Annotated in this window: 44 protein-coding genes (1 of these 44 running past the window's edge); 24 read left to right on the plus strand and 20 right to left on the minus strand. The window is 68.3% G+C overall.

What is annotated here, in order from left to right; all coding sequences use genetic code 11:
• From E3T33_RS07265 to E3T33_RS07275, 3 genes are all read right to left on the minus strand, one after another.
• Positions 1–671: hypothetical protein (locus E3T33_RS07265; RefSeq protein WP_198417256.1), on the minus strand; the 671-nt coding region annotated here is incomplete at its 3' end.
• A gap of 36 nt (positions 672–707) precedes the next feature.
• A complete protein-coding gene (locus tag E3T33_RS07270; RefSeq protein WP_241982864.1) occupies positions 708–2,375 on the minus strand; it encodes a phospho-sugar mutase in 1,668 nt (555 codons plus the stop codon).
• Positions 2,376–2,452: 77 nt separating this feature from the next.
• Positions 2,453–3,286 carry a purine-nucleoside phosphorylase gene (locus E3T33_RS07275; protein ID WP_134575044.1) on the minus strand — a complete coding sequence of 278 codons (834 nt, stop codon included), beginning with the start codon at positions 3,284–3,286 and terminating at the stop codon, positions 2,453–2,455.
• 117 nt (positions 3,287–3,403) lie between these two features.
• Between E3T33_RS07275 and E3T33_RS07280 the strand changes: the two genes are divergently transcribed.
• Positions 3,404–4,840, plus strand: coding sequence for an NAD(P)H-quinone dehydrogenase (locus E3T33_RS07280; protein WP_134476329.1), 1,437 nt, complete (start codon positions 3,404–3,406; stop codon positions 4,838–4,840).
• 90 nt (positions 4,841–4,930) lie between these two features.
• On the opposite strand, the gene E3T33_RS07285 is transcribed toward E3T33_RS07280, so the two are convergent.
• Positions 4,931–6,703, minus strand: a complete 1,773-nt coding sequence (locus E3T33_RS07285) for a biotin carboxylase N-terminal domain-containing protein (RefSeq protein WP_134575045.1) — start codon at positions 6,701–6,703, stop codon at positions 4,931–4,933.
• Positions 6,704–6,803: 100 nt separating this feature from the next.
• Positions 6,804–7,481 (minus strand): nucleoside triphosphate pyrophosphatase, encoded by a 678-nt coding sequence (locus tag E3T33_RS07290; protein WP_092323172.1) that lies wholly within the window; start codon positions 7,479–7,481, stop codon positions 6,804–6,806.
• A 43-nt stretch (positions 7,482–7,524) separates the two neighbouring features.
• Between E3T33_RS07290 and E3T33_RS07295 the strand changes: the two genes are divergently transcribed.
• Genes E3T33_RS07295 through E3T33_RS07310 form a run of 4 tightly spaced genes read left to right on the plus strand, consistent with a single transcriptional unit; the run spans position 7,525 to position 12,014 of the window.
• Complete coding sequence (locus tag E3T33_RS07295; RefSeq protein ID WP_092323170.1) at positions 7,525–8,838, plus strand: TRAM domain-containing protein; 1,314 nt, start codon at positions 7,525–7,527, stop codon at positions 8,836–8,838.
• Between the two features lie 41 nt (positions 8,839–8,879).
• A complete protein-coding gene (locus E3T33_RS07300) occupies positions 8,880–9,587 on the plus strand; it encodes a response regulator transcription factor (RefSeq protein WP_092323169.1) in 708 nt (235 codons plus the stop codon).
• Between the two features lie 40 nt (positions 9,588–9,627).
• Positions 9,628–10,959: an ATP-binding protein gene (locus tag E3T33_RS07305; protein WP_134575046.1), complete on the plus strand. Its 1,332-nt coding sequence runs from the start codon at positions 9,628–9,630 to the stop codon at positions 10,957–10,959.
• On the plus strand, positions 10,956–12,014 hold the full coding sequence (locus E3T33_RS07310) for a hypothetical protein (RefSeq protein WP_092323166.1): 1,059 nt from the start codon (positions 10,956–10,958) through the stop codon (positions 12,012–12,014). The genes E3T33_RS07305 and E3T33_RS07310 overlap by 4 nt, the downstream gene beginning before the upstream one ends.
• Before the next feature lie 343 nt (positions 12,015–12,357).
• On the opposite strand, the gene E3T33_RS07315 is transcribed toward E3T33_RS07310, so the two are convergent.
• Positions 12,358–12,597, minus strand: coding sequence for an acyl-CoA carboxylase epsilon subunit (locus E3T33_RS07315; RefSeq protein ID WP_092323164.1), 240 nt, complete (start codon positions 12,595–12,597; stop codon positions 12,358–12,360).
• Positions 12,598–12,604: 7 nt separating this feature from the next.
• Positions 12,605–14,176: an acyl-CoA carboxylase subunit beta gene (locus tag E3T33_RS07320; protein ID WP_134476548.1), complete on the minus strand. Its 1,572-nt coding sequence runs from the start codon at positions 14,174–14,176 to the stop codon at positions 12,605–12,607.
• 246 nt (positions 14,177–14,422) lie between these two features.
• Here E3T33_RS07320 and E3T33_RS07325 point away from each other — a divergent pair, with 246 nt between their 5' ends.
• Positions 14,423–15,274: a biotin--[acetyl-CoA-carboxylase] ligase gene (locus E3T33_RS07325; protein WP_092323163.1), complete on the plus strand. Its 852-nt coding sequence runs from the start codon at positions 14,423–14,425 to the stop codon at positions 15,272–15,274.
• A 7-nt stretch (positions 15,275–15,281) separates the two neighbouring features.
• Positions 15,282–15,947, plus strand: coding sequence for a PH domain-containing protein (locus E3T33_RS07330; RefSeq protein ID WP_134575047.1), 666 nt, complete (start codon positions 15,282–15,284; stop codon positions 15,945–15,947).
• On the opposite strand, the gene E3T33_RS07335 is transcribed toward E3T33_RS07330, so the two are convergent.
• Entirely contained in the window at positions 15,909–16,445 is a 537-nt protein-coding gene (locus tag E3T33_RS07335; RefSeq protein ID WP_134575048.1) for a GtrA family protein, read from the minus strand. The two genes, E3T33_RS07330 and E3T33_RS07335, sit on opposite strands and share 39 nt — an antisense overlap.
• Positions 16,446–16,589: 144 nt before the next feature.
• Between E3T33_RS07335 and E3T33_RS07340 the strand changes: the two genes are divergently transcribed.
• From E3T33_RS07340 to E3T33_RS07350, 3 genes are all read left to right on the plus strand, one after another.
• Entirely contained in the window at positions 16,590–17,726 is a 1,137-nt protein-coding gene (locus E3T33_RS07340; RefSeq protein WP_092323158.1) for a 5-(carboxyamino)imidazole ribonucleotide synthase, read from the plus strand.
• Positions 17,727–17,812: 86 nt separating this feature from the next.
• Positions 17,813–18,280, plus strand: coding sequence for a 5-(carboxyamino)imidazole ribonucleotide mutase (gene purE / locus E3T33_RS07345; protein WP_092323224.1), 468 nt, complete (start codon positions 17,813–17,815; stop codon positions 18,278–18,280).
• The gene (locus E3T33_RS07350; protein WP_241982860.1) at positions 18,277–19,641 is read left to right on the plus strand and encodes an LCP family protein; all 1,365 of its coding nucleotides are present in this window, start codon (positions 18,277–18,279) and stop codon (positions 19,639–19,641) included. Before purE ends, E3T33_RS07350 begins: the two co-directional genes overlap by 4 nt.
• Positions 19,642–19,719: 78 nt before the next feature.
• Here the strand turns inward: E3T33_RS07350 and E3T33_RS07355 are convergent, their stop codons facing one another.
• Complete coding sequence (locus E3T33_RS07355; RefSeq protein WP_092323157.1) at positions 19,720–20,904, minus strand: acyltransferase; 1,185 nt, start codon at positions 20,902–20,904, stop codon at positions 19,720–19,722.
• A 32-nt stretch (positions 20,905–20,936) separates the two neighbouring features.
• On the minus strand, positions 20,937–22,097 hold the full coding sequence (locus tag E3T33_RS07360) for a glycosyltransferase family 1 protein (RefSeq protein ID WP_134575049.1): 1,161 nt from the start codon (positions 22,095–22,097) through the stop codon (positions 20,937–20,939).
• Positions 22,098–22,249: 152 nt separating this feature from the next.
• On the opposite strand from E3T33_RS07360, the gene E3T33_RS07365 reads away from it, so the two are divergent.
• The 6 genes from E3T33_RS07365 (at position 22,250) to E3T33_RS07390 (ending at position 30,230) form a co-directional block, all read left to right on the plus strand.
• A complete protein-coding gene (locus E3T33_RS07365; RefSeq protein WP_134575050.1) occupies positions 22,250–24,481 on the plus strand; it encodes a cell wall-binding repeat-containing protein in 2,232 nt (743 codons plus the stop codon).
• 97 nt (positions 24,482–24,578) lie between these two features.
• Entirely contained in the window at positions 24,579–25,967 is a 1,389-nt protein-coding gene (locus tag E3T33_RS07370) for a polysaccharide biosynthesis protein (protein ID WP_134575051.1), read from the plus strand.
• Positions 25,968–25,975: 8 nt separating this feature from the next.
• Positions 25,976–26,815, plus strand: coding sequence for an NAD-dependent epimerase/dehydratase family protein (locus E3T33_RS07375; protein ID WP_166784431.1), 840 nt, complete (start codon positions 25,976–25,978; stop codon positions 26,813–26,815).
• A 65-nt stretch (positions 26,816–26,880) separates the two neighbouring features.
• Complete coding sequence (locus tag E3T33_RS07380) at positions 26,881–27,753, plus strand: ABC transporter permease (protein WP_241982861.1); 873 nt, start codon at positions 26,881–26,883, stop codon at positions 27,751–27,753.
• Positions 27,754–28,503, plus strand: coding sequence for an ABC transporter ATP-binding protein (locus E3T33_RS07385; protein ID WP_092323147.1), 750 nt, complete (start codon positions 27,754–27,756; stop codon positions 28,501–28,503).
• Positions 28,504–28,586: 83 nt separating this feature from the next.
• Positions 28,587–30,230 (plus strand): endonuclease/exonuclease/phosphatase family protein, encoded by a 1,644-nt coding sequence (locus E3T33_RS07390; protein WP_166784432.1) that lies wholly within the window; start codon positions 28,587–28,589, stop codon positions 30,228–30,230.
• A gap of 14 nt (positions 30,231–30,244) precedes the next feature.
• Here E3T33_RS07390 and E3T33_RS07395 read toward each other — a convergent pair whose 3' ends face one another.
• On the minus strand, positions 30,245–32,389 hold the full coding sequence (locus E3T33_RS07395) for an acyltransferase family protein (RefSeq protein WP_134575054.1): 2,145 nt from the start codon (positions 32,387–32,389) through the stop codon (positions 30,245–30,247).
• A gap of 325 nt (positions 32,390–32,714) precedes the next feature.
• Between E3T33_RS07395 and E3T33_RS07400 the strand changes: the two genes are divergently transcribed.
• Positions 32,715–33,512: an acyltransferase gene (locus tag E3T33_RS07400; protein ID WP_134575055.1), complete on the plus strand. Its 798-nt coding sequence runs from the start codon at positions 32,715–32,717 to the stop codon at positions 33,510–33,512.
• A gap of 102 nt (positions 33,513–33,614) precedes the next feature.
• On the opposite strand, the gene E3T33_RS07405 is transcribed toward E3T33_RS07400, so the two are convergent.
• Together E3T33_RS07405 and E3T33_RS07410 are read right to left on the minus strand one after the other, a co-directional pair.
• Positions 33,615–34,685, minus strand: a complete 1,071-nt coding sequence (locus E3T33_RS07405) for an acyltransferase family protein (RefSeq protein ID WP_134575056.1) — start codon at positions 34,683–34,685, stop codon at positions 33,615–33,617.
• A gap of 2 nt (positions 34,686–34,687) precedes the next feature.
• A complete protein-coding gene (locus E3T33_RS07410; protein ID WP_166784433.1) occupies positions 34,688–36,448 on the minus strand; it encodes a CDP-glycerol glycerophosphotransferase family protein in 1,761 nt (586 codons plus the stop codon).
• Positions 36,449–36,705: 257 nt separating this feature from the next.
• On the opposite strand from E3T33_RS07410, the gene E3T33_RS07415 reads away from it, so the two are divergent.
• From E3T33_RS07415 to E3T33_RS07425, 3 genes are all read left to right on the plus strand, one after another.
• Positions 36,706–39,465, plus strand: coding sequence for a CDP-glycerol glycerophosphotransferase family protein (locus tag E3T33_RS07415; protein ID WP_166784434.1), 2,760 nt, complete (start codon positions 36,706–36,708; stop codon positions 39,463–39,465).
• 292 nt (positions 39,466–39,757) lie between these two features.
• Positions 39,758–41,293 (plus strand): class I SAM-dependent methyltransferase, encoded by a 1,536-nt coding sequence (locus E3T33_RS07420; RefSeq protein ID WP_134575059.1) that lies wholly within the window; start codon positions 39,758–39,760, stop codon positions 41,291–41,293.
• The gene (locus tag E3T33_RS07425) at positions 41,293–41,517 is read left to right on the plus strand and encodes a hypothetical protein (protein ID WP_134575060.1); all 225 of its coding nucleotides are present in this window, start codon (positions 41,293–41,295) and stop codon (positions 41,515–41,517) included. The genes E3T33_RS07420 and E3T33_RS07425 overlap by 1 nt, the downstream gene beginning before the upstream one ends.
• 17 nt (positions 41,518–41,534) lie before the next feature.
• Here E3T33_RS07425 and E3T33_RS07430 read toward each other — a convergent pair whose 3' ends face one another.
• Positions 41,535–42,896 carry a bifunctional cytidylyltransferase/SDR family oxidoreductase gene (locus E3T33_RS07430; protein WP_166784435.1) on the minus strand — a complete coding sequence of 454 codons (1,362 nt, stop codon included), beginning with the start codon at positions 42,894–42,896 and terminating at the stop codon, positions 41,535–41,537.
• A 208-nt stretch (positions 42,897–43,104) separates the two neighbouring features.
• On the opposite strand from E3T33_RS07430, the gene E3T33_RS07435 reads away from it, so the two are divergent.
• The 4 genes from E3T33_RS07435 (at position 43,105) to E3T33_RS07450 (ending at position 50,421) form a co-directional block, all read left to right on the plus strand.
• Positions 43,105–44,061 carry a glycosyltransferase gene (locus E3T33_RS07435; protein WP_134575062.1) on the plus strand — a complete coding sequence of 319 codons (957 nt, stop codon included), beginning with the start codon at positions 43,105–43,107 and terminating at the stop codon, positions 44,059–44,061.
• Positions 44,054–44,938, plus strand: a complete 885-nt coding sequence (locus tag E3T33_RS07440) for a glycosyltransferase (RefSeq protein WP_241982862.1) — start codon at positions 44,054–44,056, stop codon at positions 44,936–44,938. Before E3T33_RS07435 ends, E3T33_RS07440 begins: the two co-directional genes overlap by 8 nt.
• 148 nt (positions 44,939–45,086) lie before the next feature.
• Positions 45,087–49,238, plus strand: coding sequence for a hypothetical protein (locus E3T33_RS07445; protein WP_134575063.1), 4,152 nt, complete (start codon positions 45,087–45,089; stop codon positions 49,236–49,238).
• A gap of 31 nt (positions 49,239–49,269) precedes the next feature.
• A complete protein-coding gene (locus E3T33_RS07450; protein WP_166784436.1) occupies positions 49,270–50,421 on the plus strand; it encodes a glycosyltransferase family 4 protein in 1,152 nt (383 codons plus the stop codon).
• Here the strand turns inward: E3T33_RS07450 and E3T33_RS07455 are convergent.
• The 6 genes from E3T33_RS07455 to E3T33_RS07480 form a co-directional block, all read right to left on the minus strand.
• Positions 50,393–51,412 carry a hypothetical protein gene (locus E3T33_RS07455; protein WP_134575065.1) on the minus strand — a complete coding sequence of 340 codons (1,020 nt, stop codon included), beginning with the start codon at positions 51,410–51,412 and terminating at the stop codon, positions 50,393–50,395. The two genes, E3T33_RS07450 and E3T33_RS07455, sit on opposite strands and share 29 nt — an antisense overlap.
• 2 nt (positions 51,413–51,414) lie before the next feature.
• Positions 51,415–52,704: a nucleotide sugar dehydrogenase gene (locus tag E3T33_RS07460; protein ID WP_092323125.1), complete on the minus strand. Its 1,290-nt coding sequence runs from the start codon at positions 52,702–52,704 to the stop codon at positions 51,415–51,417.
• A gap of 33 nt (positions 52,705–52,737) precedes the next feature.
• Positions 52,738–54,699, minus strand: coding sequence for a DUF6541 family protein (locus E3T33_RS07465; RefSeq protein ID WP_134575066.1), 1,962 nt, complete (start codon positions 54,697–54,699; stop codon positions 52,738–52,740).
• Positions 54,700–54,724: 25 nt separating this feature from the next.
• Positions 54,725–55,918, minus strand: coding sequence for a UDP-galactopyranose mutase (gene glf, locus E3T33_RS07470; RefSeq protein WP_134575067.1), 1,194 nt, complete (start codon positions 55,916–55,918; stop codon positions 54,725–54,727).
• A gap of 66 nt (positions 55,919–55,984) precedes the next feature.
• On the minus strand, positions 55,985–57,163 hold the full coding sequence (locus E3T33_RS07475; RefSeq protein WP_134476351.1) for a glycosyltransferase family 4 protein: 1,179 nt from the start codon (positions 57,161–57,163) through the stop codon (positions 55,985–55,987).
• Positions 57,164–57,166: 3 nt separating this feature from the next.
• Positions 57,167–57,671 carry the 3' portion of a Gfo/Idh/MocA family oxidoreductase gene (locus E3T33_RS07480; RefSeq protein ID WP_134476352.1) on the minus strand. 488 nt of this gene lie beyond the right edge of the window, so only the last 505 of its 993 coding nucleotides appear in the window; its start codon lies off the right edge, out of view — the gene reads right to left on this strand; its stop codon occupies positions 57,167–57,169.

Genomic DNA, 57,671 nt, shown 5'->3' on the forward strand with positions numbered 1-57,671 from the left:
GCCGGGGCGCGGCCGACCGGGGCGCGTCCCTCCGGCTCCGCAGCCGCAGCCGGGGAATCGGCGGCACGGGGGGCCGCGCGCGGCGCACCGGCGAAGAGCACGAGCACGGTGACCGCGATGCTCGCCAGCACGGGGGTGACCGGCGCGACGAACGACATCCCGATGGCCGGCGCGGCGAACACGGCGATCAGGCAGGCCACGATCCCGCGGCGCGGGCGCGAGAGGCTCGTCCGGCGGACGAAGACGTCGAGGGCGGTGAAGACCGCGGCCGCGCCCAGCAGCCAGTTCGTGCCGAGGAAGACGAGGAACAGGTCGGCGAACAGCTCGGCGGAGGGGGTGGACGGCCGGTGGCCGTCCGCCAGATCGAAGCCGACCGCCCAGGAGGCCGCTGCGAGTGTGCCGGCGGTGCAGGCCGCCACGCCGAGCAGGGCGGCGGTCACCGCGTGGCGGGCCGGCACGAGGCGGGACCGAACGGCCCAGCTTGCGAGCACGACCAGGAGCAGGGCGGGCGCGGCGCCGAGGCCGAGCACGGTTCCCGCCATCGCCAGTGCGGGGTCCGCCGCCGCGCCGAGACCGAGTGCGAGTGCGAGGCCGAGGCCGGCCGTGGCGACCGCGACGAACCCGAGCCACGCCTCACCGACGTACCGCGCCGTTCCCCCCGGAGTGCTCATGCCGCCAGTATGGCAGCGCGCCGGGCCTGTCGAACGCTAGGCGATCAGGGCGCGCATGCCGCGGTCGAGGTCCGCGAGGGTGGCCTCGGCGGCGGCCTTGCGCTCGGGCACCGTGCCGATCGAGGAGCGCGTGTCGAGGTAGACCTTGAGCTTGGGTTCGGTGCCGCTCGGGCGCACCATCACCCGGGACCCGTCGGCGAGGCGGATCCGCAGCACGTCGCTGGGCGGGAGCCCGCCGACGCCCTGGCTGAGGTCGTCGATGGAATCGACCCGGATGCTGCCCACGAGTTCGGGGGGATTCGCGCGCAGCCGCGCCATCACCCGGTCGATTTCCGCGACGTCGGTGACCCGCACCGAGATCTGGCCGGAGGCGAAGTGCCCGAACCGCTCGCTGAACCGGTCGAGATGGTCGGCGACGGTGAGACCGTCCGCCTTGAGCTCGCCGGCCAGGGCGAGGAACGCAAGCGCGGCGGAGATGCCGTCCTTGTCGCGCACCACGGCGGGGTTCACGAGGTAGCCGAGGGCCTCTTCGTAGCCGAAGATCAGCGCCGGGGCGCGGGAAACCCACTTGAAACCGGTGAGGGTCTCGACGAAATCGAGGCCGTACGCCGTGGCGACGGAGGCCAGCGCGGGCGAGGACACGATCGAGCAGGCCAGGGTTCCGGTGGTGCCCTCCGGCGAGTTCGCGGCGATCTCGGCCGCGCGCCAGCCCAGGATCGCGCCCACCTCGTTGCCGCTCAGGCGGCGGTAGCCGTCCGGGGAGTCGGCGTCGGGGATGGCGATGGCGAGACGGTCGGCGTCGGGGTCGTTGGCGACGATCAGCTCGGCGCCGGCCTCCCGGGCGGTGGCGTAGGAGAGGTCCATCGCTCCCGGTTCCTCGGGGTTCGGGAAGGCGACGGTGGGGAACGCGGCATCCGGGGCGATCTGCGCGTCGACGAGGGTCGGCAGGTCGAAACCGGCGGCCTCGAGCACCCGGCGGGTGGTGTCCCAGCCGACGCCGTGCAGAGCCGTGTAGACGGCGTTCACCTGCGCGCGCGGCGGCGGCGCCAGGCTCGCGGTCGCCTCGATGTAGGCCTGCACGACCGACTCGGGGGCGGTCTCGTAGGCGGCCCGGGGCAGCTCCGGCACGAGGCGCTCGGCCGCGACGCGCAGGATTTCGGCGGCGATGCCCGCGTCGTCGGGGGACACGATCTGCGAGCCCTCGTTCTCCCCGCCGAGGTAGACCTTGTAGCCGTTGTCGTTGGGCGGGTTGTGCGAGGCCGTCACCATGACGCCCGCGCTGGCGCCGAGGTGCCGCACGGCGAACGCGAGCACCGGGGTCGGCAGCAAACGGGGGAGCAGGATGGCGCGCACCCCGGCGCCCGCCATCAGCGCCGCCGTGTCGGTGGCGAACACGGAGGAGTTCTTGCGGCCGTCGTAGCCCACGACGACCGAGGGCACGGTGCCTTCCGGGGCGCGGGCGACCAGGAACGCGGCGAGGCCGGCGGCGGCCTGGGCGACGAGCACGCGGTTCATCCGGTTCGAGCCGGCCGCGATCGCCCCGCGCAGCCCGGCGGTGCCGAAGGCGAGCCGTTCGTCGAAGCGGGAATGCAGCTCGGCGAGGGCCTCGGGGTCGCCGGCGGCCGCCGACGAGACGAGCGGGCGGAGTTCGCCCTGGGTTTCGGGATCGGGATCCTGGCCGAGCCACGCCCGGGCCGCGGCGATGACCGGATCGACGGCATCCGCGGCAGTCGGTGCGGAGTGCCGCCCGCGCGCGCCGGGGCCGGCGCCGTTCTCCGGGCTCACAGTGCGGCCACGATCCGGGCGAGGAGAGCGCTGATCACGGGTTCGGCGTCGCGGCCGGCCTCGAGCACCTCGGCGTGGCTGAGCGGTTCCGTCTGGATGCCGGCGGCGAGGTTCGTGATCAGGGACATGCCGAGGATCTCCATGCCGGACTGCCGGGCGGCAATCGCCTCGAGCGCGGTCGACATGCCGACGATGTGGCCGCCGATGACCTTCGCCATCTGCACCTCCGCGGGCGTCTCGTAGTGCGGGCCGCGGAACTGGCAGTACACGCCCTCGTCGAGGGTCGGTTCGATGGTGCGGGCCAGGTCGCGCAGCCGGCTCGAGTACAGGTCGGTCAGGTCGACGAAGGTCGCTCCCTCGAGCGGTGAATCCGCGGTCAGGTTGATGTGGTCGCTGATCAGCACGGGTGTGCCCGGCTTCCAGGTCTCGCGGATGCCGCCGGCCCCGTTGGTCAGGATCATCGTGGTCGCCCCGGTGGCGGCGGCCGTGCGCACGCTGTGCACGACCCGTCGCACGCCGTGGCCCTCGTAGTAGTGCGTGCGCGCGCCGATCACCAGCGCGCGCTTGCCGCTCGGCAGCAGCACCGAGCGGAGCATGCCGCCGTGCCCTTCCAGCGCGGGGGCGCCGAACCCGGTGATCTCCTGCGCGGGAATCGTGTGCGTGGTCTCGCCGATCAGGCCGGCGGCGCTGCCCCAGCCGCTGCCGAGGGTGAGGGCGACGTCGTGCCGCGGGGCCCCGGTGATGCGGGCGATTTCCGCGGCGGCGATCCGGGCGATCTCAAAGGGATCGGCATCGGGCAGGTCAAGCGGGTTGGTCGGGGTCGTGAGCATCCCACCACTCTAATTGCCTGTCGAATTCGACGGACATGTTGCTCACATGTGGGCGGTGTGGCGTTCCGACGAGGGCGCGGTTTGGCGAGGGGTGCCGTGGAGCGAGAGAATAGAGCAATGGCCTACGAGTTTGAACGCAAGCAACGCATCGCCGTACTCGGCGGAGGGCCCGGCGGCTACGAGGCGGCTCTTGCCGGCGCCCAGCAGGGAGCCGATGTCACCCTGGTCGAGCGAGTCGGTGTCGGCGGATCCGCAGTGCTCACGGATGTCGTGCCGTCCAAGTCCCTGATCGCCACGGCCGAGGCCTCCAACTCCATCGGCGAAGCCACCGACCTCGGGGTGCAGTTCTTCGTGCGCGGGGACACCGGCAAGCCGTCCCGGCCGGAGGTTGCGATCAACCTGACCGCGGTCAACAAGCGTCTTCTGGCCATGGCACGGCAGCAGTCCGAAGACATGAAGGCCACGCTCATGCACGCCGGCGTGCGCCTCGTGCAGGGCCACGGCCGGCTCGACGGCACCAGCGGCGTCATCGTGTCCACGGCGGACGGCGAATCGGGCACCGACTTCGACCGGATCGACGCAGACACCATCGTCGTGTCGGTCGGCGCGAGCCCGCGCATCCTGCCGTCGGCGCTGCCGGACGGCGAACGCATCCTCACCTGGACCCAGCTCTACAACCTGCGCGCCGTGCCGGAGCACCTGATCGTCGTCGGGTCCGGCGTCACCGGCGCCGAGTTCGCCTCCGCCTACCGCGCCCTCGGCGCGAAGGTCACCCTCATCTCCAGCCGCGACCAGGTGCTGCCCGGCGAGGACGCCGACGCCGCGCACGTGATCGAGAACGTGTTCAAGCGCAACGGCATGGTCGTGCTGTCCAAGTCACGCGCGTCCTCGGTCGAGCGCACGGCCGGCGGCGTCGTCGCCACCCTGTCCGACGGCCGCACGGTCGAGGGCAGCCACTGCCTGATCGCGGTCGGCTCCGTGCCGAACACCGCCGGGATCGGCCTGGAGGAGGCGGGCGTGCAGCTGGCCGACTCCGGCCACATCCGGGTCAACCGGGTCGCCCGCACGTCGATGCCGAACGTCTACGCGGCCGGGGACTGCACGACCGAGCTGCCGCTGGCATCCGTCGCGTCGATGATGGGCCGCACGGCCGTCTTCCACGCGATGGGCGACGCGGTCAACCCGATCGAGATCCGCAACGTGGCCGCGAACATCTTCACCCAGCCGGAGATCGCGACGGTCGGCTGGTCGCAGAAGCAGATCGAGGAGGGGCTCATGCAGGGCGACATCTACAAGCTGCCGCTCGCCTCGAACCCCCGCGCCAAGATGATGGGCATCAAGGACGGCTTCGTGAAGCTGTTCGCCCGCACCGGCAGCGGCACCGTGATCGGCGGCGTGATCGTGGCCCCCAAGGCCAGCGAGCTGATCTTCCCGCTCGCCCTCGCGGTGGAGCACCGGCTCACCGTCGACGACGTCGCGCAGGCGTTCCCGGTCTACCCGTCGCTCACCGGCTCGATCACGGATGCCGCCCGCGCCATGCACGTCGTCCTCTAACCTCTTCAAACGTCCCTCGATACCCCGCGAAACCGCAGTTGTGCGCGCTAAAACGCGCTCATAACGCGCACAACTGCAGACTCGCGGGGTCTACGCAGCGTCGAGGACGGTGAGCAGAAGATGGCCGGATGACACGGTCGTCCCGACCTCGGCGCCAACGCTGCCGATCACGCCGTCCTTGTGCGCCATCAGCGGCTGCTCCATCTTCATCGCCTCGAGCACCAGCAGCAGGTCCCCCTTGACGACGGCGTCGCCCACGGCCACGAGCATCTTCACGATGGTGGCCTGCATGGGCGACTTGACGGCGTCGCCGGTGGCCGTGTCGATGGCGTGGGCGCCCGCGCGACGGCGGGGAGCCGGGCCGCCGGTGGCCTGGGCCGCGCCGCCGGGCAGCAGACGCGTGGGGAGGGACACTTCGATGCGCCTGCCCTCGACCTCGACGACCACGCTGTGCCGCTTCTGCGGTCCGGCGGTCTCCTCCAGGGTGCCGCTCCACGGTTCGATGGTGTTCTCGAACTCGGTTTCGATCCACCGGGTGTACACCGAGAACGGTGCGCCGTCGGCCGGGGCGAACGCGGGGTCGCGCACGATCGCACGGTGGAACGGCAGCACGGTCGGCAGCCCGGCCACTTCGAACTCGTCCAGGGCGCGCCGGGAGCGCTCGAGGGCCTCTTCCCGGGTGGCGCCGGTGACGATGAGCTTGGCGAGCAGGGAGTCGAACGACCCCGAGATCTCGTCGCCGGCCTGCACGCCGCTGTCGACGCGCACGCCAGGGCCGCCGGCGGGCTTGAAGACGTGCACGGGGCCCGGAGCCGGCATGAAGCCGCGGCCGGCGTCCTCGCCATTGATCCGGAATTCGAAGGAGTGCCCGACGGCGACCGGGTCACCGTAGGTGAGCTCTCCGCCCTCCGCGATCCGGAACTGCTCGCGGACGAGGTCGATTCCGGTGACCTCCTCGGAGACGGGGTGCTCGACCTGCAGGCGGGTGTTGACCTCGAGGAACGAGACGGTGCCGTCCTGGCCGATCAGGAACTCGCAGGTGCCGGCGCCCACGTAGCCGACCTCGGCGAGGATGGCCTTCGAGGCGCGATACATCTCGGTGGTCTGCGCCTCGGTGAGGAACGGAGCCGGCGCTTCTTCGACCAGCTTCTGGTGGCGCCGCTGGAGCGAGCAGTCCCGGGTGGAGACGACGACCACGTTGCCGTGCACGTCGGCGAGGCACTGCGTCTCCACGTGGCGGGGCTTGTCCAGGTACTTCTCGACGAAGCATTCTCCCCGACCGAACGCGGCCACGGCCTCGCGCGTGGCCGAATCGAAGAGCTCGGGGATTTCTTCGCGGGTGCGGGCGACCTTGAGGCCGCGTCCGCCGCCACCGAAGGCGGCCTTGATCGCGACGGGCAGCCCATGCACGTCGACGAAGTCGAGCACCTCGGATGCATCGACGACCGGATTGAGGGTGCCCGGGGCCATCGGGGCGTGCACCTTCTCGGCCACGTGCCGGGCGGACACCTTGTCGCCGAGCTTCTCGATCGCCTCGGCCGATGGGCCGATCCAGATCAGGCCGGCGTCGATGATGGCGCGGGCGAAGGCGGCGTTTTCGGCGAGGAAGCCGTAGCCGGGGTGCACCGCGTCGGCGCCGGAGCGGCGGGCAATGGAGAGGATCTTCTCGATCACGAGGTACGTTTCAGCGCTGGTGGTCCCCTCGAGGCCGTAGGCCTCGTCGGCGAGCCGCGCGTGCAGGGCGTCGCGATCCTGGTCGGCGTAGACGGCGACGGAGAGGATGCCGCTGTCCTTCGCGGCGCGGATCACCCGGACGGCGATCTCGCCCCGGTTGGCGATGAGGACCTTCGTTATAAGCGACACAGTGACCTAGCTTAGGCGGCGCGGTGAGCCGGGCTTTGGTTCCGTCATACAAAAAGGTGCCGGTAAGGAGTGCGGATCCCTACAACGATTGCCCGAGCGCTCAGAGGGCCCCGGCGCGGTTCCACAGGCTCGGCCACGAGTATCCGAGACCCGAAACCAGCCGGCGCAGCGTCGGCAGGGACAGCCCGACGACCGTAGAGGGGTCGCCGGAAATGCGGGTGATGAACGGCCCGCCGAGGCTGTCGATCGTGAAGGCGCCCGCCACGAAGAGGGGCTCGCCGGTGGCGATGTACGCGTCGAGTTCATCGTCGCCGATGTCGTCGGCGAAGGTGACGTCGGCGACGGCGACCGCGCCGACCGCCCGCCCGGGCGCGCCGCCCAGCTGCTCGATCAGCCAGTGGCCCGAATACAGCTGCCCCGTGCGGCCGCGCTGGTTGTGCCAGCGCTCACGGGCCTTCTCCGGCGTGTGCGGTTTGCCGTAGATGACCCCGTCGATCACGAAGACGGAGTCCCCGCCCAGGATGAGGCCGTCGATGGGCGCCGCCCCGTCCGCCGCCCCGTCCGCCGACCCGTTCCCGGCCCGCGACACGGCCTCGGCCTTGGCCCGGGCCAGCAGCTCCACCACGTGGTGCGGGGTCAGCGGGGCTCCCTGCACCCGGGCTGCCTCCGCAGCGACCGCGTGCTCGTCGACGTCGGGGGCCAGCGTCACCGGTTCGATCCCGGCCGAACGCAGCAGCGTGAGTCGCGCCGGCGAGGTCGAGGCGAGGTAGAGGCGCATGGGGTCCTTCGTACAATGTCGAGCGGTGTGGGATGCTCAATGAATGGTTTCGAGCAATAACATTCAAGCGGATTCGAGCGGTCAGGCACCCGAGGTGGGCACCGAGCTCGAACTCGACGTCACCAACGTAGCCCACGGCGGAATCTTCGTCGCCCGGCACGAGGGTCGCGTGGTGTTCGTGAGCGACACCCTGCCCGGCGAACGAGTCCGGGCGCGGCTGACCGACGCCAACAAGAAGAGCTTCTGGCGGGCGGAGACCATCGCGGTGCTGAGTGCTGCGCCGGAGCGCCAGCCGCACGTGTGGTCGGCCGCCGCGATCGAGCGCGCCCCCGAGGACCGCGCCGGCGGGGCCGAGTTCGGGCACATCGAGCTCGGCTTCCAGCGCGAACTCAAGCGGCAGGTGCTCGCCGACGCCCTCCAGCGCATGGCGGGCGTCGAATCGGATGTCACCGTCGAGGCTGTCCCGGTCGGCCGCAACGCGTCGCCCGGTGACGCGATGGACGGCACCGGCTGGCGCACGCGCATCCGCCTGCACGTTGCCGACGACGGGTCGATCGGCCCGTACGCGGCGAGGTCGCACCGGGTGATCGCCGTGGGCGACCTTCCCCTGGCCGAACGGTCCGTGGAGGCGGCCGCGCCGCTCGACACCCGCTTCCCGGGGGCCGCATCCGTCGACGTCGTCGCCCCGAGCGTCGGCGACGTGCAGGTACTCGTCGCCGAGAAGGATGCCAGGGGCAAGCGCATGCCGACCCCGCGCAAGGTCATTCGCGAGGTCGTGGGCGACCGCGAGTTCCGTCTCGACGCGGCGGGCTTCTGGCAGGTCCACTCCAGGGCGGCGGAGACCCTGTACCGGGCCGTGCAGGACAGCATCGACGAGGCCGACTTCGACCCGCGCGCGTCGAACCTCGACCTGTACGGCGGCGTCGGGCTGCTCGCCGCGGCGGTCGGGGACCGTTTCGGCTCCGACGTGCGCATCACCTCGGTCGAGAGCGACCCGCAGGCGACCGATTTCGCGGCCGAGAACCTCAGCGACTGGATCGGCGCCCGCGCGCAGACCGACCGGGTCGACCGGTACCTGCAGGGCATCGTGCGTGACGCCGGCGCGCTGGAGCGCGGCCGGCAGCAGGCGGCCACCGTCGTGCTCGACCCTCCCCGGGCCGGCGCGGGCAAGGCCGTCGTCGACCAGCTCGGAGCGCTCGGACCGCGCCGGATCGTCTACGTGGCCTGCGACCCGGTGGCCCTGGCGCGCGACGTCGCCCTCTTCGCCGGCCACGGCTACGAGCTCCGCGCGCTGCGCGCCTTCGACCTGTTTCCGAATACCCACCACGTTGAATCCGTCGCAGTGCTGTCCAGGTAGATATCCTTAGCCCGGACACCGAAACAAAGGACACCACTCACGTGACCCAGATAACACCAGAAGCCACAGCCCCGTTGCCGGGGAGCACGGCCGTCCGGGTCGGCATCATCGACGACCACGAATCGGTTCGGCTGGGACTCAAGGCGGCCTGTGAGAACGTGGGCTACGAGGTCATCCACACGGCCGCCTCCGCCCGCGACTTCGTCGAGGGCCTGGGCGACCGCACCTGCGACGTGATCGTGCTCGACCTCTCCCTCGGCGATGGTTCGGTCGTGACCGAGAATGTGCGACTCGCCCAGAGCACGGGTTCGTCGGTGCTCGTGCACAGCATCGCGGACCGGGTCGCCCTCGTGCGTGAGGCGCTCGCCGCCGGCGCGGCCGGGGTCATCCCGAAATCGTCCGCGACCGCGACGGTCATGGCCGCCGTCGCCACCGTGGCGCGCGGCGATGTGCTCAACAACCTCGAGTGGGCCACGGCCATCGACGCCGACAGCGATTTCGCCAAGGCACAGCTTGGCCGCCGCGAACGGGATGTCCTGCACCTGTACGCCTCCGGCCTGCCGCTCAAGATGGTTGCCATGCAGCTCGGCATCGCGCATTCGACCGCCCGCGAGTACCTCGACCGCATCCGGGTGAAGTACATCGAGGTCGGCCGGCCGGCCCCCACCAAGGTGGACCTGCTCCGGCGCGCCGTGGAAGACGGCATCCTCCCCGGGCTCGACCCGGATGGCGGGGATGCGCGCGCCTAGGCCCGCGCCGTCCCCGGGCGACGGCGGCACGGTCCGGTCAGTGGCCTTCGGCGCGGACCCGCTCGAGGTGGAACTTCTCGGCAAGGCCAGGCAACCGCGCAAGCCGATCAGCCGCGCTCAGATCGAAACGGTTGTCTCCCGGTCGGTGGCCGGGGTCGGCGTGGTCTTCGCCCTGCAGGCGCTGCCGGTCATGATCGAACAGCTTCAGGTTCGCCTGCCGGCGGTGGGCGTGATCGGGCCCGTGATCCTCGCTGTGGCCCTCGGCTTCGTCGTGCTCGCCACGACGTTCAAGGTGGGCATCAAGACCGCCACCGGCTCCGTCGCCATGATCTACCTGCTGGCCCTCATGGCCTGGCCGTTCCTGATGCGCGATCCCGAGCAGGTCCTCGACGGGGTGCCCTGGCTCTGGTTCCTCTGCACCGTCGCCACCTCGTGCGCCGCGATCGCTTTCCCGCTGTTCTGGGCGGCCGGGTACACGCTGGCCATCCCGGTCCTGTACGGCGTCCTGCGGGTGACGCCCTCCGGCGGCGGCGCAGACGGCCTGCTCGCCTCGCTCGACGCGGTGTACGCGATGCTGCTGGGCCTGGTCGTGCTGATCATCATCGCCATGCTTCGCCAGGCCGCGGCGGCGGTGGATGCCGCGCAGCTGAATGCGCTCGACCGGTACGCCCTCGCGGTGCGCCAGCACGCCACCGAGAGTGAACGGGTCGAGGTCGACTCGATCGTGCACGACACCGTGCTCGCCACCCTCCTGTCCGCCGCGGGGGCCCGCAACGCGACGGCGGCCCGCCTGGCCGCGGTGATGGCCCGGAACTCGCTCGACCGCCTGGAGGAAGCCGGTTCGGCGTCCGTGAGCGACGAGACGGTGATCCCGTTCGAGGTCCTCAGTCGGCGCATCCGGGATGCGGCGGCCGCGATCGCCAGCTCGTTCGTCGTGACGGAGCAGGACCTGGGCGCGGCGACGGTGCCCGTTCACGCGGCCGAAGCCCTTTATTCGGCGAGCGTCCAGGCGATGGTGAACAGTCTTGAGCACGCCGGGACGGCCGGGGCAGCCGTTGCCCGGACGCTCACGATGGGCCCCAACGCGCGGGGCGGATGCACCATCGAGATCGCCGACACCGGTGTCGGGTTCGACCCCGCGCTGGTGCCGGGCGAGCGCCTCGGCCTGCGCGTCTCGATCCAGGAGCGCGTCACGAGCGCCGGGGGCTCGGTCGTCGTACGCACGGGCGTCGGCCGGGGGACCAGGATCGTCATTGACTGGCCGCGGTCGGCGGGGGCGGCCGACCCCCTGGTCGGGCTGGTCCCGTCCGAGGAGCTTCCGCTGCTCCCCCTCGCGGATGCCGCACCGACCGACGCGGGGCCGACGGCATGATCACCGTCCCCCGAGGGCTCGTCGTTGGACTGGCCGCCCTGTTCTCGGCCTACCACGTCGTGCTCGGCATCTATTCGCTCGGCGTGGCGTACCACCCCGCCCCGGCGATCGTCGCGATCGGTCTGTACGTCGTCGCGACCACACTGAGCCTGTGGCCGTCCGGCCCGGTGCGGATGCCGCTCTCGCTGGCGCTCTTCAATGTCGCGGTCTGCGCCTCCCTGCCGCTGCTCGTGGGCAGCCAGCTGGATGGCTCGTCCTCGGCTAACGGGTACGCTACCTGGTACGTGGCCGCCGTCGGAACGCTTATGACGATCACGGCCACCCGGAAGCAGCAGGGCCCGTCCCTCGTCGGAGTGATCTTCCTGATGGTGCACACCATCGTCTGGGCAGGCCCGGGTGCCCTGGCGTCAATGGGAGTCATCGGGAGCGCGGTCTGGGTGGTCGTCGCAATCCTCACCTCGCGGGCGCTCGCCAAAGCCGGCCGCGACGCCCGGCAGTACGCCCTCGCGGAACGCGAAGCGACGGAGTGGCAGGCAGCGCAGGAGGCTCACCTCGACGAACGGCAGGTTCGGCTCGCCCACACCATCCGACTGGCGGCACCGATGTTGCGCCGGATCGTCGAGGTCGGCGGCGCACTGAGCGAAGCGGAACGGCAGGAATGCCGATACCTGGAGGCTGCCGTCCGCGATGAAATCCGTGGCCGCAAGCTGCTCAATGACGCCGTGCGCCAGAACGTCATGGCCGCCAGGCGGCGCGGCGCGGTCGTCACACTGCTCGACGAGGGCACCATTGACGACCTCTGCGGGAGCGAACTGGACGGCGTGCTCAACCGGCTCGCGGACGCGATCGGCCGCACCACGGCCGACAAGATCATCGCTCGCACCTCGGCGAACGGCTCGGACACCGCGGTCACCGTGGTCGGCCTGAGCGGCGCAGACACGAGCAGCGCCGACCCGAGCGTCAGCGCGCTTGGCCAGGACACGCCCGGCGAGGAAGTCTACCTCTGGCTCGAAATCCCGCGCGCTCAGCCCGACCCGCGCGCGCAGGGCCGCTGACCTTCGCCGAACTGTGAGTTTGGCACCTTCCGGGCGCCCGGGAAGGTGCCAAACTCACAGTTCGGCGCGACGATGGATGCGCGATGAGGAATGCGAAAGGGGACCAGCCGTGAGGTTGGTCCCCTTTCGCATTCTGGGCCAGAGCGACAACCCGAATGCCACCCTGACGAGCCCCCAGCCGAATCGGTTACTTACCCTAGTCGCCGAGCGGTGGGTGGTGTGCCTGCGAGAGGCGCACCGGGCAATACTCATCCTGGAGGAGCGGCGAGCCCCCGCACAGTCGGCATTTTAGGGGACATTCCGCGTCTACCGCGCGGCCCCGAGAGGGTGCGCGGCGGCGGCCTCAGGCCGAGAAGCCGCGCCAGCGGCCGTGGCCGGGCGTCATCGGGCCGCGGATGCCGCGCTGGCTGACCTGCCAGGCGCTCTGCCCGCGCTCGGGGGCCGCGCGGATGCCGTCGGACTCCTCCTGGAGCACGCCGCGCAGCACGGCGGTCACCGCGGATGCCTCGGCGTCGGTGACCCGACGGGTCACGAAGGCGAGCTCCGACGGATCGAAATCGGCTGAATTCGTTGAGGCAGTCATGGCGCCGCTACAGCGGAATGTTCCCGTGCTTCTTGGGCGGCAGGCTGGCCCGCTTGGTGCGCAGCGCGCGCAGGGCCTTCGTGATCGCGACCCGGGTCGCGGCCGGCTCGATGACGCCGTCAAGCTCGCCGCGCTCGGCCGCCAGGAACGGGCTGGCCACGTTGTACGTGTACTCGTTGGCCAGGCGCGTGCGCACGGCGGCGACATCCTCGTTCGCTGCCTCCGCCTTCTTGATCTCGGCACGGTAGAGGATGTTGACGGCGCCCTGGCCGCCCATGACCGCGATCTCCGCGGTCGGCCAGGCGAGGTTGATGTCCGCGCCGAGCTGCTTGGACCCCATCACGATGTACGCGCCGCCGTAGGCCTTCCGGAGGATGACGGTCACCAGCGGAACGGTCGCCTCGGCGTAGGCGTAGAGCAGCTTCGCGCCGCGGCGGATGACGCCGGTCCATTCCTGGTCGGTGCCGGGCAGGAAGCCGGGCACATCGACGAGGGTGAGGATCGGGATCGAGAAGGCGTCGCAGAACCGGACGAACCGGGCCGACTTCTCGCCGGCCTGGATGTTCAGGGTTCCGGCCATGGCGAGCGGCTGGTTGGCCACGATGCCGACCGAGCGGCCGTCGATCCGGGCGAAGCCGACGACGATGTTCGGCGCGAACAGCGGCTGGGTCTCGAGGAAGTCGCCGTGGTCGACGAGGCTCTCGATGACCGTCTTCACGTCGTACGGCTGGTTCGGCGAGTCGGGAATGATCGTGTTGAGCTTGTGGTCGGCGTCGGTGATCTCCAGCTCGGCCTCGCTGTCGAACACCGGCAGCTCGGCCAGGTTGTTGTCCGGCAGGAAGCTGAGCAGGGTTCGCGCGTAGTCCAGGGCGTCGGGCTCGTCGCTGGCGAGGTAGTGCGAGACGCCGGACACCGTGTTGTGGGTGAGCGCGCCGCCGAGCTCCTCCATGCCGACATCCTCGCCGGTGACGGTCTTGATCACATCGGGGCCGGTGACGAACATCTGGCTGGTCTTGTCGACCATGATCACGAAGTCGGTCAGGGCGGGGGAGTAGACCGCGCCGCCCGCGGCGGGGCCGCAGATGATCGAGATCTGCGGGATCACGCCGGATGCCGCCGTGTTGCGCCGGAAGATCTCGCCGTACTTGCCGAGGGCGACGACGCCCTCCTGGATGCGCGCTCCGCCGGAATCGAGGATGCCGATGATCGGCACGCCGGTCTTCAGCGCGAGGTCCATCACCTTGATGATCTTCTCGCCGGCGACCTCGCCGAGCGAGCCGCCGAAGATGGTGAAGTCCTGCGAGTAGACGCAGACCTGGCGGCCGTGGATGGTGCCGGTGCCGGTGACGACGGCGTCGCCGTAGGGCCGTTTCTTCTCCATGCCGAAGGCGACGGTGCGGTGGCGCACGAATTCGTCGATCTCGACGAAGGAGCCGGAGTCGAGCAGCATGTTGACGCGCTCGCGGGCGGTCATCTTGCCCTTGGAGTGCTGCTTCTCGATGGCCGCCTCGCCGCTGGCGGTCACGGCCTCGTGGTAGCGCGCTTTGAGGTCGGCGAGCTTTCCCGCGGTCGTGTACATGTCGGGGCCCGAATCGGGCGAGTTCTCAGTCACGCGGTTCACTCTACCGGCCAGCCCGTGGCGGCACCCGTTGACGATTCTCCACAAAGATCGCCCGTTTCGCTGGTCGGTTCCCCTTCCCCTCCCGCGGCCAACACTTCCCCTCCCGGGGTCAACTCAGGAGAATCCGGGAACTGGGGCCCGAAACTCGGTCTTTCGGCACCGATTCGGCAGAATAGCCTGAGTTAGCCCCGGGAAGAGGTGCGCATGGAGTTTCCACTCAGCAGCAAGGTCGCCCCGCGGCTGGAATACCTGGCCGAGGTCGGCTCGACGAACGACGTCATGGCCGGGCACGCAAGTGGGCCGGATGCCGCCGCCTGGCCCAACCTGTCGGTGGTCGTCACCGACAACCAGACTCGCGGCCGCGGCCGGCTCGGCCGCACCTGGCTCGCGCCGACCGGCAAGTCGCTCGCCATCTCGGTGATCCTGCGCCCGACGACACGCGGCGGCCAGCCCCTGCCGCCCGACCAGCTCGGCTGGTTCCCGCTGCTCGCCGGGGCGGCGATGACCAGGGCCGTGCGGGGCGTCGTCGAGGCCAGCGCCGCCCGGCCCCGGCCCTCCGACGCGCCGGGCGAGGACGCGCCCCGGCACGAGGTCACCCTCAAATGGCCCAACGACGTGCTCATCGACGGCTACAAGGTGTCCGGCGTCCTGTCCGAACTCCTGCCGGATGCCCGCGGCCTCATCATCGGGACCGGCCTGAACCTGAGCCTTGACGAACACGACCTGCCCACCCTCACCTCGACCTCGCTCCTGCTGGTCACGGGCAGCAGCCCGAGCCCGGATGCCGTGCTCGCACGCTACCTCACCGAGCTGCGGGACCTCGCGGGCGCGTTCACCGCCGCCGGCGGGGATGCCGTGGCCAGCGGCCTGCTCGAGCAGGTCACCGAACTGTGCGGAACACTCGGCTCCCCGGTGAGGGTGGAGCTGCCCGGCGGGACCGACCTGATCGGCACCGCAATCGCCCTCGACACGCACGGACGGTTGATCGTCGAGGACCACGCGAATGGCGAGCTGCAGGCCGTCGCCGCGGGCGATGTGACCCACCTACGGTATTAATGGAGGTATGACGAAAAGTGCAGGGGCTGCGTCCGCGGCGGGATCGACGGAGCAGTGGGCGACCACACCCCTGTCCGCCACGCGCGGGTCCTCGCCCTCCCCGGCGGCCGCGGCCACCTCCGGCTCCTCTCTCGCCGGCTCGTCGCCCGCCGGCTTTTCGCCCGCCGAACGAGTCGTCGCCCGGCTCCGCCCGCACGCCCGGCGTCTCTTCTGGCCGACCGTGGCGCTCCTGCTCGTCTGCGGCGCCACCGGATACTTCTACGGGAACCTGCCCGAAGACTGGCAGAACACCGGCCTCATCGTGCTGGCCGCGGCGGTCGTCGTGTTGCTCTGGCTCCTGCCCCTGGCCTCGTGGCTGAACCGGCGGTACACGATCACCACCCGGCGCATCATCTTTCGGCACGGGTTCTTCGTGCGCAGCCGCCAGGAGCTGCTGCACGGTCGCGGCTACGACGTGACGGTACGCCAGAACTGGCTGCAGGCCTCGTTCCGCTCCGGCGACGTGCTCGTCAACTCGGGGCTGGAGCATCCGCTCGTGCTGAAGGATGTGCCGAGCGCCGACCTGGTGCAGCAGGTGCTGCACGAGCTGATGCAGGAGTCGCAGACCGTGATCGGGTCACGACGCCAGGAACAGTCAGCGCTCCCCGACCAGCCCCCGTGGGCCGGCCGTTAGCCGATCGACCGCAGGCGCGGCAGGCGCGGCAGGCGCGGCGTCGACGCGGCCAGGGGCGAAGACCCAATAACGGTAGAGCGTGAACCGGAAGACGGCGCCCAGGCCGAGGCCGATCACATTCGAGGACACGTTGTCGGCGATGATGCTGGTGTAGCCGAGCACGTAATGGCTGAGCCACAGGCAGAACAGCCCGATACCCATGCCCACCAGGCTGACGGCGAAGAATTCGAGCCCCTCACGCAACGCCCGCGGCCGGCGGGACGTGCCGAAGGTCCAGTAGCGGTTGCCGATCCAGTTGGCGAGGATGGCCAGCACGGTGGACACGATCTTCGCGTAGATCGGTCCGGCATGCACGATCTCCGGATCGAAAACGGTGCTGCGGAGCAGGTTGAACACGGTGACGTCCACCACGAATCCCACGAGCCCGACGGCCCCGAACTTGCCGAGCTGGCCGGCGAAGGCCAGGAGGCGGCTCCTGGTGACCGCGTTTGTCGACATGCGTCCGTCCGGGCTGGGTATAGGAAGATGGATCTGTGAGCGAGGATAGAACTCCGCGACCCGCAGTCTATGGCGAGGTCGGGATCACAGGCTGAGAGTTGACTCCGGGCCGAATGAAGGTTCGCACAGGAATTGGTGGAGATTATGGCTAGGACTGTTGGCGTCATCGGTGGTGGCCAGCTGGCCCGGATGATGATCCCTGCCGCGGTGAACCTCGGGATCGACATCCGCGTGCTCGCCGAGAACGAGGGCATGGCGGCCGGGCTGGCCGCGGTCCAAATCGGCGACTACCGCGACCGCGACGTCGTGCTCGCCTTCGCCGACACCGTCGACGTGATCACCTTCGACCACGAGCACGTGCCGCAGGAGATCCTGCGGGAGCTCGTGCAGCGCGGCGTGGCCGTGCACCCCGGGCCGGACGCGCTGCTCTACGCGCAGGACAAACTGCTCATGCGTGAACGACTGACCGAGCTGGGGCTGCCGGTGCCCGACTGGGCGCGGGTGGAGAACACCGACCAGCTCGCCGCGTTCCTGGCCGAGCACGGCGGCCGCGCGGTGCTCAAGACCGCCCGCGGCGGCTACGACGGCAAGGGCGTGCGGATGATCACCCACGAACACGAGGCCGACGACTGGTTCGCGGCGCTCGCCGAAGACGCCAACGACGGCGCGCTGCTCGTCGAAGAGCTCGTCGACTTCCGCCGGGAACTGGCCCAGCTGGTGGCCAGGCGCCCGTCCGGCGAGACCCGGGCCTGGCCGGTCGTGGAGACCGTGCAGCGGGACGGCGTCTGCGCCGAGGTCATCTCCCCGGCCCCGCAGGCACCCGGGCGGCTCATCGAGGTGGCGGCCGAGATCGGCATGGCCGTCGCGAACGGACTCGGCGTGACGGGCGTGCTCGCCGTCGAACTGTTCGAGACGACGGATGAGCGGGTGCTGATCAATGAACTGGCCATGCGCCCGCACAACAGCGGTCACTGGTCGATGGAGGGCTCGACGACGAGCCAGTTCGAGCAGCACCTCCGGGCCGTGCTCGACCTCCCGCTCGGCGCCACCGAGTCCCGCGAACCGTGGTCGGTCATGGTGAACATCCTCGGCGGCCCGGCGACGGGCTCGCTCGACGACCGGTACGAGGCGGCCTTCGCGGCGCATCCGGGCGTGAAGATGCACAACTACGGCAAGGATCCGCGGCCCGGACGCAAGGTCGGCCACGTCACCGCGAGCGGTCACGATTTGGACGAAGTCGCCTACCAGGCGCGTGCCACTGCGGCGCTCTTTCAGGACTGACGCCTAAGATCGTCTGCGTGCCAGAGAACCCCGTGAATGAGACCTCCCCGTTCGGCAGCGCCGGTGCGCCCCTGGTCGGGGTCGTCATGGGCTCCGATTCGGATTGGCCGGTGATGAGCGACGCGGCCCAGCTGCTGCGCGACTTCGGAGTGCCGCACGAGGTGCAGGTCGTGTCCGCGCACCGCACCCCGGAGAAGATGATCGCCTACGGCAAGAGCGCCCATGAGCGCGGACTGAAGGTCATCATCGCCGGGGCCGGGGGCGCCGCGCACCTGCCCGGCATGCTCGCCTCGGTCACCACCCTGCCCGTCGTGGGCGTGCCCGTGCCGCTGGGCCGGCTCGACGGCCTCGATTCCCTGCTCTCCATCGTGCAGATGCCGGCCGGCGTCCCCGTCGCGACCGTGTCGATCGGCGGCGCGCGCAACGCCGGGCTGATCGCGGTCAAGATCCTCGCCACCGCCGATGACTCCCTCCGACTCAAGCTGGCCGGCTACGCGGAGGCGCTCGCCGCACAGGTCGAGCAGAAGAACCGGGACCTGCAAGCCAGGCTATGAGCAGCGCCCGAAGCCCGATCCGCTACCCGGATGCCCGATCCGCGCCCGTGATGACCAAGCGAGCCTGGTGGCTCGTCGTGCTCAACACGGTGCTGCCCGGTTCGCCGCAGGTGCTGGCCGGAAACCGAAAACTCGGCCGTTTCGGCCTGCGCCTGACCCTGACCGTGCTCATCCTGGGCATCATTGCCGGCGTCGCCTGGGTGCTCTGGCCGCAGGTCGTGCTCACGGTCTTCACGAGCACGATCGGCCTGTGGATCGCCGCGCTGGCGCTCGCCTTCTGCGCGGTCGCCTGGGCGGTGCTCAGCATCGACACCATCCGGCTGGCCCGCCTCGTGCGCACCTCGCCGAAGGCCCGGCCGATCATCGCCGGCCTGGCGGTCGTGCTGATGGCGTTCACCAGCGGCACCGCCGCCTACGGGGCCTATGTGGCGACCACGGCGAGTGGTTTCCTGTCGTCCGTGTTCTCCGCCGGGCCGTCGGAGCCGCCCGTCGACGGCCGGTACAACATCCTGCTGCTCGGCGGCGACGCCGGACCCGGCCGCGACGGCCTGCGCCCCGACAGCATTTCCGTGGTCAGCATCGATGCCAAGACCGGCCAGGCCACCATGATCGGCCTGCCCCGGGACCTCGAGAACGTGCCCTTCCCGGCCGACTCCCCGCTCGCGGACATCTACCCGGAGGGCTACGGCGCCATCGACGGATGCGACGTCTCCGCCTGCATGCTCAACTCCATCTACACCGAGATGGAACTCAAGCGCCCAGAGCTGTACCCCGACGCGGCCGCCCAGGCCAGCTCGCCCGGCATCGAGGCCATGCGGGACGCCGCCCAGGGCGTCACCGGCCTGAGCATCCAGTACTACGTGCTGATCGACATGCAGGGCTTCACCGACCTCATCGACGCGCTCGGCGGCGTGGACATCAATGTCAAGGAGCGCCTGCCGATCGGCGGCGACGAGCAGTTCAACAACGTCGACGGCTGGGTCGAGGCCGGGCAGCAGCACATGGACGGGTACACCGCGCTCTGGTACGGCCGGGCCCGCCACGGCACGAGCGACTACGACCGGATGGCCCGCCAGCGGGTGCTCCAGGAGGCGATCCTCAAGCAGTTCAACCCGGCCAACGTGCTGACCAAGTTCCAGGCCGTAGCCACGGCCGGCGCCCAGGTCGTGAAGACGGATGTCCCGCAGGGCATGCTGGGCTACTTCGTCGACCTGGCCTCGAAGACGAAGAAGCAGCCGATCAACTCGGTCGAGCTCGTGCCGGAGAACGACGTCAACCCGGAAGATCCCGACTACGACTACATCCGTTCTCTGATCGACAAAGCCCTCGCGCCCCCCGCCTCTCCCACGCCCGCCCCCTAACGCCCCGCAAGTCCCCGCGAAACCGCAGTTGTGCGCGCTAAAACACGCGAATAACGCGCACAACTGCGGTTTCGCGGGTCAGGTGGTGACGGGATCGGGGGCGAGGGCGGCCACCCGGGCGGCCTCGCGGCGGGCGAGCCGGGCGTCCCAGCGGCTGCGCAGGAACCGTTCGCAGGGCTTCTCGACGGCGTAGTGCAGGGCCGCCGACATCATCAGCGCCAGGGCGAGCATTCCCACGTACCACAGGATGCTCCACCGGCTGTAGGGCTGCGGGCCGACCTGGGCCAGCACAATGTAGATCCCGGTGGCGTGCACGAGGTAAAACGTGTACGACCACTCGCCGAGCTTCACCAGGGGCTTGCTGCGCAGGATCGACCGGCCGCCGCGGACGTCCCGGGACGCGACCGTCACCACGAGCAGGGCGCAGAGCAGCAGCATCCACTCGTTGGTGCTGCTGCGCACGGCCAGGCCGATGGCCCCGCCGCCGACGATCTCGGCGTTCGCGGGACTGAGCAGGATGGGCGGAAGCACGTACCAGGCGATGAACAAGCCGCCGGCGAGGTACATGACGATGGGGGAGAGCCGTGTGGTCCAGCCGAGGCGCATGGCGTGCGCGGCGGTCATGCCGAGCGCGAACTCGCTCAGCCGCACGACCGGCCACGGGATGTCGGTCACGAACGTTCCCGGCCAGGCCAGGCTCGCGGCCCGGTAGCCGAAGCTGAGCACGACGATGGCCAGCGCCGCGATCAGCGTTCCACGCAGCCGCAGCATCCGCAGGAACGTGTTCAGGGCCGGGTGCAGGGCATAGAAGAAGGACTCGAACGTCAGCGTCCAGCCGGCCGGGTTGCCCGAGAACAGCACCACGGGATCCTTCGACCAGCCCTGCAGCAGCACGACCGACAGCAGCAGGATGCCCACGTCGACCGGCTTGACCCACCAGTCCGCGGGGTCGGGGGCGAAGCTGTAGAACACCGGGATCGCGATGATCAGCGCCACGAGGTAGGCGGGGTAGATCCGTGCGAAGCGGCGCCACCAGAACGTCGTCGGGGAGACCTTCGCGTTGGCGGACCAGGTCAGGACGAACCCGGAGAGCAGGAAGAAGAACATGACCCCGTAGTTGCCGAACCGGAGGATCGGAAAGATCGGAAGTGGCGCCAGGTTGTTCATGTGGAACAGGAAGACGCCGAAGGCGGCCCACCAGCGCAGTCCGGTCAGGGAGTCCAGGCGCCGGGCGCGCGGGACCTCGGTCGGGGACGAATGCATAGGCTTTAGGTTACCGTGCGCCAGGCGGCGGGCTACAGGTCGGCGTGCAGCTGCCAGACGCGCTCGGCCGAGTCTCGCCAGCTGAACGCCCTGGCCCGATCGCTGCCGGCGATGCTCAGCCTGCGGGCGAGCTCGGCGTCGCCGAGCACCCGGGACACCGCGGCGGCGAGCCGTTCGGGGTAGCCGGCCGCGTCCTGCCGCTCGACGACGAACCCGGCGTCACCGGCCGCTTCGACGTTGGCGGGGGCATCCGAATGCACGACCGGGGTGCCGAAGTGGAAGGCCTGGATGATCGGGGTGGAGAAGCCCTCCTCCAGGCTCGGGAAGACGAAGACCGAGGCGCGGGAGATCACGACCGCGAGCTCCTCGTCGCTCAGCCCGGTCATCGCCCGCACGCGGCCCGGCGCGAGGCCCGCCTCGTCGGCCACCGAGGCGATATCGAGCTCACCCCAGGAATCCGGCCCGAGCACGATGAGGGGCAGATCGGGCGCGCCGGGCAGCCCGAGGGCGGTGATCAGCGCGGTGATCGCCTTGCGCGGCTCGAGGGTGCCCGCCGCGAGGATGTATTCCGCCGGGAGCCCGAGAGCCTCGGTGGCCGCCACCCCCGAGGAGAGCGTGCCGGAGACGAGGTAGTCGGTGGGAAGCCGGAGCCCGCTGGCCACGGCGCCGCCGATCACGCGCACCCGGTCCCCGAAGTCGGCGATCTCCGACAACTGGTCGGCGACCGCGTGGCTCGGCACGACGACCGCGTCGGCGTGCTTGCGGGCGCGCTTCAGCATCGCCTTCGTCCAGGCGACGGTCGTCGGCGTGAGCGCCTCCGGATGCGTCCAGGCGAGCACGTCGTGGACGGTCACGGCCAGCTGGGTGCCGTCGGCCAGGTCGTGCCGGCGGAGCGGGGCGAGGAGGCCCGTCGCGTGGATCAGGCCCGGCCCGGGCGAGGTGGTCATGCCGAGCTGCCAGGCGGCCGCCAGCTCGCGGCGGGCGAGGGTCGTCTTGTACAGCCCGGACAGACCGGGCAGCGTCCGTTCGACGTACTCGTACTGGTCGCTGGAAGACGACGAGACGATGCCCTCGACGAAGCAGTCGGCAGGCGCGGTCGCGATCAGCTGCCGGGTGAGTTCCTCGGTGTAGCGACCGATGCCGCCGGGAACCGGCGCGATCATCTGGTCGACGATGACGCGGAGGGTGATCATGTTTCTCTTTCGGGACGAGGGTCCTGCCGATTCTAGCTGGCCGGTTCGGCGGCAACCTGATGACACTAGAACGGGCCTATCGGCCGCTGGGCATTTGCTGATTTACTTCTGGGAGGGCAGCAGGTGCTGCTCACCCAGGGGGAGCAGTACCGATGATGCACAGACCAGCCGCGCGGCGCCACGTCGCGATCCTGACCATGGCGATCCTGGGGCTCGGGTTGATCCCGAGCGCGCCCGCCGCGCTCGCCGCAGCCCCGGCCGCGCCGCCTGCGGCCGAGGACTCGCTCACGACCCTGGCCGGCGACGACACCGTCAGCCCCGCGGATTTCCTGGGTGCAGCGCCTGTGGCGCGCCGGGGAGCACCATCCGACATCCCGGTGGCCGGGTACCTGCAGGGCGCGCACACGGTCGACGTCGCCGTCGTGACGCCGAGCGACTCGAACCCGCCGGCGCCGCTGCTGGCTGACGCCGGGGTGCGCGACCTGGTGGCGCAGACGGGCGCGTACTGGAAGGCGCAGAGCAATAAGCAGGTTCTCTCCCTGACGGCCAACGCCGCCATCCGGCGCTACGCGAGCGACTACAGCTGCAACGACGACCCCGGATGGCTCTGGGACGAGGCGGCAAAGCTCTTCGGCCGCAACGGCGAGTACTACGTGGCGGCGCAGGGGCACCACCTGCTGGTGCTCGTGCCGGAAGGCTGCGGCGGCGCCGGAGTCGGCACCATCGGAAGTTTCGACGCGGCGGTGAGCACGGCGAACGGCGGGGCCATGTGGGCCCAGCTCACCGGCCCGACCACCCTCGACATCGTCGCCCACGAGTTCGGCCACAACCTGGGGCTGGAGCACTCGAACACGCACGTGTGCCCTGACCCCTCGGTCATCGAGGGGATCTACTCGAAGGCGGACAACACGTACTCCGACGGCTGCTCGGACGAGGAGTACGGGGACTTCTACGACGTGATGAGCTCCGCCAACTCCATGAACTGGGACGGAACGCTCTACACCAACACGCGGCCGACCGCGCTCAACGTCACGCAGAAGGAACGGCTCGGCGCGCTGGTCACGGGGGAGGTGCAGGGCATCACGCTGCCGGCCGGCACGGCCATCCAGGACACCCGGACGACGCTCGCGTCCACTGGCGCAGCCAGCGGCAGGCGGGCGCTCAAGGCCACCGACCCGCTCACCGGCCAGGTGTACTACATCGATTTCCGCGGCGGCGGCGGTGCTGACGCCGGGTCGCTCTACGAAACCGGCTACATGAATTTCCTCGGCGTCGACAATGGCGTGCGGGTGCTCACCCGGCGCGCCGACCAGACCTCGGTCGTGCTCCTCAACCCCGCCCCCGAGCTGGACGCCGTCAGCAGCAAGCTCTACCTCAAGCCGGGGCAGAGCCTCTCCACCCGGTCCGGCGGCCTGCGCGTGAGCGTGCAGTCCATCGCCGGGGGGCTGGCGTCGGTGACGGTCACCCTCTCGACGCCGGTCGCGCGCCTGTGGGGCGCCGACCGCTTCTCGGCGTCGGCGGACATCTCCAAAAAGAACTTCCCGGTGGGGGTCGAGGTGGCGTACATCGCCAGCGGACGCAACTTCCCGGATGCCCTGTCGGGCGCCCCGGTTGCGGCCGGCAAGGCCGCGCCCATCCTGCTGGTCGAGGCCGGCAGCATCCCGTCGTCGATCGCGACGGAACTTGCCCGGCTCAAGCCGGGGAGGATCGTCGTGCTCGGCGGATCGGGATCGGTGTCGTCCGCCGTCGCCACCAAACTGACGTCGTACACGGCCGGCACGGTCACCCGGTTGTGGGGAGCCGACCGGTTCTCGGCGTCGGCCGCGATCTCCCGGGCGAACTTCGCTGTCGGGCGGCCCGTCGTCTACATCGCCAGCGGACGGAACTTCCCGGATGCCCTGTCGGGTGCCCCGGTGGCGGCCGGCAAGGGCGCGCCCATCCTGCTGGTCGAGCCCGGCAGCATCCCGTCGTCGATCGCGAAGGAACTCGCCAGGCTCAAGCCCGGCAAGATCGTCGTGCTCGGCGGACCGGGTTCGGTGTCGGGCGCCGTCGCGACGACGCTCAAGAAGTACACGGCCGGCACGGTCGCCAGGCTGTACGGCCCGGACCGGTTCTCGGCGTCGGCGGCCATCTCCCGGGCGAACTTCGCTCCCGGCGGGACTGTGGTCTACATCGCAAACGGGCGCAACTTCCCGGACGCGCTGTCGGGCGCCCCGGTGGCGGCAGGCAAGCGCGCGCCGATCCTGCTGGTCGAGGCCGACAGCATCCCCGCGTCGATCGCGACGGAACTCGCCCGGCTCAATCCGGCCAGTATCATCGTGCTCGGCGGCCCCGGTTCGGTCAGCAACGCCGTCGCGGCCAGGCTCTCCGGCTATGTCGGCTAGCGCCGCGGGCGCAACCTGCCCCGAGTCGTAGACTGCCCGACCGGCTGTCCCGGCCCCTCCCCGGGAGGCGCCCAGCGGGTGCTTGTAGAGTTGCGCAGTGAGTACTTTGCAGAACAGCGACAGTCCCATCCTGATCATCGGTCACGGGACTGCGGGCACGGCACTGGCCCGGAATATCGCCCTGCGCGGCGGCAACGTCGTGGGCTACCTGGATGACTCGTCCACCGCGCCCGAGGTTCTCGGCACGCTGCGCGACGTCAACGATGTCATCGCCGAACACCGCATTGCGACGGTGTACTTCGCGATCCCCTCGGTGGGGTCGAAGACCGTGCGTGACTTCATCAACAGCATCGCAACGGACGACATCGAATTCGCGATCGTCCCACGCACGTACAGCACGCTGACCCGCGAGACCGTCGACATCGAGGACCTCACCGACGTCGATGTGCTCGACCTCGTCGGCCGGGAGCCGGTCAAGCACGATCTGGAGTCCTCCCGCCAGTTTCTTGCCGGCAAACGCGTCCTGGTGACCGGGGCGGCCGGGTCGATCGGCTCCCAGCTGGTGCGGCAGATCGCCGGGATGAACGCCGACGCGATCGCCTGCGTCGACTGGTGGGAAAACGGCATGTTCTTCCTCGGCCAGGACCTCGCCGCACAGGAGAACATCGAATACCACATCGCCGACGTCAAGAACGAACCGCTGCTGGACGCCATCATCGGTGATTTCAGGCCGGACATCATCTTCCACGCCGCCGCGTACAAGCACGTGCCGCTGATGCAGGCGAACCCGCTGGAAGCCATCAACAACAACGTGTGGGGCACCCTCAACCTCATGCGGCTGGCCATCGCGCACGCCGTTCCCAATTTCGTCTACGTGTCGACCGACAAGGCCGTCAACCCGGTCAATGTGATGGGTGCGACGAAACGACTGGGCGAGATGACGATGGAGGCCCTCGCCAAGGGGTCGCACGGCACGACGTTCAACGCCGTGCGCTTCGGCAATGTCATCCAGAGCAACGGATCGGTCATGCAGATCTTCCGGAAGCAGATTTCCCGGAAGGCCCCGCTCACGGTGACGCATGCCGATGTCACCCGCTTCTTCATGACCATCGACGAAGCCAGCCAGCTCATCATCCAGTCGGCAATGATGGGCAGCGACAGCGACATCTTCGTGCTCGACATGGGTGAGCCCGTGAAGATCCTCGATCTGGCGCGCAGCCTCGTCAAGGTCGTCGATCCGAGTCTCACGATCGAGATCACCGGGCTCCGGCCGGGCGAGAAGATGTTCGAGGAACTCACCTACGAACCCGACAACGTGGGCACGACTAAGAATCCCAAGATCTTCGTCGTCCGCGACGAGATCGATTTCGACGAGTCGGCGTTCATCCGCTCCCTGGACGAGTTCCTCGACCAGACCAGGGCGTACACGATCAAGCCGGACCTGGCCGTCGACTTCCTGAAGCGGATGGGATTCGCGCTCCAATGAAGGTGCTCGTGACAGGTGCACACGGTGCCATCGGCCGACGGCTCGTCGCGGCGCTGGGGCAGCGCCCCGGATTCAGCCCCGTTTCCCTGGTCTCGCCCCGGGCGGGCGGGGGGCCCGGCCAGGTCGCCGTGGACGTCGGCGATCCGTTCGCCTTCCGGGCCGTCCTGGCCGACGTGCGGCCCGACGCCGTCGTGCACCTGGCGGCACTGACCGGGGCGGCCTGCGACATCGACCCGGAGCTGACCGAGGCCGTCAATGTGGGCTCCGCCGTGACGCTGGCCGAGGCCCAGCGCGACGCGGGAATCGGCCGCATCGTGTTCGTCTCGACGTCGGCCGTGTACGGCGACCAGTACGACCGGCCGGCCGACGAATCCGCGCCGCTCCGCCTCGGCACCAGCTACGCGAGCAGCAAACACCGGGCCGAACAGGCGCTCGCCGCGGCGACAACCGGCGACAGCGTCAGCCTGAGGGTGTTCAACATGTTCGGTCCGGGAACACCGAACTCCCTGGTCACCCGCTTACTCGAGGCGACCCCGGATCGGCCGGTTCCCCTTCGCGGACCCGACAACTTCGTCCGAGACTACGTTCACATTGACGACGTGACGGCGGCGATCGTCTCGGCGCTGGCGGCGCCCCTCCCGCAGCAGCATTCGGTCTTCAACATCGGATCCGGAATCGCAACGAGCAACCGCGACCTGGTGCGAGAACTGGGGATCGCCGAGCAGAACTACACGGTCACCCGGTCCGAGGCCAGCTACAGTTGCGCGCGGATCGAGGCGGCTCGCGAGTGGCTGGACTTCCAGCCTGTTCATCCGTTGCGTGACGCGGGCCGGGCGCCGCGGGTCTGACCTGCCCGCCCTGACCACCGGCTACGATGGTTTTTGCTTGCCCGCATGCCCCGAGAGAGAGCCACGTGTTGACGAAAACCGATCCGGTCGATTTGACCGGCTTCTCCGTTCCCGGGCGGGGCAACGGCATCCTCGATGTATTCCGACGTCGTTACCTGCTGCGCCTGCTCGTGCGCAAGGGCGTGTCGACCCGCTATCGCAATTCGGCGCTCGGCTGGGGCTGGTCGTACGTCAAGCCGCTCACCCAGTACTTCATCTACTTCTTCGTCATGGGCATCGTGCTCGGCCGCAACAACGGCATCGACAACTTCGCCGTGTACCTGCTCTCCGGCATCATCGTGGTCAACCTGTTCAACGAGGCGTTCTCGAACGCGACCAAATCGATCGTCGACAACAAGGCGCTGGTCAAGAAGATCTATCTGCCCCGGGAGATGTTCCCGATCGCGGCCGTCATCGTCGCCTTCGTTCATTTCCTCCCGCAGGTGGCCGTGCTCGTGGTCGTGTCGAGCCTTGTCGGCTGGGTACCGAGCCTGCTGGAACTCGGCGCGATCCTGCTCGGGGCGCTGATCGTCATCCTGTTCGCCACCGGCCTGGGCCTGATCTTCGGTGCGGTCAACGTCTCCTACCGGGACGCGCAGAACCTCGTCGAGATCATCAAGATGCTCGCGACCTGGGGCTCCCCGGTGCTCTACAGCTACGACCTGATCGCCCGGGTCCTGCCGGATTGGCTCCAGACGCTCTACATGATGAATCCGCTCACCTCGGCGGTCGAGCTCTTCCACTACGGATTCTGGTTTTCCACGACCGACGGCGGCCTCCAGCCCCCGCCCAACCTGGTGCGTGACTCGCTGATCGGCCTGCTGATTGTGCTCGCCATCACGGCCATCGGCCAGCTGGTCTTCCGCCGGTTCGAGCGTCGGTTTGCGCAGGACCTCTAAATGGACACCACAACGATCGTCACGAAGACCCGGCCGAGCATCATCGTCGAGAACGTGCAGAAGACCTTCCTGCTCCGCCACACGCACTCCTTCAAGGAGGCGTTCATCGCCCGGATCAAGAAGAAGAAGATCTCCACCTCGTTCCAGGCGCTGCAGGACATCACCTTCACCATCGACCAGGGTGAGTCGGTCGCCATCCTCGGCTACAACGGCTCCGGCAAGTCCACGCTGCTCAAGCTCATCGCCGGCGTGCTCGAGCCCGACGGGGGCAAGATCCTCACCCGCGGTCGCGTCGCCGGCCTGATCGAGGTGGGAGCGGGCTTCCACCCGGACCTGTCCGGGCGGGAAAACGTCTACCTGAACGCCGCCATCCTCGGCATGAACAAGGCCGAGATCGACGCGCGCTTCGACGACATCGTCGCGTTCTCCGAGATCGAGGAGTTCATCGACAGCGAAGTCAAGCACTATTCGTCGGGCATGTTCCTGCGCCTCGCCTTCTCGGTCGCCATCCACGTCGACCTCGACATCCTCCTCGTTGACGAGATCCTGGCCGTGGGCGACGCCCCCTTCCGGGAGAAGTGCCGCCTGAAGATCCGGGAGCTGGTGGAGCAGGGCAAGACGATGGTCGTCGTCAGCCACGACACCAAGACCGTGCAGGACCTCTGCGACCGCGGCATCGTGATCAAGAAGGGCGTGAAGGTCTTCGACGGCCCGGTTGCCGAGGCCGTCGAGGTGCTCAAACACCCGTAAGGGGGTCAAGCGCGGCTCGCGGTGTCCGCTAGGCTTCGATAATCTCTCACGATTCGAAGGGGCGGTTCGGGATGCGTCGGGTATTGAGTCTGCTGGTTTCCTGCGCCGTTCTGGCCGCGTTCGCCGGAGTTTCCGCCGCGCCGGCCCAGGCGGCGCCCCGCGCCGGCCAGGTGAAGGCACTGACCGCCTGCGCTCCGCTGGCCAAGCCCACGATCAAGCTGGCCTACGGCGACCGATCAATCACCGTGGCGTGGTCGACCGTGCCGGGAGCGGTAGCGTACGACATCCTGTACAGCTTCAGTTCGAACATGGCGAAGCCGAGCGCCAAGCGCATGACGAGCGGGTCGAGCCGGATGCTCACGGGCCTGACCAACGGCAGCCGCTACTACGCCCAGATCAAGGCCGTGGCCGCCGACCCCCTCTGCAGCTCCGTCAGCCCCATCGCATCGGGGATTCCCGCGGCCGGTAACCCGACCGCTCTGACCGTGACCGTGGTTCCGGCCGGGAAGGACCAGGTCAGGGTTAGCTGGACCGGCCAGGGCCGCAACACGAAGGTCGCCGTCATCGCGGGCTCCGAGGGGAGCCTGACCAAACATCCGTTCCAGTCCGCCTGGTACCCGGCAACCACATCCTCCATCACGCTGACCGTCCCGGCCGCCCTGCGCGCCCAGCTCGGAACCGGATCCGGCAACCCGATCTTCGTGAAGGTGGCCACCTACAACTCCCTCACCGCCGGCACGACCTTCCCGCGGGTGGCGAGCGTCACGAATGCCTACCGGCTCTCGCTCGCCGGCAAGTACAGCTGGGCTGCGGCCACGACGACGACCAAGGCCCTCCGCGTGGCCGAGTACAACGTGCAGAGTGTCGCGGCATCGGCGAAGCTCAGTGGCCGCACCTGGGCCCAGCGCCGGTTGAAGGTGGCCGCCTCCATCAAGGTGTCCGGGGCGGATCTGCTCGCCGCCGTGGAGCTGACGACCGCGGCCGCGGGCAACGGAAAGACGCAGTGGGAAGACCTGCGCGACCTGCTGGCGCAGCCCGGGTACGGCGGGTACCGGATCGCCAATGACAACGTCGGCGGGGCCGGCACGGGTGCGACCAAGGGCGCGCATTTGTTCTACGACCCCACCGTGGTCAGTGTGGTCAGCTCTGGAATCGTCTCCGGGAAGGACGTCACGAACCTCTACTACCCGGCCAGCTGGCCGGCCGGGCTGACCGACCGGTACCTGTCCTGGGCCAAATTCACGATGAAGAGCACCGGCAAACCGTTCTTCGCCGCCTCCGTGCACCTTCCGGCGGGCAGCAGCTACGCCAATCTCCGCGTGCGCGAGGCTGCAGCGATCGACAAGTACCTCACAGCCAAGGCCGGGACCCTCCCGATCGTGGTCATGGGTGACCTCAACTCGAGCTTTGCGGCATTGCCCGACGGGCCCCAGACCACGTTCACCCGGGCCGGGTACTACGACGCGAGTTCCGCGGTGCAGAAGGCAAACCCGCGCTACCCCACGGCGAACATCACCAACCAGGTCGACAACAAGACAGTCGTCGGGTACCCGTACACGCCGTACCTGTACCAGTACGCGGCTCCCCGTATCGACTACATCCTGGTCAAGAACTCCCCGGGTGCGCTCGCCTACCGGAACCAGCTGGTGCTCGTCAACGGCAAGTTCGACCCTGCCTACCAGGGCTCAGATCACAACCTGCAATGGGCGGATATCGGGATCAAATAGCAGTTCAGAGGCGGCTAGTTCGAAGTCGCGTTCTGAATCGCCTCGGTGAGCGGGTCAATCATGTGCGGCGCCAACGTCATCGCGAAGGTGTTCGAGATGTGTGACCCATCAAAGTACGCGATCACACCGCCGATTACGGCCGGGCACGTTTCCGAGGTGCAGAAGTACGTGCTCAGGTCGATGACCGACACCCGATCGTCGCGTAGATTCTTCGCCGCCCGAACGAGCGGGTCGTTCGGTATCCAACGATCAGGGGTTCCGGCGCAGAGTGCAAGGGAGTCCAGATGTTTGGCGACGCAGTCGGGAACCGATGCAACGGTGGCGGCGGGAAGAGGAGAGTCGTGGATGACGACAAGGTTCACATCCTTGGCGAGCCACGCGCCGAGGAACTCGTTGTAACCCTTCTCCCAAGCCGGCTGGCTGCCGGCCATTGAAGCGCCGACCGCCGGGCGGCCGTTGCGTTCGGACGTGATGACGAGATCAAAGGCGCCGGATGTGGTGGCTTTCAGAACTCGCTGCCCCCAGCTCCGGCAGCCTGCGCGCTTCTCGTCCGCGTCCCACTCGACATCAGCGGCCGTGGCCGTGCACTCCGACGCGAGGAAGGTGGTGATTTTCCAGCCCTTCCTCTTCGCAATCGCATCGATTGGCCCAAGCCACTGACCAGCGTGGGAATTACCGACCAGCGCTACGGAGACCTCACCATGGGGGTCTCCGAACACGCAGTTCTTCATGCCCGTGAACGGAATCCACTCCCAGCAATCGCGCGAGTAGGCCTCGGACTTGTCAGTAGCTGCCCGTGCCGGAGCCGGGACGACCGGACCCGTGGTCGTCGGCTCGCAGTTGTTCAAATCGACCATCGCGGCCGCTCCGAAGCAGGGCGTGTCTCCAGCCAGCGCCCGGACGAGTTGCGCCTCCGTGACTTCCTGCCGGTGATTGAATTCCGCGATTTGGGCGACGCCCAGTCCGACGACAACGGTCATACCGACCGCGGCAAGTCCGAACGATCGTCGGAGCGGCGTTGTGGATCTTGAGCGCGACTTCCGGAACCGGTCCTCGACGAGTGTCTTCGTGAGCCCGCCGAGCACCAGCGCGCCGACCAGAACGAGGAGCTTGTCTAGCGTCCCGAGCCGGCCGCCGCTCACAAACGGCAGCAGGACGATCATCGGCCAATGCCACAGGTACACCGAGTATGAGACGTCCCCGAGCCACTGCATCGGTCGCCAGGCCATGTAGCGTCCGGGTGACGCCCAACCGGACGGCGGATTCGCAGCGATCACTGCGACGGTTCCCAGCACGGGTACAAGCGCCGTCCAGCTCGGGAACGGCGTCGTCGCCGTGTAGAAGATCGCCGTTCCTGCGATGCAGGCGAGTCCCGCCCAGCCAAGCGCAATGCGCAGCGGCGCCGACATTGATGGTGCGTTGTCTCGACTGGGTTCTCTGTGGTGGAGAAGTGCAGCAGCGAGCAGCCCACCGGCCGCCAGCTCCCACAGCCGCGTCGGGGTTACGAAGTATGCGCTCGCGGGCTCCCGCGCCGTCGCATAGATCGAATAGCCCAACGACAGCGCAACTATCGCGCCGACGGTTATCAGGGTGGCGGTGCGCATATTCCACCGCCGCCGGATGGCGACGGCTGCGACGATGGCGATGAGGATGGGCCAGACGAGATAGAACTGTTCCTCGACGGATAACGACCAGTAATGCTGCACCGGGGAAGCGGCGTTTTCGGCCTGGAGATAGTCGACGGCAGTTGTCGCGAGTCGCCAGTTAGCGGCGTACGCGGCGGCGGCGATGGTGTCCATCGACCAGTTTTTCCACTGGGTTTCGGGGGCGACGAGGCGAACGAGCACGGTCGTGACCCCGAGGACGAGCAGTGCCGCCGGCAGCAATCGGCGGACGCGTCTCGACCAGAACTCGAGAAGTTCCCGTATGGAGCGTGGCGGTTGTCTCAGCAGGTGTGAAGTGATGAGAAATCCCGAGATGACGAAGAAAACGTCAACGCCGGCGAACCCGCCAGTGAGTCGGTTCGGCCACAGGTGGTAAATGACAACGAGCAGAACGGCGATCGCACGAAGGCCTTGAATGTCGGTTCGGATTCCCGATCGGACAGATCCTTGCGGCAGGATGCTGTTCCCGCTCGTGTTTCTTCCGTGTTGATTCATGTTTGAAAACGATCCCCAGTGCGAAAAGTTGTTTCGCAGTCGGTCCCAAACCTGGATCTTCGGCGCAAACTAGCGAACTCGAAGTTTACCTAAGTTCGGGGGTCAGCATGCGTCGTTCGAGACTTATGAATCCGGTTTCACGCAGAAGACGGTCGCAGGGAGAAGAGCTCGCGTACGCCGCGTGCCGCTGCGCTAAGAGACGGTCGACATGGGCACCGGCGCCAAGTAACGGAGTGCAGAGTTTGATGGCCTCGGGTGCTCGCGCGAATTGCAACGGTGGAGGACTGGATGTGCTTGAATCCTGCATCACGCTTAGGGTGTTTCCATGGTCAACCTAACGAGTCTTTCGAACTATTCCGACGCACAAGGCAATGAAATCGTGTACGGGGGCCTGATTGATCAGAACGTGCATATCAAATTCACCGGATCAAACAATCGACTCGTTGTTTCTGACGAAGCGAAGATCAGGGGGCTGCGAGTGAACTTCGATTGCGACAACGGGTACATGGAGATTGGTCGGGCTCACAACGTTCCCGCGTTCTCCGGGAGCGTAAGGATCGGCCAGGACTCCAAGGTCCTCATCGGAGAAAATGTGTCATCGACAACGACGGTGGATCTATCGGCCACCGAGGGGACCACCATCACCATTGGCGACGATGTCATGTTTGCCACCAGTAACCTGATCCGTGCCGATGACGGACACGCCATTTACAGTGTTCGCACGGGAAAGAGAGTCAACCGGTCTAAGTCGATCACAATAGGCAACCATGTTTGGCTCGGCATGCACGCTGCAGTGCTCGGCGGGGCGAGCATTGGCGAGGGAAGCGTCATTGGCTACGGAAGCATAGTGACTAATCGCATCCCCAATAACTGCATCGCAGTCGGAGTTCCGGCGCGAGTGGCAAAGCGTGACATCGCCTGGGAGCGGCCTCATCTCTCACTTTCCAAGCCTTTCTACAAGAAAGACGCAGAGACGGTTAAGAAATCTGCCTACTGGAATCTGACGGAGGCTGAAGAACTCGACAAACAGGATACATGGGTTTCGCGGGCCAAGCGCGGCGGTCGTCGCATCCTCCGGCCGTTGAACTCCCTGCGCGTCCGGGCTCTCGCAATGTTTGATTGAAACGAAGAGGTTCCTCCGTTCGCTCAGGAATTTCCGGGCTTCGTCGGCGCACGTGTCAGCCAGCGCTCTCGCGAATTCCGGGCACGCCCTGCCGCGCTGACCTCAGCGCGGTGACGCGGCGTCGACTGGTTCCCGGGTCACGGGCCGGCGCACCAGTGGCGTCCAGAAACCCACCGGGTCGATCAGCCAGCGGGTCGCCCGCTGAACGGGCCTCGTGCCCAGGAGCAGTGCCAGCGCGATTCCGCCCAGCAGGAGTGCGGCCACGGCGGCCACGTTCCAGTGCGGCCACGCCCCGATGATCGGCAGCAGGGGGTACAGGATGAGGATCTGCAGCACGTAGACGTAGATGGTCCCCTCGCCGAGCGGCGTGAAGATGGTGCGGGTGCGCGGCACGATCGCGAGGAAAGCGAACATGAGCACCGTCGCCACGGCGAGCACCAGGACCCGGACGAGGACGTTCTCCACGTTGCTCAGGCCGAACTTGTCGACCTTGCCGTACATGTACAGCCAGGCCCGGGCGATGCGGTCCTGCAGCAGGAAGATTGCGAACAGGGCGACCACGAGGAAGGCGGCCACCGACACGCGCAGCCAGAGGCGCGAGGTCAGCCGTTTGAACGACTCGACGTGCGCGGGGGTGACGAGCAGGCCGAGGGTGAAGAACGGCAGGAACGACAGGATCCTCGCCCCGGCGAGCTCGCCCGACACACCGCCGTAGGTCACGGACAGGATGGACACGGCAATCGAGATCAGCAGCGGGTGCGGGATGCTCAGCAGCAGCGGGGTCATCAGCCGCCAGACCACGAGGGCGAGCAGGTACCAGATGGCGAAGCCGGGGATGAAAAGGTTCAGGCTGAAATCTGCCCCGTTGAAGATCATCCGCTCGAGGGCCAGGAGCAGTTGCACCACCACGTAGGGAATGAGGAGCAGGGTGACCAGGCCCCGATTCTGACGCGGGGTCCCCCGGAAGTTGCGCGACAGGTAGCCCGAGACCAGGACGAACGCCGGCATGTGGAACGCGTAGATCCACTTGTAGAGGGCATCCGCGGCGTCGATGGGAATCGTTTCGAGCAGGTGCCCCAGCACGACCAGGACGATCAGCAGTCCTTTGGCGTTGTCGAGGAAGGGATCCCGGCCGGCCGAGGGCTTCGCGCTCATGGGTGCCGCTGTTGGCATGTTCACGAGAGAAACCGTCGCGCTTCGCTCAGGAAGGCGTCGGCGTAGCCGTCCGCCGGAATGTCACCCAGGTAGTAGGTCTTCAGCGCGTGCCGGGTCTCCCGCAGCGGGTCCGGCCCGATCAGGGCGTCGAGGCCGGCGTCGACGCTGGTGAGCCCCGAGTCGATCAGATACGCCGCCTTCGCGATCGGGAAGTCCGTGAGGAATCTCTTGACCGGGACGTTCATCACCGCCATGGCGAACGGCTTCTCTGAGTAGAGGAAGTCGGGCACGACGCTCGAGACGTCGGAGACGAGCGCATCCGCGGCGTTGAAGCAGTCGGTGATGCCCAGGGTCCGTTCGGCCGCCTCGCCCCAGATGTGCGCTCGGCTCGATGCGGCCGCATCCTGCCTGAGCATGGCCTTGATCCGCTCCGACTGCGCGGCGTGCGCCGGGTTCCGGTCGGTGTAGGGGTGCGGTCGGTAGATGACCGTGCAGTTGCGCGTCAGCAGCCCGCGCACGATCTCGTAGCCGATCGGCAGCGATGAGTAGTCGGAGTCCGCGTTGTGGCCGGCCCAGGTCGGCGCGTACAAGACCGTGGGGGCTCCCGGCGCGGCCTGCGCTCGCGCCCCCACCGCGATGCCTTCGACCTGCGGTCGCCCGACGATGGAGAACACCTCGGCCGGCACGTGCACTCCGTGCGAGGCGAACCGGTCGATGGCGGCCTGGCCGGCGACGAAGTTCTTGTCGAACATGCGAAACACCGGGTTGTAGCTGGGGGCCTTGTCGCTGTCGCCGTGATTGAGCTGGATGTGGGTGAGGTGCGGGTAGCGCACGAAATGGGAGTTGCGCACGGCGTTGTTCATGTAGAAGACGGTCTTGAGCGACGGAACGATCATCGCGTCCATGTCGGCCATCTCCTTGCGCAGCAGCACCGGGGCCGTGGTGAGCCTCGCCACACTGTCGAATGTGCCCTGATTGCGCACGATCACAAAGAAGCTGGCGTCGAGCCGCTCAAGGTACGGCAGCCACATGGCCAGCTGGTACTCGGTGCCGTGCGGCGCGTCCCAGTGCACCGCGAAGACCGGCTTCCGCGCCTGGAGAACTTTCGTGACGACGCGTTCGGCGCCGCGCCGGGCGCGAATCCTCAGCACGCCGTCGATGAGGACTGCGAGGGTCGGCACGGCCGCTGCGAGGGCGACGAGCACCAGCCAGCCCGCGGGGGAGCCGAGGGCGGCCAGCGCAGCGAACACGATGATCGCCAGGGCGTTGATCGGGAAGATGAATCCAGCGCTGAACAGGGGAGTGTTCCTGATCCCGGCACCGGGGAGGTGCGCCGAAAACGGGATCGCACCGCGGGCGACCCTTTCCGCGGTGCCTTCCCCCACGACGAGCCCGGCGAGGACGGCGGCGGCGAGCCAGCCCGGCCACCACTGCACGTCCCCGGCCGCGAACACCGTCGCGACCGCGAAGACGACGAGCGTTCGGGCGATGATGAAGGATCCCGTCGGCCTCACCGAGCGCGAGAGCTCGCGGGCGAAGCGAAGGTTGAACACGATTGTGGCGGCGAAGCCGAGAGTCGCCAGGGTGAGCGTCAGCCAGGGCCAAGCGCCGGCGAGAGCCGCGCACAGGGCGGCGATGGCGAGCAGGTCGGCCAGAAGGCCGTCGCCGGCGGCGGTGACGAAGCGCCGAGCGAAGGATCCCCTCACGAGCGCGGTGCTCATGGGTGTGGTGGTTTCGCTGTCGAGCGGTGCGGGGGTGGGGAGCAGTACCTCGGCCAACAACTCACGTACCTCCGGCACCTGTGTGTTCGAAGCACAGTTAGATTTAGGTGGCCACGATATCAGACGGTTTATCGCTCGCCGTCGCTTGGGGGGCGTGTCCGATGCGCGAGCGCGGACTTCGGCCTCACACTCTGACATATAATGCGATTTGTGTGTTGAGCGTCGTTGTCGTCGCCCTGGGCGGTTCACATTCAAGCTTTCGAAGGTTCGGGGAATCAGTGCTGGAAACATCTACAGGTTCGGCTGAGAAGAAATCAATGTACGAATCGGTTGAGCACCCTTGCCAGATCGGGGCAGATGTCGAAGCCGCCCCGACAATCGCCAAGTCGCCTACTCGGATTTCCTTTGTCATTGCAATGTACGGAGTGGCCCAATACCTCTCCGCCTTCCTGGAGTCTCTTGAAGAGCAAGCCGCTGGCCCGTACACGCTTGAGTGCATTTTCGTTGATGACGGGTCTCCCGACGACTCGGCCGCTATCGCCGAGGCATGGCTGGAATCGTCGAAGCACTCCGGTCGCGTCGTGCGAAAGGAGAACGGCGGGGTCAGCTCCGCCCGAAACGCTGGCATTCCTTTCGCGACTGGGGAGTGGATTTCTTTTCCTGACTCTGACGACTTCCTCGATCGGATGTACCTCAGGGGGATTTCGCGATTCCTACGATCCAAGCGTGGAGCGGCAGCACATCTTGTCGCGGCTAACGTTCATCGTTACTTCGACGAAACCGGAGAGGTGCGAAACACGCATGCACTTCGGTTCAAGTTCAACGGTGCGGCCAAGAACGTCAATCTCGTCAGAAGTCCGCACTACATCCAGTTGATGGCGACGTCAGCTTTTGCGCGTCTGGAGGTGTTGCGCGAGCGAGGCCTCTTATTTAGCGAGCAATTGTCGAACTCCGAGGACGCCGTTTTCATCGCCGAGCTCCTGTCCGACTACGACGAACCTATCCTTGGCATCGTTCCGGAGGCCCTGTATTTCTATCGCAAGAGGGCGTCGCTCGACTCTGCAGTGGATACCTCGTTCGGAGCGGCAGCTGGTTACCTGGACAGGTATCGCTTCGGCTACCTGCCCCTCTTCACAAAACTTGGTGCTGATGGTCGGTTCCCAGAGTGGGCCGCCAACTTGTTGATCTACGAACTGAGTTGGATGTTCGCCCGGGAGAAGGCTGTCTCTACGAGCGCGGCAGTGCTAACAGCGGCGGAGCGAGCCGAATTGCTTGGGACCATCGGTCGGTGCCTGCAAGACGTGGCTGATGAATGGATTCTGGGCTACCGAATCACAACCCTTTCGCTTGAGATTCGCTATCTGCTTTTGACGCTGAAGGGATCGCCCCTACCGAGAGTCCCGCTGCACGTTCGTCGCTTAGACAAGCACAAGGATTTACTTCAAATTCGGTACTTCTTCGTCGGAGCTCGACCGGTCGAATCCTTCCGTGTGAGGGCCAAAGAAATCGCGCCGGTGGCGGCAAAAGTTCGGAGACTTGATTTTTTCGGTCAGACCGAGCTTTTCGAACGCATCGTCTGGCTCCCCGCAAACAGTTGGCTGGCGGCCGACCTTGACGGAGTAAGGCAAGAGCTGCGTCTTGGGCTGCCTTCCGCACCGACTTATGCCCTGACCGAGCAGGCGATGCAGTCGTTCTTCCACCGATCGCCCGCGCCAGTCTCTGCCGGACGCACGGGGCTGGAAGTCGCGAGGGCGGCGCCCCCGTCCAATCTCTATAGGAAGGCTCGCAGAACGGCGCGGGGCCTCCTTGACTCCGTCGAGACTTGGAACAGCGGCCGAGCTCAGCGGCGCAGCGCCCTAGCAAAGCGAAGGAAGAACGCCGATGTTCGCCGCATGCGCAAATTGGCGCAAAGGCCCTCAGTGCGAACGCGATATGCCGATGCGTGGGTCTTGATGGATCGGCTCAACATGGCACAGGACAACGCTGAACATATGTATCGATTCCTGGCCGCCTCTCATCCCGAGGTCAACCCGTGGTTCGTGCTCAGCCGCGATTCCAAGGATTGGAATCGACTGAAAAGCGATGGATTCAGACTCGTCGCGTTCCGATCGAAGAAGCACGTTCTGCTCATGCTCAATGCAGCACATATGATCTCGTCCCATGCGGACGCTGAGATGCTTCATCCCATTCCCCCGGCGTATTACAGATCGCACCGCGACTGGCGCCTCACCTTCCTGCAGCACGGAATCATCAAGGATGATCTTTCGGCATGGCTGAATCCGAAGGACATTGCGCTCTTCATCACTAGCACGCAACCGGAATACGACTCGATAGTCAGCGACGGGACTGGGTATGTGTTCACCTCGAAAGAGGTCGCCCTCACTGGATTGCCGCGCCACGATGACCTGTTGGTGAAGAGAGCGCGGCGACTGGCGCAGGGGGGAGACCGATTCCTTCTCGTCGCTCCGACATGGCGAGAGTCCCTGTTGGTGAAGAAGCAGGCCTTCTCGCTCTCGGACCGTGGTGTAATTGACGGATTTGCTGAAACGGAATATGCCAAGGCGTGGTTCGGCCTCCTGCAGTCTCCCGAATTGGCCAAGATTGCACAGGATAATGGTCTGACGGTCGCCTTCCTGCCTCATCCGAACCTGCAACCTCACGTTAAGTCGGCTGACCTTCCGGACGGCGTTCGCTTCATTAGATATGAGGATGGCGATGTGCAGGATGTCATCGCGGCGGCATCGCTCCTGGTGACCGATTACTCATCGCTGGCTCTTGAGGTCGCGATTTTGGACGTTCCCGTCGTCTACTTTCAGTTCGATGAAGATTCGTTTTTTGGCAATTCACACACCTATAGCAAGGGGTATTTCGACTACCGCGCGGATGGGTTTGGCCCCGTGGCTCAGACTGAACATGAGGTCCTGCGCGCGATTCGGGAGGGCGCCGCATGTGGAGGCGAGGCGCCGGAGCCGTACAAGAGTCGCGCCGAACGCACATTCATTTATCGGGACGGAAAGTGCCGGGAGCGCGTCTACGAGCAAATCGCTCTGCTGGACGTACCGAACCCTCCAGCGTAAGGTTCTCCCAACTCTGGTCTACCGCGCCACAATTTCAGGCCCCACCCGCGCTGGGAAGACGAGCGTGAGCGACAGGTCAGCGATACCGCTGGTCACAGTACCGGAACCTACGGCGAAACGCTTTCCCCGTATTTGACGGATCGTATCCGCAGGACGCTGGCCGACTAGAGCTGTTCGCGTTCGCGCGGGTGGGGCCGCGCCGAACGCGCGGAAGCCACGAGTGTCCCCGGCAAGCCTTAAGCTGAAGCAAATGAGTGTCTCGGGTGGAAGTCTCGTTGCGACCAGAAGGTCGGTGACCTTCGCCGTCGACGGCGCCCCGCCTTCCGGCAGCGTCGACATCCTCATCGACGGGCACCGCGTCTGGTCGACGACACCGACCGACCCGGATGTGTACGGCCGCATTCGCCTGCACTGGCCTGCCGCCCTGGTGCCGTACATGAAGGGCCGCGCCACGATCTCGGTGCAGGACTCCGGCACCGGGGAGACGATCGCCGGCGCCGTCGGACAGATCGGGCGATCGACCTCGCCACTGGTTGTGGCCAACGACCAGGGGCACTGGCTGGCCGTCAACAAGTGGCAACGCATGGGCACATCGTTCGAAGGCGACGACTCGGGAATCCGCGGGCGGCTGCTCACCCGGTCGAAGGTGCTCGTCGATCAGCTCGAACACCTCGGCTACGTCGCCTGTATCACCGGGGGCACGCTGCTGGGAGCCGTGCGCCTGGGGGACATCCTGGCCAACGACGACGACATCGACCTGTCCGTGCTGCTGACCAACTCGCATCCCTCCGACCTCTCCCTCGACAGCTACCGCCTCGAGGACCAGCTCGGCGATCTCGGCTACATCGTCGTGCGGCACAGCAACGCGCATCTGCAGGTGACCTTCCTGCACGACAACGGAGAGATCGACTGCTACGTCGACATCTTCAGCGCCTTCTTCCGCAACGACGAGGAGTTCTGCCAGCCGTTCCACGTGCGATCCAACGTGCCCCGCACGTCGATCACCCCGGTGGGGTCGCGGGAGCTGGGCGGCGTGTCCTTCCCCGTTCCGGCCGTGCCGGAGGACTGGCTCGCCAGTTGCTACGGTCCCAACTGGGAGACGCCGGACCCCTCGTTCCGGTTCGCCACACCACCCGCCACGCGTCGCCGGTTCGACAGCTGGTTCGGCAGCCAGGACATGAACCGCGTCTACTGGGAAGAGGCACACGGCCGAGCGGCTGATCGCCGGCAAGCCGGCGGCGACGCGCTGCACGTGGCCGAGATGGCCCGCCTGCTGCCTGTCGGCGCCCCGGTCGTGGATCTGGGCTGCGGAAGCGGCATCAACACCGAAGCGATCGCAGCGCAGGGGCGCGACGTCATCGGCGTGGACTACAGCTTCCGGGCGCTCGCGCTCGCCCGTGGATCGATCGCGCCCGACACGGTCGACCTGCGCTACCTCAACCTGTACGACCGACGCCGGATGCTCGAATTCGGTGCCGAGCTCGTGCAATCCGGCCGCGTGTGGCACGTGAACCTCGGCCAGGTGCTGGCCGGACTCACCCGGGAGGGTCGCGAGAACGTCTTCCTCCTGCTGCGCCTGGTTCTGCGCGAGGGCGCGGTCGCCGTGGCCACCTTCGACACCAGCTATGCGGCGTGGCGCTACAGCGCCGACAACCCGGAAACCTGGCATCTTCCCGTGGACTGGCTGCGGGCCGAGGCAGGCAGACAGAAGCTCAGCGTCGAGATCGCCTCTACGTCATCCCGCCGCACGAAGCACGGGCGCCGCCGAACCGCAACGGTCGTGCTTCGACTCGCCACTCCCTCACGACAAGGTCAGAAGGAAAACTAATGGACAACTATTTCGGCCGGATTCTCGCCCGCCTCGCTCCGCGTTCCACCAAGGTGCGCGGCGTCGACAACGCGGACCTGAGCCGACGACTGGTGGTCTGCGAAGCCGAGGTGCTGGAGCTTCGCCGGGAGGTCGATGAGCTCCGAATGGACAGCCTGCGCATCGCCGAACTGTACGACCTCGTGTTCGAGCGATTGAAGTCGGAAGCGCCGGTTAGCAGCTAGCAGCTAGCGCCTAGCAGCTAGCCGCGTCGCCGGCGCACGTCGATGACCTGCCCGGTGATGTCGGTGATGAGGGCGTCGATGGAGGCCAGGGCGACCTGTTCGGGCGTGAGCAGCGTGTCGTCGGGCTCCGCGCCGAAGGCCTGAACCCGCATGGCGGTCTTGGTGCGCTCCGGGTTGATGCAGTTCACGCGCACCCCGTGCTCCTGCCACTCCTCGGCCAGCGACTGGGTGAGGTTGACGGTCGCGGCCTTCGTGGCCGAGTACATGCCGTAGTTGGCCCGTCCGCGGGTGTACGAGCTCGACGCGAAGTAGAGCAGCTGGCCCTGGGATTCCTTCAGGTAGGGCAGTGCCGCCCGGGCGATGATGATCGGGCCGAGGAGGTTCACATCGAGCATGTTCTCCACCGCCTCCTGCGTGAAGTCCTCGACGTTGCCGACTTCGAGGATCCCGGCCGAGTTCACGACGTAGTCGATTCGGCCGGACTGCCGGTACACCTCGCTCAGGGCGAACTCGACGTCCTCGTGCTTCTCCACGTGCGTGTCCGTGGTCGACCGGCTGAACGCGAAGACGTCTGCGCCGTAGAGCTGCGCCGCCTCGAAGATGCTCAGGCCGATGCCGCTGTTGCCACCGAACACGACGACGGTCTTGCCCAGCATCGCCTTCTCCCGGTCCGCGGCCTCGAAACCCGCGGGATCGGCGGACTTGAGCTGGAAGAGCTTGTCGGCGATGAACACATCGATGCCCTGGGTGATCTTCATGTTCTCGTCCGCGCCGGCCACGACGAAGATCGGCACATCCGGGGCGTAGCGCAGCACGACGCTGCAGTCGTCGGTCGCGACGAAGTCGGGGTCGGTATTGGCGGCGGCATACGCCCGGCGAATCGTGGAGAGCAGGAACCCCTGCGGCGTCTGGCCGCGGCGCAGGTGGTCGCGCACCGGCACGTCGGTGATGACGTCACCTCCGTGGGCCACCTCGATGATCGTGTCGGCGGAGGGGATCGCGGTGTCAACCGCGGCATAGCTGTCGAGGGCTTCGACGCAATCCTGGAGGATGCGGTGGTTCACGAACGGGCGAACCGCGTCGTGGAACAACACCTTGAGCTCGGCGTCGCCCAAGTGGGCAAGGGCCAGCTGACTGGTCTCGTTGCGCGTGGCGCCGCCGGGCAGAATCGTCGTCAGCTTCGGGTATTTGCCGGTGACGGTGAGGTCGCGGACGGCGCCGAGGTGGTCGGGTTCCATCATGACGATGATCTCGTCGACCAGGGGCGAACCGTGCACGGCCCCGATGGTGTGCTCGATGATCGTCTTGCCGGCGATCCGGGCCAGCTGCTTGGGCATGCCCAGCCCGGCGCGCACGCCGATTCCGCCGGCCAGGATCACCGCGACCGTGCGGAGCGTGCCGTCTGTGCGGGGTGGTGTGGAGATGCTGAATCCTGTCCGGTGGTCTCGTGGCTGGGGCGGTTCGGCCCGGCATCCATCGACAAATCGTAGCGCTCGCGGAGCGCGGGGGAGCGCGCACACAGCATTGCACGGCAAGATAGAGGGGTCCCCGCCCTGAGTTCCACCCCGAGTTCCTCCCCGAGAGCACATGCCTCCAGCACCCACCCCGCCGCGCGTCGTCGCGGTCGTCGTCGCCTATAACCGGCGCGACCTGCTCCTCGAAGTGCTCGGCGCCCTCGCGGTGCAGCACACGGCGCTGGCCAAAATCGTCGTCATCGACAACGCGTCAACGGATGATTCCGCCGCCGTCGCCGCGGCGGCGGGGCCCCTCGTCGACCTGGTCGTGCTCGAGCGGAACACCGGCGGCGCCGGCGGGTTCGCCGCCGGCCTGGCCGTCGCCCTCGAACGGCACTCACCGGACTGGGTCTGGATGATGGACGACGACACGATTCCGACCGCGTCGGCGCTGACCGAGCTGCTGGCCGCCGTGTCCGGAACAGACGCGGTCGTGGCCGGGTCCCGGGTGATCTGGACCGACGGCACCGACCACCCGATGAACACGCCGCGCGAAAAACCGTTCGTGTCCCGGGCGGAGCGCAAGGCCGCGGCCGACCGGGGCCTGCTCGCCGTGCGCAGCAGCTCCTTCGTCTCCATGCTGGTGCGCGCCGACGTCGTGCGGGCGGAGGGCCTGCCCCTGGCCGACTACTTCATCTGGAACGACGACTTCGAGTATTCGACCCGGCTGCTCCGAGGCCGCCGGGGCGTCTTCGTGCCCGGCAGCGTCGTCGTGCACAAGACCAGGGCGCTCGCCTCCACCGACATCGACCCCGGCCCCCGCTTCTACTACGAGGTGCGCAACAAACTCTGGATGCAGCGCGCGTCCCGGAGCCTCAACCCGGGAGAGAAGCTCCTGTACGGAGCGTCGACGCTGCGCAGGTGGGTGCGCACCTTCATCCGCTCGGCCGACCGCGCCTTGCTCAGGGACGGGCTCTCGCGCGGACTCGCCGACGGCCTGCGCACCCGACCGCGCCACAACGCGGTCTCCCTGGCCGGGCTCGGCCCGGTGACGGATGCCGTGCGGGCCCTCGAGGGGCCCCATGACTGATGGCCCCCTGACCGGCGCGCACCCGACCGGCACCCCCGTGCCCGGCGCATCCTTTTCGCTCCTGCTGCCCGTCTACCGCGGAGACACGGCGGCGCATTTCGCGAAGGCGTTCACCACCAGCGTGCAGGGACAGACGCTCCCGCCGAGTGAGGTCGTCATCGTGCAGGACGGCCCGATCGACGACGCCCTCGCCGCGGAGATCGGCCGCGTCGTGGCGGCAAGCCCGGTGCCGGTCGTGCACCACGTGCTCGAGCGCAACGTCGGGCTGGCGAAGGCGCTCACCGCGGGCCTCGCGCTCTGCGCGCACGACATCGTCGCGCGGATGGACGCCGACGACATCTCCCTGCCCGGCAGGTTTGCCGCGCAGGTTCCCCTCATCGACGGCGGGCTCGACCTGGTCGGCACCGGGATGCTGGAGTTCCTCGACGAGGCCGGCCGGATCGTCGGCCGCCGGGTGCCGAGAACCGGACAGGCCGAGATCGAGCGGTACGCGCGGTTCCACGATCCGTTCAGCCACCCCACCGTGGTCTACCGCCGCTCGGCGGTCTCGGCGGCGGGCGGCTACCAGAGCCTCGGCATGATGGAGGACTACTGGCTGTTCGCCCGGATGATCGCGGCCGGCGCCCTCGTCGACAACATCCCGGACCCGCTGGTGATGTACCGCGTGGGCGACGGGGCCTACGCCCGGCGCGGCGGCCGCGCCCAATGGGACAGCGAGCTCATGCTGCAGAAGGCGCTTCGGCGCATCCGTTTCACCACTCGCGGCCAGTATCTGCGCAACGTCGCCGTGCGCGGCCTCTACCGGTATGTGCCGGAGCCGGTGCGCCGTTTCGCGTATCGCAGATTCATCGCCCGCGGCGGCGCTCTCAGCGAATAAACAGCGTTCTCCCCGAATTGGGGGTAGACCCTGACCCCCTCTATTTGGCCCCCGGGCGGGGCAATCCTGCCGATCTCTGTGATGCTTCATAGGATCAGTCATTGCGCGCAACCCTGCGGCAATCGACCTTCGGGGGGAATCGTCCATCATGCGAACCACACTGCGACGCGGCGCGGCCAAGTCGATCGGCCTCGTTGTCGCGGTGTCATTGCTGGTCTCCATCGGCCTCGTGGCCACCCCCGCGCAGCCCGCTGAAGCGGCCAACGGCGCCGATTTCAACCCCGGCATGATCATCAGCGACGCGATCTTCTACAACGGCCGGACCATGACCGCGGCCCAGGTGCAGACCTTCCTGAACGGGAAGGTTCCCAGCTGCTGGAGCGGTTACACCTGCCTGAAGAGCTACCGCGAGTCAACGAAGAGCCAGACGGCCAAGAGCGAAGGCTGCGCGGCCTACGCCGGCCAGCTGAACGAAACCGCCGCCTCCATCATCGCCAAGGTCGGCATCGCCTGCGGCATCAACCCCAAGGCCCTCCTCGTGCTGCTCGAGAAGGAGCAGGGGCTGGTCACGGGGACGCACCCCACCGCCAGCATCTACCGCAAGGCCACCGGCTTCGGCTGCCCCGACACGTCCGTCTGCGACTCGCTGTATTACGGCTTCTTCAACCAGGTGTACCAGGCCGCCTACATGTTCAAGAAGTACCAGGCCCGACCCGCGTCCCGCGGTTACGTCGCCGGCCGGTACAACACCATCCTCTGGCACCCCAACTCCGCCTGCGGCAGTTCCTCCGTGTACATCCAGAACCAGGCCACCGCCGGCCTCTACATCTACACCCCGTACCGCCCCAACTCCGCGGCGCTCGCGAACATGTACGGCACCGGCAACTCCTGCTCCGCCTACGGAAACCGCAACTTCTGGCGGCTGTTCACCGACTGGTTCGGCTCCACGACCGGCGGCTACGCCACCTCGTCCTCGCTGGCCAGCCTGGACTCGACCACCATCGGCCTGCTGGGCATGGCCACGGATGAGCCGGTCAAATACCCCGACGGCGGCATCGGCCAGGCCTTCCAGTACGGCTGGGCCTACTGGCACAGCGCGACCGGCGCGTTCCGCACCACGGCTAACGTGGGCCGCTCCTACATCGCCCTGAAGGGGCCGAACGGCATCCTGGGTTACCCGATCACCAACCCGAAGACCGAGCCGGGTTCCGGCGCGAGCCAGGCCTTCCAGAAGGGCTGGCTGTACTACTCGCCGACGACGAGCATCCACCTGGCCTCCGGCCCGGTCGGCCGGTCCTACGCCACCCTGGGCGGTCCGGTCGGCGTGCTCGGCTTCCCGATCGCCGCGGCGAAGGTCGAGCCGGGCGGGGGAGCGAGCCAGAACTTCCAGAAGGGCGCCCTGTACTGGTCGCCGACCACGAGCATCCACCGGCTCTCCGGGGCAATCGCCACGGCGTACAGCTCCCTCGGCGGTCCGGCCGGCGTGCTCGGGTACCCCCTGGCGGCCCAGGTCGTCGACGCCTCCGGCACCAGCAGCCAGCTGTTCCAAAAGGGAACCCTGTACTCCTCGTCGACCCTCGGCACGAAGTATGTCCTGACCGCGCTGGGTGGCGAATACGCCAAGCTGGGCGGCGCCGCAGGAACCTACGGCCCCCCGACCGAGAACACGACCACGTACCCGGATGGCGGACAGGGGCAGCGCTTCCAGAAGGGCTGGCTCTACCTGTCGACGGCCACCGGGCTCGACGCGACGGTCGGCAAGATCGGCGAGACCTATGCGAAGTCGGGCGGCCCCGTCGGTCCCCTGGGCTATCCGCTTGCCCCGCAGAAGTCCGAGCCGAACAGCGGCTTCAGCCAGGCCTTCCAGAATGGCACGCTCTACTGGTCTCCGACCCAGGGCGGCTACTACCTGCTCGCAACGATGGCCGACCAGTACCTCACGGTCGGCGGCGTCGCGGGGAAGTACGGCCACCCGATCAGCAACACGACGGTCTACCCGGATGGCGGACAGGGCCAGCGCTTCCTGAACGGGTCGCTGTTCTGGTCCGCGGGGACCGGGCTCGATGCGACGGTCGGCCTCATCGACAACTCCTACCGGGCGCTGGGCGGCCCCGGCGGGCGCCTCGGTTACCCGCTGGCGGCGCAGAAGTCAGAACCGGGCAGCGGGCTCAGCCAGGCGTTCGAGAAGGGCACGCTGTACTGGTCGCCGACGCGCGGCATCCACTATGTGCTGAAGCCCATGGCCGACGAGTACCTCGCCGCCGGCGGGGTCGGCGGCACGTTCGGCCACCCGATCAGCAGCACCACGGTCTACAAGGACGGCGGGAGCGGCCAGCGCTTCGTGGGCGGCTGGCTCTACTATGGGGAGGCGACCGGGCTCGACGCCGTCGTCGGCAAGATCGGCTACTCCTACGCGGCGCTCGGCGGCCCCGGCGGGCGCCTCGGTTACCCGCTGGCGGCGCAGAAGTCGGAACCCGGCAGCGGGCTCAGCCAGGCGTTCGAGAAGGGCACGCTGTACTGGTCGCCCACGCGCGGCATCCACTATGTGCTGAAGCCCATGGCCGACCAGTACCTCAAGGTCGGCGGCGTCGGTGGCAGGTGGGGTCACCCGACCAGCAGCACGACGGTCTACCCCGACGGCGGGAACGGCCAGGCCTTCGTGGGGGGCTGGCTCTACTACGGGGCGGCGACCGGGCTCGACGCCGTGGTCGGCAGGATCGGCTACTCCTACGCGGCGCTCGGCGGCCCCGGCGGTCGCCTCGGCTATCCGCTGGCGGCGCAGAAGGCGGAACCCGGAAACGGGCTCAGCCAGGCCTTCCAGAAGGGCACCCTGTACTGGTCGCCCACGCGGGGCATCCACTACGTGCTGAAGCCGATGGCCGACCAGTACCTCACGGTCGGCGGCGTCGCGGGGAAGTACGGCCACCCGATCAGCAACACGACGGTCTACCCGGATGGCGGACAGGGCCAGCGCTTCCTGAACGGGTCGCTGTTCTGGTCCGCGGGGACCGGGCTCGATGCGACGGTCGGCCTCATCGACAACTCCTACCGGGCGCTGGGCGGCCCCGGCGGGCGCCTCGGTTACCCGCTGGCGGCGCAGAAGTCAGAACCGGGCAGCGGGCTCAGCCAGGCGTTCGAGAAGGGCACGCTGTACTGGTCGCCGACGCGCGGCATCCACTATGTGCTGAAGCCCATGGCCGACGAGTACCTCGCCGCCGGCGGGGTCGGCGGCACGTTCGGCCACCCGATCAGCAGCACCACGGTCTACAAGGACGGCGGGAGCGGCCAGCGCTTCGTGGGCGGCTGGCTCTACTATGGGGAGGCGACCGGGCTCGACGCCGTCGTCGGCAAGATCGGCTACTCCTACGCGGCGCTCGGCGGCCCCGGCGGGCGCCTCGGTTACCCGCTGGCGGCGCAGAAGTCGGAACCCGGCAGCGGGCTCAGCCAGGCGTTCGAGAAGGGCACGCTGTACTGGTCGCCCACGCGCGGCATCCACTATGTGCTGAAGCCCATGGCCGACCAGTACCTCAAGGTCGGCGGCGTCGGTGGCAGGTGGGGTCACCCGACCAGCAGCACGACGGTCTACCCCGACGGCGGGAACGGCCAGGCCTTCGTGGGGGGCTGGCTCTACTACGGGGCGGCGACCGGGCTCGACGCCGTGGTCGGCAGGATCGGCTACTCCTACGCGGCGCTCGGCGGCCCCGGCGGTCGCCTCGGCTATCCGCTGGCGGCGCAGAAGGCGGAACCCGGAAACGGGCTCAGCCAGGCCTTCCAGAAGGGCACCCTGTACTGGTCGCCCACGCGGGGCATCCACTACGTGCTGAAGCCGATGGCCGACCAGTACCTCACGGTCGGCGGGGTCGGCGGCAAATTCGGTCACCCGATCAGCAGCACGACGGTCTACAAGGACGGCGGGAACGGCCAGCGGTTCGTGGGCGGCTGGCTGTACTACGGGGCCGCGAGCGGGCTCGACGCCGTGACCGGCATTGTCGGCGCGTCGTACTCCGCCCTCGGCGGGCCGAGTGGTGTGCTCGGTTACCCGGCCGCGGCCGGCAAGGTCGACGCAAAGGGCGGGACTAGCCAGGAGTTCGCCAACGGCTGGCTGGTCTGGTCGTCCGCGACCAGCATCGACCGGGTCGCCCGCGAAATCGGCGAGTACTACTACTCCAACGGCGGGCCGGCCGGCAAGCTGGGCTATCCGCTCGAGAGCACCAGGGTCGTCTCGCCCGGGGTGCTCGAGCAGGCGTTCCAGGGCGGACGCGTCCGGTGGACGACGGCAGGAGGAGCGGTCACGTTCTGAGTTGATCGGACGGCGGCATAGGATGGGCGGGGTGTCCACTCCACCCCGCATCCTCTGCATTTCGTTCTCGAATTTCCTTGCCGACTCCCGCGTGCTCCGGCAGCTGGAGGTCCTGCGGAAATTCGGTTCGGTGACGACGATCGGGTACGGCGAGGCCCCGCCCGGCGTCGCCGAGCACATCCGGGTCGACTCCGCACTGCCGTCCCTGCCGCAGACCCCGCTGGGGGTGCTCAAGCTCGCCGTCAGGGCCTACCGCTCGGTCGTGTTGGACGCCCCGGCGATGCAGAGCGCTCTGAAGCTGCTCGCTGGGCGGGAGTTCGACCTGGTTGTCGCCAACGAGGCGCGGGCGCTTCCGCTGGCGCATCGGATAGCCCAGGGCGCACCGGTCTGGGGCGATATGCACGAATGGGCTCCGGAGGAACGTACCCACGTGCTGTCCTGGCGTCTGCTCGTGGCCCCGTTCATGACCTGGGTCTGCGCCCGGTACCTGCCGGGCACGACGGTCGTGTCGACGATCAACGGCTCGATCGCGAAGCTCTACGAGGAGCAATTCGGCGTGCAATCGCGCATCGTGAGGAACGCCATCGGGTTCCAGGACCTGTCGCCGTCCCCGATGCAGGAGGGGCGCATCCGCCTGGTGCACAGCGGCGGCGCCGTTCCAGGGCGGAGCATCGAAACCCTGATCGAGGCCACCAAACGCCTTGACGACCGCTTCACCCTCGACCTCTACCTGGTGAAGGCGCGCGGCAGCGACAGCTACTGGAACTCGCTCGTCGCCCTGGCGTCCGAGTCGGACCGCGTGCACGTGCACGACCCGGTGGCGCCCGCCGACCTGCCGCGCGTGCTCAACGCCTACGACGTGGGCGTCTTCGTGCTGCCGCCGCGCACCACCAACCACAGGCTCATGCTGCCGAACAAGTTCTTCGACTTCGTGCAGGCGCGGCTGGCCCTGGTCTTCAGCCCCGCGGTCGAGACGGATGTCCTGCTCCGCGAACACGACCTCGGCCGTCTGACGGCGGGCTTCAGCGTCGACGACCTCGTTGCCGTGCTGCGCGACCTGACCGAGCAGGACGTCGCCCGGTACAAGGCGAACGCGCATCGTGCGGCCGAGGTGCTCAACTCACGCGAAGACGAGCGGGCCCAGGAGCAGATCCTTACCGAGCTGCTCGCCCCCGTGCACTGACGACGAGGGTCGGATAGAGCGCGGCCAGCCGCCGGTAGGCGAGTTCGGTCTCGTGGGTGCGGGCAATCCACGCGGGGCCCGCCTTCGTGTCCCGGATGCCCGCGGCGAGGTCCGAGAGCAGCGTGGCGGCCACGGCCTCGGGGTGCTCGAACGCGTCGGCGCCTCCGCCCACGGGCGGGGCGTCCGGGTAGAGCCCGGGCCGGAGCGGAACGTAGACCGGCACGCCGATGCCGAGGGCCTCGAGCTCGCTCGACCCGATCATGCCGGCGCTCTGGCCGACCACGGCCGTGGACGCGGCGATGAAGTCGAGGTACCGATCGTGCGGCATCCGCGGCACCAGGCGCACGCCGGCCGCGCGGGCCGCAGCTGCGCCGGGACCCCAGTCGAGGCCGGTGACCTCGTACCCCGGCGGGAGGCCGCGCACGAGCTCCCGGGCGATGGCGAGGGCATACTCGAGCCCCTTGACGTCTTCCCAGCGGGAGCAGAAGAAGACCCGGCGCTCGGGGGCCTCGGCCGGTGCGGGCAGCGCCGAGAGGGTCACGGGCACCGGGAGGTAGATCGCGTCGGGGCGGTGCGGCAGGATGTGCTCGGCCAGGTCGGGCGTCGAGTAGACCACGGCCCGCGCCTTTCGCACCCCCCAGAGGATGGAATCGCGCCAGGCCGGGTCGTACTGCAGGGTGCGGATGTCGGTCCCGTGCAGGTGCAGCACGAACGGCTTGGGCACGAACCGGGTGTGCTTGAGCATCGCCCCCGAGTGCACGTGGAGCAGGTCCACCCGGGCCGCCGCCAGGGCCAGCCGGGCCACCCAGGCCGCCCCGCGCGCGGCGAAGCGGAGGCGGCCGATCGGGCCCGACCACCCCGGGTCGGCGACCGCCCTGGGGAAGAAACGCCAGGGCTGGCCGTCGCGCGCGGCGCGCTCGAGGATGCGCTGCCCCGTGAACGCGGCATCGTTCACGTAGAGCACGCGCACCTTCGGCTGGGCCGCGCCCACGGTTACGGCCGTCCGATGACCCGGTAGGTCACGCCGGCCCAGGCCTCGGCCGAGCTGACCCGCCGGCCGTCGATGAACGCGGTGATTCCGGGCAGGTCGGCGGCGCCGAGCGTGCGGTACTCCGCGTGGTCCGCCTGCACCACGGCGGCGTCGACGGGCTCGCCGAGGTGGTACGGGGTGAACCCGAGGGACACGAGCTCGGAGTCGTCGTAGAGGGGGTCGTGCACGAGCACCTCGGCGCCGCGGGACTCGAGGGCCTTCACGGTGTCGAACACACCGGAGAAGGCGGTCTCCTTCACGCCGCCGCGGTAGGCGGCTCCCAGCACGACCACGCGAGCGCCGCGCACGTCGCCGTAGGCGCCCTCGAGCAGGCCGATGGTGTACTCGGGCATGGCCAGGTTCGCCTCGCGTGCGGCCCGCACGACCGTGGCATCCGGGTCGTTCCAGAGGTAGAGGCGCGGGTACACGGGGATGCAGTGTCCGCCGACGGCGATGCCGGGCTGGTGGATGTGGCTGAACGGCTGCGAGTTGGAGGCTTCGATCACCTTGTAGATGTCGATCCCGGACTTCTGGGCGAAGCGGGCGAACTGGTTGGCCAGGCCGATGTTCACGTCGCGGTACGTGGTTTCGGCGAGCTTGGCCAGCTCGGATGCCTCGGCGGAGCCGAGGTCCCAGACACCGTTCGGGCGGGGGAGCTCGGGGCGCGGGTCGAAGTCGAGCACCGCTTCGTAGAACTCGATCGCCCTGGCCGTGCCGGCGTCGGACAGGCCGCCGATGAGCTTCGGGTACTTGCGGAGGTCCTCGAAGATCCGGCCGGTCAGCACGCGCTCCGGGGAGAACACGAGGTGGAAGTCGCTGCCCTCGGTGAGGCCGGAGATTTCCTCGAGCATGGGCTTCCAGCGGTTGCGGGTCGTGCCGACGGGGAGGGTGGTTTCGTAGGCGACCAGGGTTCCCGGCGTCAGGTGCTCGCCGAGCGAGCGGGTTGCGGCGTCCATCCAGCCGAAGTCGGGGCGCGCGTCGGCGTCCACGAAGAGGGGAACGACGAGCACGACGGCGTCGGCGCCGGTGACGGCATCCGCATAGTCGGTCGTGGCCCGGAGCCGGCCGGCGGGGACCAGCTCGGAGAGAAGCTCCTGGAGGTGCGCCTCGCCGGGGAACGGCTCCTGGGCGGCGTTGACGAGTTCGACGGTGCGGGGGTTGACGTCGACCCCGACCACCTCGTGGCCCTTGGACGCGAACTGGACGGCGAGGGGCAGGCCGATCTTGCCCAGCGCGATGACGGCGATCTTCACAGGAATTCTCTCTTCTTCTCTCACTGTCCCGGGCTACGGGGCAGCACAACCGGTTACTTCGTACAGTTTCAAGCCAGCGTCCTCGGCGACAACCGTGAGCACGCTGGAGTCTTCGACGGCGGTGATGCCACCGTACTGGTCGGCCCGCTCGTCTTCGGCGAAGACGTACCGGTCACCGAAGTCGAGCACGTAGTCGACGCCGAGGGCGGCGGCGGCGGCACAGGCGGCCGGGGTGCCCTGGGCCAGGCCTTCGGCGAGGTCGCGGTACGACTGGGGGTAGCTGCCGCCGACGTGCGGGAAGAGGGCGGCGCGGCCGGTGTACGCGTAGACCAGCGAACTGCCGTTCCACGGGTTGCCGGCGATGACGCCGCCCTCGGGCACGATCCGGCCGACCTCGGCGAGGAAATCCCGTTCCGCGGTGCCGAGCAGGGGACTCGTGTCGCTCATCCGGTAGGTCGCCGCCAGGTTGGAGCGCGCGGCCTGGATGTTGCCGAGCTGGGTGCCGGCCACCGCGATGGCCACCAGGGCGACGGCCACGGCGGCCGAGACGCCGCGGGTGGCGGCCGGGGTCCGGCTTCCGGGCAGTATACGATCCGCCCCGCGCTGCGCGAAGCGGATGATCGCGAGCAGTCCCTGCACGGCCAGGGGCACCGCCACAATGGGCAGGAGCGCGGCGAGGCGGAAGGAGTCGTTGTACCAGAGACCGGTGATCGCGTCGCGGAGAGCGCCCTCGGGGCCGCCGTTCGCGACGGCGAACAGCAGCACGGCGACGGCCCAGGAGGCGCTGAGCCAGAGGAGGCGTCGACGGAACAGGGTGATGACCACGCCGGTGAGCACGACGATGGACGCGGCGAAGCCGAGGGTCAGGTTGCCGGGACCGGCCAGGGCGGCCTCGGCGATCGAGACCAGGAACGGCCGGTCGGGCAGCCAGGCGTTGTCGCTGGTCGCGACCCGGGTCCAGAGGAAGGCTTCGAGGGCGAATGCGGCCGCCAGGGCAATGACGGCAGCCAATATCGGGCCGCCGGAGCGGGGTTCCCGGCGACGGCGACGCACGAAGACGACGCAGGCCTGCACGAGCAGCGGCGCGCTCAGGGCGAAGAGACTGAACAGGGCGTTCGGGTGGGCGATGCTCATCCCCAGCACCACCCAGGCGGTGAGCAGCCACAGCGCCACCGGCTTCAGCGTGGCGGCCGAGTCCTGCCTCAGCGCCATGACCAGGAGCCCGAGAGCGATCGGGACCAGCGCGACCGCGAGCAGGTTGGGGTAGAGCACCCCGAAGCCCAGCAGCACGATCGGGAACGACGCGAAGGCCGCGCTCATGGCCCCGGTCAGCACCAGGGCGAGGTGCCCAGGGCCGAAGAGCGCCCGGGCGAGGAAGATGCAGGCCACAGGCCAGACGAACGCCGCAGTGGCCACGGCGACGGCGTTCGTGGCCACCACGACCCCGGCGCCGGTGAGCTGCACCACGAGGGCGACGATGGCGTGCCACGGCGTCGGGTAGAAGGATCCGCTCGAACCGGGGGTCGACATCGTCATGTTGATCGGTGACGCGTCCCCGGTGTCGAGCACCCACTGCACCGCATTGAGGTGGAAGATCGCGTCGTAGGTTTGCGACGGGGTGTCCGCCTGAACGATGGCGGGCAGCACCGACAGGGCGACCAGGGTGCCGCCGAGGGCGACGGCTGCCAGGCTCCAGCCGAAGACCGAGCCCCACTCCCGGGGCCCCGGGAGCGGCGGCAGCACGAAGAAGCGGCGCAGCGCGAACCCGATCGCGGCCAGCGGCAGGGAGACCAGGAACGGGGCCAGGAGGTTCCAGGGCAGCCCGACCAGGGGCGCAACGACCGAGGAGAGCGCCACCGCCGACACGGAGCTCGCGACGCTCAGGCCGAGGAACGTGATGCCCCGCGCGCCGACCGCCCACGCGAACGGCGCGCCGATCAGCACGACCGTCAGCACGGCCACGGTCAGCGCGGGGATCGCCTCAAACCAGCTCACGAGTCACGCCTCCGGCCGCGCCGGGTCACTCGTCGTCGCCGGCCGAACCGGACTGCAGCGCCGCCGTTCCCGCGAAATGCGGGCGAAGCTTGTTCTCGAACATCGTCAGGGCCGACCCGATGGCCATGTGCATGTCGAGGTACTTGTAGGTACCCAGGCGGCCGCCGAAGAGCACATCCTTCTCGGCCTTGATCGCGGGGCGGTAGGCCAGGAGCCGCTCGCGGTCCTCGACGGTGTTGATCGGGTAGTACGGCTCGTCGCCGCTCTGGGCGAAACGAGAGAACTCGCGCATGATCACGGTCGCGTCGCGCGGGTAGTCGCGTTCGGGGTGGAAGTGCCGGAACTCGTGGATGCGCGTGTACGGCACGTCGAGGTCGGGGTAGTTCATCACGCTGGTGCCCTGGAAGTCGCCGGTCGGCAGCACCTCCTCTTCGAAGTCGAGGGTGCGCCAGGACAGCTCGCCCTCGGAGAAGTCGAAGTAACGGTCGATCGGGCCGGTGTAGACGACGGGAACCTGGCCGGCGACGTTGTTCTTGCTGAACTCCTGCGAGTCGTCGAAGAAGTCCGTGTCGAGCCTCACATCGATCTTCGGGTGGTCGGCCATCCGCTCGAGCCAGGCGGTGTAGCCGTCGACCGGGAGGCCTTCGTGCGTGTCGTTGAAGTAGCGGTTGTCGTAGGTGTAGCGCACCGGCAGCCGGGAGATGATCTCGGCCGGCAGGTCCTTGGGGTCGGTCTGCCACTGCTTCGCCGTGTAGTTCTTGATGAACGCCTCGTAGAGGGGACGCCCGATCAGTGAGATGCCCTTGTCGTTGAGGTTCTCCGGGTTGGTGCCGGCGAACTCGGCCGACTGCTCCCGGATGAGCGCGCGCGCCTCGTCCGGGCCGTAGGACGAGCGGAAGAACTGGTTGATCGTGCCGAGGTTGATCGGCATCGGGTACACCTCGCCCTTGTGGCTCGTGTACACCTTGTGCTGGTAGTTCGTGAAGGCGGTGAACCGGTTCACGTACTCCCACACCCGCTCGTTGGAGGTGTGGAAGAGGTGCGAGCCGTAGCGGTGCACCTCGATGCCGGTCTGGGGCTCGTTCTCGCTGTACGCATTGCCGCCGATGTGGCTGCGCCGGTCGATGACGGTGACGTTCAGGCCGACTTCGCGGGCACAGCGTTCGGCGATGGTGAGGCCGAAGAAGCCGGACCCGACGACGACGAGGTCGGTATTCACAAGACTCTCCATGGATCGGGGGACATTACAGGATACGTGGCGGGCGCGTGGGGAATGCCTGAATGGTCACGACAGCCCGCCCCCGGTGAGCACGGCTTCGGCGGCCAGGTTGCCGACGGCGCGGAGGGAGGCGTTCTGTTCGGTCCAGGCCACGCGGTGCGCGCGCAGGCGGGCGGCTTCCCCGGACTGGTGCGCTTCGAGGGCGCGGATCATCGCGTCGCCGACGGCGTCGACCGTGAACTCGGCGTGTTCGCCCAGCCCGTTGTCGCGCACCAGGGCGGCGCCGCTGCCCACGCCGGCGAAGACGACGGCGGTGCCGCAGGCGGCCGCGGCGTACGTCTTGGTGGGCCGGGCGAAGTCATAACCCAGGCCCGGGGCGATGCTCACCAGGGCCGCGGCGGCCCCGCGGAGCCAGGTGGCCGCCTCGCTCGGCGCAATCACACCGCCGAAGAACACGCTTCCCGGCGCGAGTTCGGCGGCTCGCCGGCGCAGCTCGGCCTCGGATGCGCCCTGGCCGAAGAAGCGCAGCTGAGCGTCGGGGAACCGCGCGAGCACCCGCGGCATCGCGCGCACGAAGATGTCCGCGCCCTGCCATTCCGACATCGTGCCGGTGTAGATCAGGTAGGGGTGCGTGCTCTCGGCGACGGGTCCGTCGGGGGTGAAGACCGTGGTGTCGACGCCATTGCCGACGGTGGCGATCTTCGCGGCGTCGACGCCGAACTCGCGGATCCGCACGGTGACCTCGTCGGAGATCGACAGCACCGTGGAGGCGTGGCGCATCACATGGCCCTCGAAGGCGCGCATCAGGGAAATGACCAGTCGCGGCGACTTGAGCGCGGTCAGGCCATCGGTCCAGATGTCCGCCGCGTAGTACGCGTACGGGCGGCGCTTGAGCCTGCTGATCACGGACACGACCGCTCCCGTTGTCGGGGGCGCCTCCGACACGGCGATGTCGTACCGGGACACGAGCAACCGCAGCACGAGCGGGATGTCGAAGCTCAGGTACTGCAGGTACCCGCGCACGTTGCCGCCGGCGTCGCGCAGCACGGGGAAGCGCGACAGTTCGAGGTCGTCGCGGTCAGCGGCCGCGGTCGGGGCCGTGGCCGGCGGGGTCGTCGTGATGACGCGCACCCGGCAGGAGCGGCGAAGGAATCCCGAGGCAAGTTCGTTCAGGCGGAATGCGCCCGCACTGACCTCCGGCGGGAACAGCCGCGTGGCGATGACCACACGTGTAGGTTTCGCCATGGCTCAGTCCGTCAGCAGACGAGTTTCTCCCGTGATCGCCGACTCGACGACCGCTTCGGCCACGCGCAGCGTCGCGAGACCCTCGCGCATGGTGACGATGTTCTGGGAGATGCCGAGGATCGCGTCGCGGAACGCCTCGTGTTCGGAGCGGAGCGGCTCCCGCTTGGTCAGGGCAAAGCGGGTCATCGACCCCTCCGTGACGCCGCGGAACGCCGCGACGGACTCCCACTCGGTGTTGATGGTGCCGTTCGCGAAGAACGTGAGGTCGGCGCTGAGGGTGTCGGCGACGAACGATCCGCGCTCGCCCGTGACCACGGTGACTCGCTCCTTGAGAGGGGAGAGCCAGTTGACGATGTGGTTGGTGATGATGCCGTTGGCGAGCTGGCCGATCGCGGACACCATGTCCTCGTGCGGGCGGCCGCTGCGCGTCGTGGTGTGGGCGGACACGCTGCGGTACGGCGACTGCGCGAGCCAGGCGGTCAGGTCGATGTCGTGCGTGCCGAGGTCC

The sequence above is a fragment of the Cryobacterium sp. TMT1-2-1 genome (assembly GCF_004403955.1).
Lineage (GTDB): Bacteria > Actinomycetota > Actinomycetes > Actinomycetales > Microbacteriaceae > Cryobacterium > Cryobacterium psychrotolerans.

What these genes read in the sequence shown, in the direction of transcription:
- E3T33_RS07275 (WP_134575044.1), bottom strand. Translation starts at nt 3,286, where the DNA reads ATGCTCACGACCCCGACCAACCCGCTTGACCTGCCCGATGCCGATCCC.
- E3T33_RS07280 (WP_134476329.1), top strand. Translation starts at nt 3,404, where the DNA reads ATGGCCTACGAGTTTGAACGCAAGCAACGCATCGCCGTACTCGGCGGA.
- E3T33_RS07290 (WP_092323172.1), bottom strand. Translation starts at nt 7,481, where the DNA reads ATGCGCCTCTACCTCGCCTCGACCTCGCCGGCGCGACTCACGCTGCTG.
- E3T33_RS07295 (WP_092323170.1), top strand. Translation starts at nt 7,525, where the DNA reads ATGGTTTCGAGCAATAACATTCAAGCGGATTCGAGCGGTCAGGCACCC.
- E3T33_RS07310 (WP_092323166.1), top strand. Translation starts at nt 10,956, where the DNA reads ATGATCACCGTCCCCCGAGGGCTCGTCGTTGGACTGGCCGCCCTGTTC.
- E3T33_RS07315 (WP_092323164.1), bottom strand. Translation starts at nt 12,597, where the DNA reads ATGACTGCCTCAACGAATTCAGCCGATTTCGATCCGTCGGAGCTCGCC.
- E3T33_RS07320 (WP_134476548.1), bottom strand. Translation starts at nt 14,176, where the DNA reads ATGTACACGACCGCGGGAAAGCTCGCCGACCTCAAAGCGCGCTACCAC.
- E3T33_RS07325 (WP_092323163.1), top strand. Translation starts at nt 14,423, where the DNA reads ATGGAGTTTCCACTCAGCAGCAAGGTCGCCCCGCGGCTGGAATACCTG.
- E3T33_RS07330 (WP_134575047.1), top strand. Translation starts at nt 15,282, where the DNA reads ATGACGAAAAGTGCAGGGGCTGCGTCCGCGGCGGGATCGACGGAGCAG.
- E3T33_RS07335 (WP_134575048.1), bottom strand. Translation starts at nt 16,445, where the DNA reads ATGTCGACAAACGCGGTCACCAGGAGCCGCCTCCTGGCCTTCGCCGGC.
- E3T33_RS07340 (WP_092323158.1), top strand. Translation starts at nt 16,590, where the DNA reads ATGGCTAGGACTGTTGGCGTCATCGGTGGTGGCCAGCTGGCCCGGATG.
- purE (WP_092323224.1), top strand. Translation starts at nt 17,813, where the DNA reads ATGGGCTCCGATTCGGATTGGCCGGTGATGAGCGACGCGGCCCAGCTG.
- E3T33_RS07350 (WP_241982860.1), top strand. Translation starts at nt 18,277, where the DNA reads ATGAGCAGCGCCCGAAGCCCGATCCGCTACCCGGATGCCCGATCCGCG.
- E3T33_RS07355 (WP_092323157.1), bottom strand. Translation starts at nt 20,904, where the DNA reads ATGCATTCGTCCCCGACCGAGGTCCCGCGCGCCCGGCGCCTGGACTCC.
- E3T33_RS07360 (WP_134575049.1), bottom strand. Translation starts at nt 22,097, where the DNA reads ATGATCACCCTCCGCGTCATCGTCGACCAGATGATCGCGCCGGTTCCC.
- E3T33_RS07365 (WP_134575050.1), top strand. Translation starts at nt 22,250, where the DNA reads ATGATGCACAGACCAGCCGCGCGGCGCCACGTCGCGATCCTGACCATG.
- E3T33_RS07385 (WP_092323147.1), top strand. Translation starts at nt 27,754, where the DNA reads ATGGACACCACAACGATCGTCACGAAGACCCGGCCGAGCATCATCGTC.
- E3T33_RS07395 (WP_134575054.1), bottom strand. Translation starts at nt 32,389, where the DNA reads ATGAATCAACACGGAAGAAACACGAGCGGGAACAGCATCCTGCCGCAA.
- E3T33_RS07400 (WP_134575055.1), top strand. Translation starts at nt 32,715, where the DNA reads ATGGTCAACCTAACGAGTCTTTCGAACTATTCCGACGCACAAGGCAAT.
- E3T33_RS07405 (WP_134575056.1), bottom strand. Translation starts at nt 34,685, where the DNA reads ATGCCAACAGCGGCACCCATGAGCGCGAAGCCCTCGGCCGGCCGGGAT.
- E3T33_RS07415 (WP_166784434.1), top strand. Translation starts at nt 36,706, where the DNA reads ATGTACGAATCGGTTGAGCACCCTTGCCAGATCGGGGCAGATGTCGAA.
- E3T33_RS07425 (WP_134575060.1), top strand. Translation starts at nt 41,293, where the DNA reads ATGGACAACTATTTCGGCCGGATTCTCGCCCGCCTCGCTCCGCGTTCC.
- E3T33_RS07435 (WP_134575062.1), top strand. Translation starts at nt 43,105, where the DNA reads ATGCCTCCAGCACCCACCCCGCCGCGCGTCGTCGCGGTCGTCGTCGCC.
- E3T33_RS07440 (WP_241982862.1), top strand. Translation starts at nt 44,054, where the DNA reads ATGACTGATGGCCCCCTGACCGGCGCGCACCCGACCGGCACCCCCGTG.
- E3T33_RS07445 (WP_134575063.1), top strand. Translation starts at nt 45,087, where the DNA reads ATGCGAACCACACTGCGACGCGGCGCGGCCAAGTCGATCGGCCTCGTT.
- E3T33_RS07475 (WP_134476351.1), bottom strand. Translation starts at nt 57,163, where the DNA reads ATGGCGAAACCTACACGTGTGGTCATCGCCACGCGGCTGTTCCCGCCG.